Origin of the sequence: Pseudoruegeria sp. SK021 (assembly GCF_002119405.1) — a bacterium.
Taxonomy (GTDB): Bacteria; Pseudomonadota; Alphaproteobacteria; order Rhodobacterales; family Rhodobacteraceae; genus Meridianimarinicoccus.
The window spans coordinates 1-45,639 of record NZ_MTBG01000026.1 but is presented as its reverse complement, the minus strand read 5'-3'; the positions used below and the strand labels follow the sequence as shown (position 1 = coordinate 45,639).

At 58.0% G+C, this 45,639-nt stretch carries 43 protein-coding genes and 1 pseudogene; 22 read left to right on the top strand and 22 right to left on the bottom strand.

Annotated features, from left to right (window positions below):
* Positions 1-173: 173 nt before the first annotated feature.
* The 5 genes and pseudogenes from BV911_RS14310 to BV911_RS19595 all read right to left on the bottom strand — a co-directional run bounded on the left by BV911_RS14310 (position 174) and on the right by BV911_RS19595 (position 3,053).
* Complete coding sequence (locus tag BV911_RS14310; RefSeq protein ID WP_086054311.1) at positions 174-929, bottom strand: IS5 family transposase; 756 nt, start codon at positions 927-929, stop codon at positions 174-176.
* A 69-nt stretch (positions 930-998) separates the two neighbouring features.
* The gene (locus BV911_RS19600; RefSeq protein WP_168184086.1) at positions 999-1,172 is read right to left on the bottom strand and encodes a hypothetical protein; all 174 of its coding nucleotides are present in this window, start codon (positions 1,170-1,172) and stop codon (positions 999-1,001) included.
* The gene (locus tag BV911_RS14305) at positions 1,151-2,377 is read right to left on the bottom strand and encodes an IS701 family transposase (RefSeq protein WP_086054310.1); all 1,227 of its coding nucleotides are present in this window, start codon (positions 2,375-2,377) and stop codon (positions 1,151-1,153) included. Before BV911_RS14305 ends, BV911_RS19600 begins: the two co-directional genes overlap by 22 nt.
* 223 nt (positions 2,378-2,600) lie before the next feature.
* A pseudogene (istB, locus tag BV911_RS14300) lies at positions 2,601-2,823 on the bottom strand (IS21-like element ISPkr1 family helper ATPase IstB); the annotation flags it as partial.
* 65 nt (positions 2,824-2,888) lie between these two features.
* Positions 2,889-3,053 carry a hypothetical protein gene (locus BV911_RS19595; RefSeq protein ID WP_168184088.1) on the bottom strand — a complete coding sequence of 55 codons (165 nt, stop codon included), beginning with the start codon at positions 3,051-3,053 and terminating at the stop codon, positions 2,889-2,891.
* Between the two features lie 432 nt (positions 3,054-3,485).
* Between BV911_RS19595 and BV911_RS14295 the strand changes: the two genes are divergently transcribed.
* Positions 3,486-4,571: a tyrosine-type recombinase/integrase gene (locus BV911_RS14295; protein WP_086054309.1), complete on the top strand. Its 1,086-nt coding sequence runs from the start codon at positions 3,486-3,488 to the stop codon at positions 4,569-4,571.
* Positions 4,572-5,515: 944 nt separating this feature from the next.
* Here BV911_RS14295 and repC read toward each other — a convergent pair.
* From repC to repA, 3 genes are all read right to left on the bottom strand, one after another.
* A complete protein-coding gene (gene repC / locus BV911_RS14290; RefSeq protein ID WP_086054312.1) occupies positions 5,516-6,718 on the bottom strand; it encodes a plasmid replication protein RepC in 1,203 nt (400 codons plus the stop codon).
* A 193-nt stretch (positions 6,719-6,911) separates the two neighbouring features.
* Positions 6,912-7,913: a plasmid partitioning protein RepB gene (gene repB / locus BV911_RS14285; protein ID WP_086054308.1), complete on the bottom strand. Its 1,002-nt coding sequence runs from the start codon at positions 7,911-7,913 to the stop codon at positions 6,912-6,914.
* Entirely contained in the window at positions 7,903-9,093 is a 1,191-nt protein-coding gene (gene repA, locus BV911_RS14280) for a plasmid partitioning protein RepA (protein ID WP_086054307.1), read from the bottom strand. The genes repB and repA overlap by 11 nt, the downstream gene beginning before the upstream one ends.
* 254 nt (positions 9,094-9,347) lie before the next feature.
* On the opposite strand from repA, the gene BV911_RS14275 reads away from it, so the two are divergent.
* Together BV911_RS14275 and BV911_RS14270 are read left to right on the top strand one after the other, a co-directional pair.
* Positions 9,348-10,460 (top strand): ATP-binding protein, encoded by a 1,113-nt coding sequence (locus BV911_RS14275; RefSeq protein WP_240512259.1) that lies wholly within the window; start codon positions 9,348-9,350, stop codon positions 10,458-10,460.
* 333 nt (positions 10,461-10,793) lie between these two features.
* The gene (locus BV911_RS14270) at positions 10,794-11,912 is read left to right on the top strand and encodes a TRAP transporter substrate-binding protein (RefSeq protein ID WP_086054305.1); all 1,119 of its coding nucleotides are present in this window, start codon (positions 10,794-10,796) and stop codon (positions 11,910-11,912) included.
* A gap of 85 nt (positions 11,913-11,997) precedes the next feature.
* Here the strand turns inward: BV911_RS14270 and BV911_RS14265 are convergent, their stop codons facing one another.
* From BV911_RS14265 to BV911_RS14245, 5 genes are all read right to left on the bottom strand, one after another.
* Complete coding sequence (locus BV911_RS14265; protein WP_086054304.1) at positions 11,998-13,887, bottom strand: TRAP transporter large permease subunit; 1,890 nt, start codon at positions 13,885-13,887, stop codon at positions 11,998-12,000.
* Positions 13,880-14,497, bottom strand: a complete 618-nt coding sequence (locus BV911_RS14260) for a TRAP transporter small permease subunit (protein WP_086054303.1) — start codon at positions 14,495-14,497, stop codon at positions 13,880-13,882. Before BV911_RS14260 ends, BV911_RS14265 begins: the two co-directional genes overlap by 8 nt.
* Before the next feature lie 444 nt (positions 14,498-14,941).
* Positions 14,942-16,048: a Xaa-Pro peptidase family protein gene (locus BV911_RS14255; protein WP_086054302.1), complete on the bottom strand. Its 1,107-nt coding sequence runs from the start codon at positions 16,046-16,048 to the stop codon at positions 14,942-14,944.
* Positions 16,049-16,138: 90 nt separating this feature from the next.
* Positions 16,139-17,728, bottom strand: coding sequence for an ABC transporter substrate-binding protein (locus BV911_RS14250; RefSeq protein ID WP_086054301.1), 1,590 nt, complete (start codon positions 17,726-17,728; stop codon positions 16,139-16,141).
* 13 nt (positions 17,729-17,741) lie between these two features.
* Positions 17,742-18,389 carry a helix-turn-helix domain-containing protein gene (locus BV911_RS14245; RefSeq protein ID WP_086054300.1) on the bottom strand — a complete coding sequence of 216 codons (648 nt, stop codon included), beginning with the start codon at positions 18,387-18,389 and terminating at the stop codon, positions 17,742-17,744.
* A 219-nt stretch (positions 18,390-18,608) separates the two neighbouring features.
* Here BV911_RS14245 and BV911_RS14240 point away from each other — a divergent pair, with 219 nt between their 5' ends.
* From BV911_RS14240 to BV911_RS14220, 5 genes are read left to right on the top strand one after another with little or no spacing between them, the layout of a single operon-like run.
* A complete protein-coding gene (locus BV911_RS14240) occupies positions 18,609-19,652 on the top strand; it encodes an ABC transporter permease (RefSeq protein ID WP_086054299.1) in 1,044 nt (347 codons plus the stop codon).
* Between the two features lie 9 nt (positions 19,653-19,661).
* Positions 19,662-20,567, top strand: a complete 906-nt coding sequence (gene nikC / locus BV911_RS14235; RefSeq protein WP_086054298.1) for a nickel transporter permease — start codon at positions 19,662-19,664, stop codon at positions 20,565-20,567.
* Positions 20,564-21,400 (top strand): ABC transporter ATP-binding protein, encoded by an 837-nt coding sequence (locus BV911_RS14230; protein ID WP_086054297.1) that lies wholly within the window; start codon positions 20,564-20,566, stop codon positions 21,398-21,400. Before nikC ends, BV911_RS14230 begins: the two co-directional genes overlap by 4 nt.
* Entirely contained in the window at positions 21,397-22,152 is a 756-nt protein-coding gene (locus tag BV911_RS14225; protein WP_086054296.1) for an ABC transporter ATP-binding protein, read from the top strand. The genes BV911_RS14230 and BV911_RS14225 overlap by 4 nt, the downstream gene beginning before the upstream one ends.
* Positions 22,149-22,646 (top strand): GAF domain-containing protein, encoded by a 498-nt coding sequence (locus tag BV911_RS14220; RefSeq protein WP_086054295.1) that lies wholly within the window; start codon positions 22,149-22,151, stop codon positions 22,644-22,646. Before BV911_RS14225 ends, BV911_RS14220 begins: the two co-directional genes overlap by 4 nt.
* Before the next feature lie 108 nt (positions 22,647-22,754).
* Here the strand turns inward: BV911_RS14220 and BV911_RS14215 are convergent, their stop codons facing one another.
* The 3 genes from BV911_RS14215 to BV911_RS14205 form a co-directional block, all read right to left on the bottom strand.
* Positions 22,755-23,549, bottom strand: coding sequence for an ATP-binding cassette domain-containing protein (locus BV911_RS14215; protein ID WP_086054294.1), 795 nt, complete (start codon positions 23,547-23,549; stop codon positions 22,755-22,757).
* 1 nt (position 23,550) lies between these two features.
* Complete coding sequence (locus tag BV911_RS14210) at positions 23,551-24,675, bottom strand: ABC transporter permease (RefSeq protein WP_086054293.1); 1,125 nt, start codon at positions 24,673-24,675, stop codon at positions 23,551-23,553.
* Between the two features lie 75 nt (positions 24,676-24,750).
* The gene (locus BV911_RS14205) at positions 24,751-25,701 is read right to left on the bottom strand and encodes a sugar ABC transporter substrate-binding protein (RefSeq protein WP_086054292.1); all 951 of its coding nucleotides are present in this window, start codon (positions 25,699-25,701) and stop codon (positions 24,751-24,753) included.
* A 184-nt stretch (positions 25,702-25,885) separates the two neighbouring features.
* On the opposite strand from BV911_RS14205, the gene BV911_RS14200 reads away from it, so the two are divergent.
* The gene (locus BV911_RS14200; RefSeq protein ID WP_086054291.1) at positions 25,886-26,887 is read left to right on the top strand and encodes a LacI family DNA-binding transcriptional regulator; all 1,002 of its coding nucleotides are present in this window, start codon (positions 25,886-25,888) and stop codon (positions 26,885-26,887) included.
* Positions 26,888-26,909: 22 nt separating this feature from the next.
* Here BV911_RS14200 and BV911_RS14195 read toward each other — a convergent pair whose 3' ends face one another.
* Genes BV911_RS14195 through BV911_RS14185 form a run of 3 tightly spaced genes read right to left on the bottom strand, consistent with a single transcriptional unit; the run spans position 26,910 to position 30,118 of the window.
* Positions 26,910-28,043, bottom strand: a complete 1,134-nt coding sequence (locus tag BV911_RS14195; protein WP_086054290.1) for a Gfo/Idh/MocA family protein — start codon at positions 28,041-28,043, stop codon at positions 26,910-26,912.
* A gap of 60 nt (positions 28,044-28,103) precedes the next feature.
* The gene (locus BV911_RS14190) at positions 28,104-28,994 is read right to left on the bottom strand and encodes a sugar phosphate isomerase/epimerase (RefSeq protein WP_086054289.1); all 891 of its coding nucleotides are present in this window, start codon (positions 28,992-28,994) and stop codon (positions 28,104-28,106) included.
* 20 nt (positions 28,995-29,014) lie between these two features.
* On the bottom strand, positions 29,015-30,118 hold the full coding sequence (locus BV911_RS14185; RefSeq protein ID WP_086054288.1) for a Gfo/Idh/MocA family protein: 1,104 nt from the start codon (positions 30,116-30,118) through the stop codon (positions 29,015-29,017).
* A gap of 123 nt (positions 30,119-30,241) precedes the next feature.
* Between BV911_RS14185 and iolD the strand changes: the two genes are divergently transcribed.
* The 5 genes from iolD to iolG are packed head-to-tail and all read left to right on the top strand — an operon-like array spanning position 30,242 to position 35,765.
* Positions 30,242-32,113, top strand: coding sequence for a 3D-(3,5/4)-trihydroxycyclohexane-1,2-dione acylhydrolase (decyclizing) (gene iolD / locus BV911_RS14180; protein WP_086054287.1), 1,872 nt, complete (start codon positions 30,242-30,244; stop codon positions 32,111-32,113).
* On the top strand, positions 32,113-33,093 hold the full coding sequence (gene iolC / locus BV911_RS14175) for a 5-dehydro-2-deoxygluconokinase (RefSeq protein ID WP_086054286.1): 981 nt from the start codon (positions 32,113-32,115) through the stop codon (positions 33,091-33,093). Before iolD ends, iolC begins: the two co-directional genes overlap by 1 nt.
* A gap of 13 nt (positions 33,094-33,106) precedes the next feature.
* A complete protein-coding gene (locus BV911_RS14170; protein WP_086054285.1) occupies positions 33,107-33,949 on the top strand; it encodes a 5-deoxy-glucuronate isomerase in 843 nt (280 codons plus the stop codon).
* Complete coding sequence (locus BV911_RS14165) at positions 33,946-34,776, top strand: class II fructose-bisphosphate aldolase (RefSeq protein ID WP_086054284.1); 831 nt, start codon at positions 33,946-33,948, stop codon at positions 34,774-34,776. The genes BV911_RS14170 and BV911_RS14165 overlap by 4 nt, the downstream gene beginning before the upstream one ends.
* 2 nt (positions 34,777-34,778) lie before the next feature.
* On the top strand, positions 34,779-35,765 hold the full coding sequence (gene iolG, locus BV911_RS14160; RefSeq protein WP_086054283.1) for an inositol 2-dehydrogenase: 987 nt from the start codon (positions 34,779-34,781) through the stop codon (positions 35,763-35,765).
* A gap of 505 nt (positions 35,766-36,270) precedes the next feature.
* On the opposite strand, the gene BV911_RS14150 is transcribed toward iolG, so the two are convergent.
* Both BV911_RS14150 and BV911_RS14145 read right to left on the bottom strand, forming a co-directional pair.
* On the bottom strand, positions 36,271-36,870 hold the full coding sequence (locus tag BV911_RS14150; RefSeq protein ID WP_240512258.1) for a zeta toxin family protein: 600 nt from the start codon (positions 36,868-36,870) through the stop codon (positions 36,271-36,273).
* Complete coding sequence (locus BV911_RS14145) at positions 36,870-37,223, bottom strand: hypothetical protein (protein WP_086054280.1); 354 nt, start codon at positions 37,221-37,223, stop codon at positions 36,870-36,872. The genes BV911_RS14150 and BV911_RS14145 overlap by 1 nt, the downstream gene beginning before the upstream one ends.
* A gap of 411 nt (positions 37,224-37,634) precedes the next feature.
* Here BV911_RS14145 and BV911_RS14140 point away from each other — a divergent pair, with 411 nt between their 5' ends.
* From BV911_RS14140 to BV911_RS14105, 8 genes are read left to right on the top strand one after another with little or no spacing between them, the layout of a single operon-like run.
* Complete coding sequence (locus tag BV911_RS14140; RefSeq protein WP_086054279.1) at positions 37,635-39,896, top strand: heavy metal translocating P-type ATPase; 2,262 nt, start codon at positions 37,635-37,637, stop codon at positions 39,894-39,896.
* The gene (gene ccoS, locus BV911_RS14135; RefSeq protein WP_086054278.1) at positions 39,893-40,093 is read left to right on the top strand and encodes a cbb3-type cytochrome oxidase assembly protein CcoS; all 201 of its coding nucleotides are present in this window, start codon (positions 39,893-39,895) and stop codon (positions 40,091-40,093) included. The genes BV911_RS14140 and ccoS overlap by 4 nt, the downstream gene beginning before the upstream one ends.
* Entirely contained in the window at positions 40,090-41,742 is a 1,653-nt protein-coding gene (ccoN, locus tag BV911_RS14130; RefSeq protein WP_086054277.1) for a cytochrome-c oxidase, cbb3-type subunit I, read from the top strand. Before ccoS ends, ccoN begins: the two co-directional genes overlap by 4 nt.
* A 4-nt stretch (positions 41,743-41,746) precedes the next feature.
* Positions 41,747-42,523 carry a cytochrome-c oxidase, cbb3-type subunit II gene (ccoO, locus tag BV911_RS14125; protein WP_086054276.1) on the top strand — a complete coding sequence of 259 codons (777 nt, stop codon included), beginning with the start codon at positions 41,747-41,749 and terminating at the stop codon, positions 42,521-42,523.
* Between the two features lie 3 nt (positions 42,524-42,526).
* Positions 42,527-42,727, top strand: a complete 201-nt coding sequence (locus BV911_RS14120) for a cbb3-type cytochrome c oxidase subunit 3 (protein ID WP_086054275.1) — start codon at positions 42,527-42,529, stop codon at positions 42,725-42,727.
* Entirely contained in the window at positions 42,718-43,590 is an 873-nt protein-coding gene (ccoP, locus tag BV911_RS14115; RefSeq protein WP_086054274.1) for a cytochrome-c oxidase, cbb3-type subunit III, read from the top strand. The genes BV911_RS14120 and ccoP overlap by 10 nt, the downstream gene beginning before the upstream one ends.
* On the top strand, positions 43,587-43,784 hold the full coding sequence (locus tag BV911_RS14110) for a hypothetical protein (RefSeq protein ID WP_086054273.1): 198 nt from the start codon (positions 43,587-43,589) through the stop codon (positions 43,782-43,784). The genes ccoP and BV911_RS14110 overlap by 4 nt, the downstream gene beginning before the upstream one ends.
* Positions 43,778-44,623, top strand: a complete 846-nt coding sequence (locus tag BV911_RS14105; RefSeq protein WP_086054272.1) for a DUF2189 domain-containing protein — start codon at positions 43,778-43,780, stop codon at positions 44,621-44,623. Before BV911_RS14110 ends, BV911_RS14105 begins: the two co-directional genes overlap by 7 nt.
* A 188-nt stretch (positions 44,624-44,811) precedes the next feature.
* On the opposite strand, the gene BV911_RS14100 is transcribed toward BV911_RS14105, so the two are convergent.
* Positions 44,812-45,417: a VPLPA-CTERM sorting domain-containing protein gene (locus BV911_RS14100; protein WP_139840095.1), complete on the bottom strand. Its 606-nt coding sequence runs from the start codon at positions 45,415-45,417 to the stop codon at positions 44,812-44,814.
* Between the last annotated feature and the right edge of the window lie 222 nt (positions 45,418-45,639).

Here is a 45,639-nt window from a genome sequence, read left to right as displayed (position 1 = left end):
ACGTGATCGAGATGTCTGGTTTCGGCTTTACGTCAATCGACGACCTGCAGTTCTTCAAGTTCTCAAACAACACGTTTGTGTACATCAACATGGAACAGACGATCCTGCTTGAGGGCATTCCAGACGCGTCGGTGCTGGATGAAAGCTCCTTCTTGTTTACCTAGGGTCAAGATTCATAACCAAAAGATTACGGTTGCGGCGAGGGCGATGGCAGAGAGGAAGACCTTTGGACATCGGTCATACCTTGTCGCGACACGTCTCCAATCCTTGAGCCTGCCGAACATGTTCTCGATCCGGTTGCGCCGTTTGTAGCGGCGCTTGTCGTATTTGACTGGGGTCTTCCGCTTCTTTCGGCCGGGAATGCAGGCGCGTATCCCCTTGTCCTGTAGAGCTTCTCGGAACCAGTCGGCGTCATAGCCGCGATCGCCGAGCAGCCATTTGACGTTTGACAGACCATCGAGAAGTGCCCGTGCGCCGATGTAATCGCTGACCTGACCGGCAGTGACGAACAGGTCTATCGGTCGTCCCTGGCTGTCGCAGATGGCGTGCAGTTTCGTGTTCATGCCGCCTTTGGTTCGTCCGATCAGGCGACCACGCCCCCTTTTAGCGGCCATGCTGGTCGCCGTTCGATGGGCCTTCAGGTATGTCGCGTCGATCATCACGGTCTTCTGTTCGCCGTGTTCGGCCGCCAGACCAGCCATCATCCGCGCGAATATCCCTTTCTCGCTCCAGCGCTTCCAGCGGCTATAAAGCGTCTTGTGAGGGCCATAGGCCTCCGGCGCGTCGCGCCAGCGCAAGCCATTGCGGTTGATGAAGATAATCCCGCTCAAAACTCGCTGATCATCGACCCGGGGCTTACCATGCGACTTCGGGAAGAAAGGGGAAAGCTTGGCCATCTGCTCGTCGGTCAGCCAGAAAAGATTGCTCATGTCACCGCTCCGTTTTTGGGGCCGTGAAGCACGCAATGCGCAGGAAATCAATGCATCCTGACCCTAGCATTACAGTTGCATTTTTGATTTGAAGTGTGCTTGTTGAGCTGCGGCCTGATGAGCGCGTCGCCAGAGCGACCATGCGATGACATGTGCGGGATAAATTTGTTGCCGTGCGAGGCGGGTGGCGATGCGGCGGATTTCCTGCATCGACCAGCGGATCAGTTGGCGGTCTTGCGCCATGCCGACCACATCTTTTTTTGGGGATCCAAGGGGCGAGTATTGGCGCGATTGCGGATGACGGCCATCATCGCGAACGCGAGCATCACCAGCGAGACGTGGCGATGCCAGCCATGCCAAGAGCGGGTTTCGTTGTGGTCGAGGCCGAACTCGTTTTTGGCGGTCTCAAAACTATCTTTGATCGCCCAACGATGCCCCTCCACCGTCACCAGTTTTTCCACAGGCGTGCCAACCGGACACCAGGTCGAGAAGAAGGCGAGGTCGCCGTCGGCGATGTTGCTGCGGATCAGTAGCCCGCGTGTCCAGACACCGGTGAAATCCGCGTTGAAATCATCGGCATCAAGATCAGCGAGATCAAGATAGGCCCAGTCATGTAGGCGCGCGCCCTTGGTCCCCGCGCCTGCTGACAGCCGGTGCCATGCATTCTCGGGCAAAGCTTCAGCGATGTCCTTGGCGGTTCCAGCCACGGCCAGCGGCTTGCCCCATGAGCGGAAGGAATGGTTGGCGTTCACGCCCAGCACATAGCCTTTGGCTGCGCGTTTGAGCGCCATCTCGATGTCGCCCACGCCATAAACGCTGTCGGCCGCCACCCAGGAAAACGGCACGTTTGAAGCAATCGCCCGCTCGATCATCGTGAGCGCCAGTGCAGGCTTGGTGGCAAAGCGAATGTTTTCCGGCACATGGGCTGCCACTAGGCGATCCCGATCATCCGTCCAGGCCTTCGGCAGATAGAGCGCCCGATCGATGAAGGCATGACCATGCCGGGAGACATAGGATGCGAACACACCGATCTGGCAATTGGTGATCTTGCCGGCAGACCCTGTATATTGCCGGCCGACCCCGCAGGATGCCTTACCCTGCTTGAGAAAACCGGTCTCATCAATCACCAGAACGGCATCGGGATCGGCCAGCGTCTCAAGCGCGTAATCGCGCACGATGTCGCGCAAAGAATCCGCATCCCAGCATCCGCGACCCAGGATCGCCTGTTGCCGCCAGGGGCCGGGATCACCAGCCGCTTCCGCACGCATCCATCCCGTCTTGCGCCTTTCTTCCCCCAGCAAGCCGTCCAGAAATTGTCCCGCTGATGCCGCCACACGCTCCTGCGTGAACAACGGTCGCATCCGCCCCTTCACTTCCCGCAACGAAGACGCCCAAAGTTCAAGCGTCGCCTCGACTGATGCACCTGTCATCCATGACCTCCGATCCATGGAACCTCAGAGATTCAGACGTCAGAGAAAAATGCAACTGTAATGCTAGGCCACGCAATCCACACCTTCACAACGCCTGACAAAGCCCGGTCCTTGTCAATCGGCACGCAATCTTGACCCCCTATCGGCATCCAAAAATGACCCCCGTAGAGCGCACGGGTAGCTGGCCCGATGCGGTGTAGCCCCCATACAGCGCAGCCGTATCGGGCCAGCGTGGTCCTGGTTATTCACGGGTCTTGAAGCGCCCGCTCTCATTGCCGGTTTCGACGATGTCGCAGTGATGGGTCAGGCGGTCGAGGAGCGCGGTGGTCATCTTGGCGTCGCCGAAAGACCGAAGGCCATTCCCCGAAGTCGAGATTGGTCGTCACGATGATCGAGGTGCGCTCGTAGAGACGGCTGATGAGGTGGAACAGCAGCTGGCCGCCGGTCTGCGCAAAGGGGAGATAGAGCTTTAGCTGGCTCATCGCGTCCAGCACCTGTGATCTTTCCATGATTTGGTCCCCAGAGGCTGTCATAACGTTTGCAGTCGGCCACTGGCTCGCAGGTCATCCTCGCTGAACCAGACCGTCACATCCCCGCGCTGGCGCAGCGCCTCGTTGTATTCGGCACAGTTCGTCACACGGGACTTTGCCTTCGCAAACTTATCCCGCCGCGATCCGTTGAATTTGAAAGGCATCCCAGCATCCCGAAGTCAGAACCAAGGATCAGCTACGCTTCGGATGAACTTCGTGCACCAAGGTCCTCAATCGCGGTTTTTAATGATTTGGCGGCATCCCCCTCCTCCCGGATACCGCCATTTTTTTGTCTGACGGATATCTGCACCGGCTGCGCTGACGGCTCCATCGCACGAAAACCGCGCGCACCCCCTCTGGTCGCAAACCTCTACACCCGGTTCCGAACCGTCCGGAAATATGGGCAAAGTCGAAAAAAATTCGATACTTATTCAATAACTTAGCTGCCATATTGCGCATCATTTTAAGTTTATGCGGATCATATCAGTCTCACCTCTACACCCAACATTACCTTCGATAAGGTGCCATTATTACTGGTCTTGTTATCCTTCGCTGAAAATTCCTGAATTCATCAGAAGCTTTAGGAAATCACCCAGATGAGCCAATTTCCCGCACCATCCCTAATCCTGCATGAGAACGCTTTGGTGCTCTCGGAAGAAGATCGTGCCGCGCTCCACAATCTCTATGTGCGCGGCACCCCTGTTAACACGCTGCGGGCTTACGAGCGCGACCTGATCTACATTACAGCATGGATGGATTCGCGCTACGTCGGTCGTGCGCCGACCTGGCCGGAGGACGAGCAAGTCGCCCTCCGCTTCGTGCTTGATCATAGCCGTGATCTCTCGATTGCCACTGAACAAGACGGTGGGCGCGTAACGGCCGAGGTTCTGATCGCGGCGGGCCTCCGCAAAACGCTCAACTCCCCTGCCCCGGCGACGCTGGACCGGCGCATTGCGTCCTGGAGGGCCTTCCATCGCATGCGCAATCTCGACAGCCCGTTCGAGGCGCCCTTGGTGAAACAGGCCCGCGCCAAGGGCCGCAATGCAGAAGCCCGCGCCAAGGCACCCAAATCCGCTCATCCGATCGCCCGTGAGGTGCTGGACGCGATGCTGTCCTCCTGCCGACCCGATGCCTATGACCCCGACGGCTTACGGGCGCTGCGCGATCAGGCCGTTCTGATGACGGGCTTCGGCTCGGGCGGCCGGAGGCGCTCGGAACTGGCAGCACTGCGCCGTGAAGACATCTCGTTGAAAGACTATGACAGGACGGGCGTTCTTACGCTGCAACTACTGGAGACCAAGACCACCGTCCGGGGCGCTACCCCAAAGCTGATCCTCAAGGGCCGCCCTGCCCGCGCGCTCGTCGCTTGGATCGATGCTGGCGGCATCACAGACGGCTTCCTGTTTCGTGCGGTGTCGAAATCCGGGCGGGTGCTGGATCGAGGGTTAACCCCGGCCGGCATCGGCGGCATCGTCAAGGCGCGTTTGGTCACCGCAGGGCTGCCAGCAGCCCATGCCTCAGCCCATGGATTGAGGGCTGGATTTCTGACACAGGCGGCGCTGGACGGTGCGCCCATTCAAGCGGCGATGCGCCTCAGCTTGCACCGGTCGATGGTGCAGGCGATGCGCTACTACGACGATGTCGAGATCACCGACAATCCTGCAACTGACCTGTTGGGCTGAGGCAGACAACCGTTAGTCTACTGGTCGGTGTTCGCCCCCTGCCCGCAACGCTATTTTAATAAACAAAGTGGCCTCGGAACGACCCCTTTGAGGAAATAAAATGGATTTCGACCTATTTCATCAAGACGTCTTCATTCCATCTTCGATCTCAGTTCTTGAATAGTCAGACTTTTAGATGCTTCGGCGAATTTTGGTGAGCACCGTGGTCTTGGTCGTCTGGGCTGTCCCCTTCGAGCCGCCGTTTTAGCATAAGCATAAATACTTAGGGGTATGCCTAAGTATGGGCTTAAGTCCGGCGATGAGATGGTCATCGATGCGCGCCGCCGACGCCGCGGGCCGAGGTCTTAGACGTAAGTATCACCCGGTCACGCGTGGGAGATATGATGCTGGCGGTTATAGAGGCGCGGCTTGTAAGGCATCGACCTGATGGAGATGCACAGCGATAATAGAACACCCTAATTCGCCAGGCACGCCTGCATTCCTGCCTGTCAGGTCGGCATCAAACCCTGCCTTATGCCAGTTGGGAAAGTTGACAGCTGTCAACCAGAGCTGAGGGCTTCCGCTTTGACGCCTGTGCGGCAACATTGAGGAAGACTCGCTGCCCGCCAAGATTGAAGAGATTTACGGACATTTCACAGAAGATACCGCCTTCGAGAGAAGTTTGCACGGACAAATTATCCAAAACCACGATAGCCTATATTATGAGACTGGCGCCAGAAGGACCCCAGGCAGGAAATTTTGTGCGGACGAGCCATTACTTCACTGAGATCATCGCCGGGTAAATCTGGCGATCGACCGGTTAGACGGCAGGTCATCTTAATGCGCTGACGCACATCCGCTCTTTCAATCTGATCCGCGCGGGACGACCATGGCAACCGGATTTCCGCGTGCAGCCTGCAGATTGCAAATCTTTCAGAACTGACCCTGATCAACGAACATCCGAATTATCGTTTTGATAGCTCGCCATTTAACAAAGCCATCACCATAGGTGCGGGTGAAAATGTACCCAAAACTGCTTTGGCGGAAAGCGCACGGAGGTAGCCGCCGGGGTTTCGGATGCTGGAAAACCGCTGCAAGATGCAGCAGACAACAACTGCAGCAGATTCTGGACCCATCGTCGTTTGGGCCTCGTCCCATGCTGTGGGGCTGATACCCATCATGCCACGAAGCAATGCGGCGGTTTTGATCAGGTCGTGCCAACGACGAATGTCGTCGATCAGGTAGGGTTCGATGTCTGGGCAGGCTTTGAGAACCAAGTGAAGGGGGAGTTTGGGTAGCGGACGCGGGGTTTGGTCTTTTTTAGGGTTTTGGGCAGACGGAGCGTCTATGGATGTGTCGGGTTTGTCTAAGCTCTGTTCAGAAACAGAATAGTATGTATCTGAATTCTGATAGTGCCGCTCATTTTGACTGTCACAGCCGCTTGGTTCTTCTGATTCAGGGCGAAGAGATGTGGTGACGTGGTCTAGAATACGGGTGGTTGTCGATAGCAACTTCTCAAGTTGATCGATGACTAAATTTCGGCGCATGGCTTTGTGAACGTCCATAAGGGCGGCGAGGATATCGGCCCAGTCACCGGGCATGCCTTGCTCTTGCGCATAGGACGCCAGCTTAAGGGCGTCGCGCTTGGTCAGCGTGATCTGCTCGCGGATGCGGTGTCGGCGCTCTGCGGCGTCCTCAGCGGCTTGTGCGGCTTGTGCGAACTCTGCGGCGCGCAGCAGGAGGGGGCGTAAATCAAAGCCGAAGGCACGGGTCATGTCGCCGTCACGGTTGCGGCGCGCGTATCGCTTGCCGTTCGGACTGTCGTGGCGCCAGACCAGGCCTGCGGCAACCAAGGCCGCGAGATGACGGCGCAAGGTGCTTTCGGCCATGCCATGCGCCCGCTCACCGAGCGTACGGTTTGACGGGAAAACGATTAATGAAGCCTGATCGCTGAGTTTGACCTCGGGGTAGAAGCTGAGCAAGGCGTTGAGAACGGTCAGAGCCCGGTCCGTTACACCCAACGCAACACGGGCAGTGCAAATCTGTCGGAAGACCTCCCATTTGTCAGTGTGCGAGAGATCTGGGCAACCGCTTGCAGTTGCGGCCTGTGAAATAAGGTCAGCCGACATCGGCCGCCGCCCAAAGGGCGTCGTTGTAAGTCGTTCCATCAATGTCCACGAGACAAAGGAAAAGCGTTCGCCCAAAGACGTTGGTTGACAACAGTCACCACGAAGCCTTACGTTCGGAATTGCTTAGATACCAAACAGGCCTCTCGGGTGGGATCACATGTGACCTTTCGAGGGGCTTTTTCTTTTCTGGTCTGCCTTTTCGTGCCTCCTTTGGTTACTGCTCGGATGGTCCTTATTGTGGACCGTTATTTTCATCGTTCTGGGACACCCATTGGCGATGAAATTCTTTAAGATGATCGATGAGCCAATCCTCAAATCCACCATTGCCGTCACGGGGCAGGGTCAGAATCACGGCGTCTGACTTTGCAGTCACCCGCCCGATTGGCAGGCCGGTGGCGCTTTTTACGATCTGTGTGCTGGCGCGCGGACCTTTGGCCGGCATCCTGGGCGTCGACGGTGCAGTGTCTTGGCTGAGGATTGCGATTGCTGCCTCGAACCGGTCGACGGACTTGTCACCACGCGCCAAAACCGTCAGTTCTTTGGCAATCTGGCCCGGATCAAGATCGGTTTTCTCGATCAAATCTGCTAAGGTCAACCAGCGATCACGTCCGATCGAGGGGGCCGACCCGATTGCCTCAATGACCGAAATATCGATGCGATCAACGACCGATAACATCCGCGATATCAGTGTCTTATCTATGCTCAGGGCATCACAGATCTTTGCGCGATCATAGCCCGCGTCCCGCATTTGACGGGCGAAATTGCACTTTTCGATGAAGGTCAGGTCTTTGCGGGCGCTGTTTTCCTGTCCTTGCGCCATGATCAGGGACGCATCGTCCAAGTCACGGATCATGGCCTTTGCTGGAATGCCTAATTCCCGCAGCGCCAGAACCCGGCGGCGGCCATAGACGATCTGAAAACGGCCGTCATGGTCAGGGTGGGGCCGGACAAGGATGGGGACTTGTTGACCGTATGTGCGCAAGGATTCCATCAAGCTGGCATGGTCTTCGTCTTCGAAATCGATGCGATCTGTCAGACCGCCGGCATCGATCATTTGGGGATCGATTTCGGTCAAGGCCCGGCTTTTCAACGCGGCGATGGATTGGCTGACCGCGCCGATAGCGCCCTTGGTGTAGCGCGGCTTTGCGATATCCACCCGGGCATCGGGATCCGGATCCTGAGCCTTCTCAGGAATAGGGGTCATCAAGCCTTTGAGAAGGTCTTTACGCGCCATTGTTGCGCCCCCAAGATTGTTGAATGAGGTCCGTAATCTCGCCGTTGACAGCGTTAAGGGATTCCATCGCTCGTTCGTAGGTTGCGCGGGTAAACTGAGATTTCTCAACCTCATAGAGGGTCTGTTTGGTGATGCCTGCATCGGAAATCGCCGTAGATTTCAGGACGGTGTGGTTCAGAACGTGCTCCCCGAACATCGAGCGCATAAAGCTGACCATTTGGTTCTGCGGCCCGTCGCCGGGTTCGTATCGGGTGACCACATAGCGCAGCCAGTCATAGGACATGTCGCCGCCGGCATCGCCCACAACGCCAAGCAGGTTCGATGTCATCAACAGAAACTGACACATGGACATCACGTCGAGCATCTGGGGATGCACGGTGACAAGGATTGCCGTGGCGGCGGACAGGGCCGACATTGTGAGGAAGCCCAACTGCGGTGGGCAGTCGATCACAACCACATCGTAGTCATCTGCGACCGCGCCGAGGGCTTCGCCAACCCGGGTAAAGAACATGGTGCCGTCGCGCTGCACGAGGGCACGCGGGGTTTCGTGTTCAAATTCCATCAGGTCAAGATTGCCGGGAATGATGTCGAGATTGGTGAAGTAAGTCTTTTGAATCACGTCCCGAATCGGAACAGGATCCTCGTAGCGGATCGCATCATACAAGGTGCCACCGTCGAGAAGGTCAAATTCCGGCTGAAAGCCATGCAGGGCCGACAAGCTGGCCTGCGGGTCAAGGTCGATGGCCAAGACACGGTAGCCATCAAGAGCCATCTTCTGGGCCAGATGGGCGGCGGTTGTGGTTTTGCCAGAGCCGCCCTTGAAGTTGATCACCGTGATGACCTGAAGCGGATCACCCTCACGGCGCCCCGGCAGATAGGTCCCCGGCGATTTGGCCCCCCGTTCTAGGTAGGTGCGCAGATCTTGGATATCCTCTGGCGAGTAATACCGCCGCCCACCGGCGCGAGTCTCGGGGGAGGGGCCTTTGCCATCCAAATGCAACTTGCGCAAATAGGCGTCTTTCACGCCAAGCAAATCAGCGACTTCGCCGCTGGTAAACTTGCGCAACGTCCGCTGCGCATCGGGTGGAAACAGCTGTGCGCGGTGCGCTTGCAACTGTTCGGATAATCTGGTTGCGTGCTCACCGACAAGCTTGTCGATGCGCTGCTCTCTGTCTCTCATCTACTGCCCCGCATTTAGTCAGTTACGCTAAATGTCGTTTAATTCTGTTATTGCCGTATTCACTTTGCCCATTCTCGCGATTCCTGCAAGATAAAACGACCGCAGGCGGAGCGCGGCAGGATGGGGCGGGTGTTGATTGCCCGCGTCATGGGTTTAACCTTGTAAATCGGGAATTTAGTTCCGATATTGCTAGGATGTTAGCGCGTCAAAAACATCGTGAAATTACCGAGCTTCTCAAAAGAGACCCAGCGGTTGTGATTCTCGGGTCGCGGCAGGTCGGGAAAACCACGCTGGCGCGGGGCATCGCAGAGGAGCGCCCGGCGGTATATCTTGACCTTGAAAGCGACCGTGACCGGGTGAAATTGACCGAACCCGGCCCTTATTTTCGCCAACACAGCGACAAGCTGGTGATCTTGGATAACATACACCGGGCACCTGAGATTTTTCAGGAATTGCGCGCTGTGATCGACGATAGCCGCAGGGCAGGGCGGCGCGTGGGGCAATTCTTGATCTTAGGGTCGCCGTCGACGGAACTGCTGCGCCAGTCTGGCGAAACCTTGGCCGGGCGACTTGCATACTCTGAAATACATCCATTGAATCTGCTGGAGGTCGGGGCCGCGGGGATCGAAAGGTTGTGGGTGCGCGGCGGGTATCCTGACAGCTATTTGGCGGACACGGACCGGGCCAGCGATCGCTGGCGGCAGGATTTCATCCGCACGTATCTGGAACGCGATATTCCGATGTTTGGCCCGCGCGTTCCGGTCGAGCGTCTGCGGCGGTTCTGGACCATGTTGGCGCAACTGGATGGCGGGCTGTTAAATGCCGCGGCCTTGGCGCGGAACCTTGATGTGGATAGCAAGACAGTTAAGACCTATCTGGATCTCCTGGTCGATCTGCTGTTGGTGCGGCGCCTGCAACCTTGGCAAAGCAATGCGGGCAAGCGGCTGGTCAAAGCCCCGAAAATCTACATCCGCGATACCGGTGTGCTGCATAGTCTTCTCCAGATTCCAAATCTTGAGACCTTGCTTGGGCATCCTAAGCAGGGCGATAGCTGGGAAGGGTTCGTGATCGAGAACATCGCATCTGTCCTGCCTGAGGGCACGCCGATGCATTTCTACCGCTCTGCCGCAGGCGCGGAAATTGATCTATTGGTGCAGATGAACGGCGAAACATGGGCGATTGACATCACACGCAGCACATCCCCGCGGCTGTCGCGCGGGTTTCATATTGCGTGCGATGATCTTGCTGTCAGCAGGCGGATCGTCGTGCATGGTGGGGCGGCGCATCTCAGGTTGGGGCAGGGGGTCGACGCCTTTCCGCTGAGCGATTTCTTGGGGCTGTTCGGGGCCGATTTGCAAAACGAATGACGCCGGGTCTTGTCGCACGCATCGCGCCTATCATTACGCTTGGGAGGCCGGGTCTCAGGCCCGCGCCGCTGTTCGGAAATGGCTTGGGTTCGACAGCCAGCCCGCCTGCACTCAGCCCTTGGCGGTGACCGACATCCAGCGGAACGAGGTCACGCAATCCGATCCGCAGGCGCAACGAAGCGCCTTAAAATCGCCAGTTCCGGTCGAAGAAATGGGGAGTGCCACACAAGCCCGGTGCATGGTTGCTATTTCCGGAGGCTCCGCTAATCCTTGGCGCGTTGTCAAACGAGCAGGCGCACGATCCGCCGTCGTATTATTGAGGAGGAAAGCCATATGGACAGACGCAAATTTCTGACGAGCAGCGCGATAGGGACAGCGACTGCGGCCACAGCTGGGGCGCTGGCTGCACCGGCCATCGCGCAGTCGATGCCCAAGGTGCAGTGGCGCTGTACATCGTCCTTTCCCAAGTCGCTTGATACGATTTATGGCGGTGCCGAAGACGTCGCCAAGTTCGTGAGCGAAGCGACAGACGGCCAGTTCACCATCCAAGTTTATGCTGCGGGCGAGATCGTGCCGGGGCTGCAAGCAGCTGACGCCGTCACCAACGGCACGGTCGAGATGTGCCATACTGCCGCCTATTATTATGTCGGCAAGAACCCGGCCTATGCGCTTGGCGCGACGGTGCCCTTCGGGCTTAACACGCGCGGCATGCAGGCATGGTTGTTCTACGGCGGCGGCATGGACCTGCTGAACGAGTTCTACGCCACCGAGGGACTTCACTATATTCCCGCAGGCAATACCGGCTCACAGATGGGTGGCTGGTTCCGCAAGGAAATCAATTCGGTCGCCGACATGAATGGCCTCAAGATGCGGATCGGTGGCTTGGCCGGTAGCGTGATCGAGAAGCTGGGCGCGGTGCCGCAGCAGATCGCAGGCGGTGACATCTATTCGGCGCTTGAGCGTGGCACCATCGACGCCGCCGAATGGATCGGGCCCTATGACGACGAAAAGCTCGGCTTCTACAAGGTCGCGCCCTACTACTACTACCCCGGCTGGTGGGAGGGGAACCTGATCCTCAACTGCTTCGTCAACCAAGAGAAGTGGAATGAACTGCCGCCAGCCTACCAGAGTCTGTTGGTGACAGCGGGCAAGGCCGCGACCACAGAAATGATGGCTGAATACGACTATAAGAATCCGACGGCGGTGAAGCAACTCGTGCAGAACGGCACCCAATTGCGGCCGTATCCTCAGGACGTCATGCAAGCCTGCTTCGAGGCGGCAAACACGCTCTATGACGAGATCAATGCCGAGAATGAGGCGTTCAAGAAAATCTATGACTCGATGATGGCCTTCCGCGCAGAAACCTTCCTCTGGCAGCAGGTTTCGGAATACAGCTTCGACACATTCATGATGAACAAGCAACGCGAAGGCGCGCTGAACATGGGCGGCTGATCGCTGTAATTTCAGCGAGACCTGACCCTATAAAGATAAAGGCCCGCCAAAAATTTGGCGGGCCTTTTCAATTTCTGCACGTCCGTTAGTTGAAGCTTGGCGGTTGGCTGAGATCGTGCGTCTCAGGCGCAGTGCCGCCAAGACCGCCACCATTCCCTGTATCCGCGCCGCCAAGACCCGCGGGCGGGCCGCCGGTGCCACCACCCAGCGGTGGCAGGCCCAGCCCGCCGTCATTGCCGCTTGGCGCCGATCCGCCAGAGGGTGCGCCGAAGCCGCCCAAGGGTGGCAGGCCCAACCCGCCACCATTATCAGCACCGCCACTTCCCAAGCCGCCCATGGGAATCTGGCCAAGCCCTCCGCCAGCTGGCGCCTGAAGCTGAAAGCTTGAAGGAGCGGTCGTTACCGGGGCTGATTTGTAGTGTGTGACTAAGTACGGGAAGCTGATGACCAGCGCGATCATCAGCGCATTGATGAAGATGAACGGCACTGCCCCCTTGTAGATTTCCGACGTTCGGATCGCCGGCATCCGCCGTCCGGTGCTTTCATCATGCCATTCACGTGCGGGGGCCACCGACCGCAGATAGAACAATGAAAAGCCGAAGGGTGGGGTGAGGAAACTGGTCTGCAGGTTAATCCCCAGGATCACCCCGAACCAAATCAGATCGATTCCCAAGGTGGTGGCAACCGGTGCCAGCAACGGCACCAAGATAAAGGCGATCTCGAAGAAGTCGAGGAAGCACCCCAAGATGAACACGACAATTGTGACCACAGCCAAGAAGCCGTATTCGCCGCCGGGCAGCTTCAGCAGCAACTCTTCAAGCCAGACGTTGCCGTTGACCCCATAGAAGGTCAGCCCGAACACCCGCGCGCCGATGAGAATGAACATGACGAACGCAGAAAGTTTGGTCGTCGCCTCCAGTGACGAGCGCAGGATCGTGAAGCTGAGCCGCTTCTTGGCCAAAGCCAGAAGAAGCGCCCCAACCGCCCCCATTGCGCCGCCCTCGGTCGGTGTGGCGATGCCGAGGAAGATTGTCCCAAGCACAAGAAAGATCAGCGCCAATGGCGGGATCAGCACGATGATCACTTGCTCTGCGAGGTGCGACAGGATGTTTAGTCCAAAGACGCGATTGGCCACCGCGAACAGGAAGGGCAGTAGCACGGCGGTTACAGCCGCGGCGACAACCCCGGTCGCGGGGGTCATTTCGGCAAAAATCCAATGCGCGCCGACGAAATAAATAGCCAAGGCCGCAACAAACGAGGCGAGCAGAGACCGGATGCCTTTTCCCAGCGTGCGCTCGGATTCGGGCAGGGCAGGAACCATGTCAGGCCGGACCCAAGACAGGAAAAAGATGTACAAACAGTAGAACGCCACAAGCATCAGCGACGGAAAGATCGCGCCAAGATACATGTCGCCCACCGACACACCCAACTGGTCTGCCATGACGATCAGGACCAGCGACGGCGGCACGATCTGTGCCAAGGTGCCCGCCGCGACAATGGTGCCTGTCGCAGCCGATTGCGCATAGCCGAACCGCTGCATGATGGGCAGCGAGATGAGACCCATCGCGATCACAGAAGCCGCGACAACGCCTGTTGTGGCGGCCAATAGCGCGCCGACGAAGATCACCGCATAGGCCAGTCCGCCGCGGATCGGGCCGAAAAGCTGACCGATCGTCTCGAGCAGATCCTCAGCCATGCCGGACCGTTCGAGGATCAGCCCCATAAAGGTAAAGAACGGGATCGCTAACAGGGTGTCGTTCGACATAATGCCGAACACCCTTTCCGGTTGGGCCCCGAGCAACGGCCAGAAAAGATTGATTTGCGACGGCGCGATTTCCGAAAGCGCCACGCCGACGACGAAAAAGAACAGGCCTCCTGCCGCCAGCGTCAGTGCCACCGGATAGCCGATCAGCAGCATGCCCATCACAGTGGCAAACATGATTGGGGCAAGGTTGTGGGCAATAAGCTCAAGCATCGGCGCGACCTCCGGACGTTTGTCCCTCGTCAATCTGGTGGACGAAATGCGCATGTTCGCGCAGTTCAGGAGGAAGGTGATCTTCGTCGCTATCGCCGGGAGGAGGGAGATCCCCATGTAGGATCGCCACGGTCTTGATGATCTCGGATATGCCCTGCATAATCAAAATGATAAAACCTAATAGAACAAGAAATTTAGCAGGCCAGAGGATCAGCCCACCAGCATTCATTGACTGCTCACCCGAGCTCCAGGATCGCCAGAAGAAGGGCCACGAGAGCCAGACCATCAGTGTCGCGAAGGGCATCAGGAACCCGATGTGACAGATCAGGTCGATCCAAATCCGGGTTCGTTGTTTTAACCGTGACGAGATCACGTCGATCCGGACATGTTCGTTCTTCTGCAATGTCCAGGCGGCGGCCAGCATGAAGACAGCGCCGAACAGATACCATTGCAATTCAAGCCAGGCATTGGACGATAGGTCGAACGCCTTGCGGACTACGGCATTCGTGGCGCTGACGAGGACGGCGGCGAGGATCAACCAGGAAACGCCCTGTCCGATCCACGTCGTCATCCGGTCGATTCCACGACTGAACTGAATAAGGCCTTTCAAGGCACCCTCCCCCTAATATTTCGCGTCCACCGATACGGCTTGCACCGCCACCCTATCAGATCCTGATTTCGCGATCGGAACCGGGGGTGGCTGACCCTGCTTGCCCATATGCTGGCGCTTATAAAAGTCGTAGAGGCGGATGCAATCTACTGCAAGCGTCACGGCGACGCTGAGAACGGCGGTAAGACGGTCGGCTAAGGGAATGGCAGGAGAGGCCTGTTACGGTCAGCGCAAAAGCCGCCCACCTTCGGCCTGTCTGGCAAGATCAAGCGCGTTTCCGGGCTGTTTGGTCGTCGTGCAGGCATGTCCATCCGGCCCCATGATGCGGAGCCCGATGATGCTTGCAAGGGCGTGGAAAGCATCGATTCATTTGGCCGAAATCGCGTCAGAGCTGATTGAGTTCAGTTGACGCGATACCCAAATTTACGACACCCTCTCAGGAACTCATGGGCGCCGGATCATGTCCCGAGGCATTTCAGAGAAAATTTCAGGGCCACTGTCGTCGAGGATGACGATTTCTTCGAGGCGAACGCCGAAGTTGCCGCTGATGTAGATGCCCGGCTCGATCGAGAAAACGTTGCCTTTGGCCAGCACGGCTGTGGAGTTTCCTGCGATATAGGGCGGTTCGTGAATATCGATGCCAAGGCCATGACCGGTCCGGTGTAAAAACTTGTCGCCATAGCCCGCCGCGGCAATGACATCCCGGGCGGCTTTATCAACGTCACAGGCTTTGACGCCGGGCTTTGCCGCAGCCAAGGCGGCTTGCACGGCACGTTCCACGGTATCGAACACGTTTTTATAGCGTTCGGTCGGTGTGCCGAAAAATCCACATCGTGTCATGTCCGACGGATATCCATTGAGGCGGCAGCCGGTGTCGATCAGCACGGCCGTATCCGGCGTCAGTTTCGCATTGCTGGAATAGTGATGCGGGAACGCTCCTGATGCGCCAAAGCAAACCGAACAGAATTCCAGATCGGCCCCATGGGCTTTGTAAGAGGCGGCGATCACGGCCTGAATCTCACGTTCCGTAACGCCGATGGTCAGGGCATCAAAGGCGGCTGTCATTGCCAGATCGTTCAGCAAATGAGCGGCTTTGATCGCATCAAATTCGGCGGCATCTTTCGAGGCGCGGAGCACGCCAACGGTATCTTCCGTGAAGCAACGGGATGGCGCATCCATCGCATCGAGCAGGCGCAACGCGAAATCTGTGCGCATTGTTTCATCCAGCGCCACTTTGAGGCGAGGGCCGGTTGCCTTGCAGGCCGCCAGAAGTTCGTTCAGCGCGCCGGTGGGACCGTCGTCATCGCGCCACGCATGGAAGGGCAAATCGGTTGATTGCCGTGCGGCAGCCCCGTTCAGCGCAGGCATCAGGAAGCCAGCATAGTCTTGGCTGACAAGCAGCAACACGGGGCGTTCGTCGCCATGCGGATGGACGCCCGACAGCCACGCCATATGGCTTGACGGGCCAAGCGCGACCAGATCCGTGCTGGTCTCAACCATCCGCGCCCGCAAATCGGATAGGCGGGAATTCGTGCGGGACGTGGCGGTCATATTGGGCTCCGGGTTGTTAGGGGATCACTGTTCTGAGAGGCAGAGGGTGGATCAGGTCGCCGGTGATACCGCCGACCCGATCCCTGTTTGTTAGTCTTTTTCGACGAGGCGGTAGTAGACAAAGTCCGAGGTCGCGCCGTTCACATAGCCGGTGACATCTTCGTCCATTGCCACCTGATAGGCCGCTTGAAACATGATGACGATTGGCGATGTCTCCTGAACCTCTTTTTGCAACTCGCGGTACATGTCGAGACGGGTGTCAGGATCCGTTTCCGACAACGCAGCCATGGTCTTTTTATTCATCTCATCCGGCACCGCCCACGCGTTGCGCCATGTTGTGGTCGCCGCATAGTTCGCATCCGAATTATCGGAATTATAGGCGAAGGCTTTGGCGTTGGAATGCGGGTCCATGAAGTCGGGACCCCAATAGAGCAGCATCGCCTGATGGGTGCGCTCGCGATATTTGGTGATCACTTGAGCACCGGTTCCGGGCAGGATTTCAAAGTTGATCCCAGCATCGGCAAAGCTGGCCTGCAGCGATTGTGCCATATCGGTGAACGGGGCTGCGTTGATGACATCCAGCGAGACAGTAATCGGTTCGGTGATGCCTGCGGCTTCGAGAATCTCTTTCGCCTTTGCCGGATCATAGGTGAACGGGGTTTCATCGTAAGAGCCGGGGAACCCTTTTGGCCAGAAGGCTTGGTGGGTTTCCATTTGACCATTGATGATGGTGTCCGTCATGCCCTCGTAGTTGACAAGATATCGCGCGGCTTCCCACACGGCCGGGTTGGTCAGGCTTTCGGTTTTCTGGTTGAACGACAGAAAATGCACGGCGGCCTGCGGGAAGGTTTCGACCTTGATGTCGTCATCATCCAGCGAGGCGATCTGGTCCGGGGTCAAATTGCGCGCCAGATCGACGTCGCCTTGTTCAAGCAACAGTTGCTGAGTGGCCGCTTCGGCAACGTGCTGAATAATCACGCTATCAATCTTCGGCGCCCCGTTGAAATAGGTGTCATTCGCGCGCATCCGGATCATTTGTGCCGGCGCGTAGCGATCCAGAACGAAGGGCCCAGACCCGGCGGCGTTCTCGTTCAGCCATGCGTTGCCCATATCGCCATCGATCGCGTTCTCTTTGACCAAGACACTATCGACAATGGAGGCAGGGCGAGACGCCAAAACGTTCAGCACAAACGCAGGCGAGAAGTCGCCTTCATATTTGACGGTGACCGTATCGCCTTCGCCGGTGACCATTGCGTCGATATTCTCGGGCGTCCAGCCAAGTTGGGTCAGGATAAACGCCGGTGTCAGGTTCAGCTTGATGACCCGTCCGAACGAATAGATCACGTCTTCCGCTGTCAGCGGGTTGCCGGAGGCAAATGTCGCCCCATCCCGCAGGGTAAAGGTGATCGTTTTCGCCTCGGCATCGGCGTCCCAAGACGACGCAAGACCGGCCGCCAACGTCGTGGTGTCGGCCGCGTCATATTGCACGAGGCGGTCATAGAGGTTCGTGACCAACTCGCCCGAGGTAAACTCATAGGCCTGCGCCGGGTCGATGGCGACGATGTCATCGATGTTTTGGGCGACGACCAAAACCCCATCCGGGGTTGCAGCGAAGGTGGCCGGGGCTGCAAGCGGCAGGATCAGGGCGCTGGCCAAAAGTGTGGATCTAAGGGATTTCAAAGGGTGCTCCTTGTCAGATGGCTGAGGAAATAGGATCGGGGACTTCTGTCGCCTCTTGTTTGTGGGGTGTTTCAGTGTGCTTCAGTGCGCCGGTTCGGCTGAGCACGGCCAAAGTGCCGGTCCATAAAAGACGCGCCGGATTGTCTGTGGGATTGCGCCACGAATGCGGGGTCTGGCCGCTGTAATGCAGGCAGTCGCCGGACGTCATACGAAAGGTCTGATCGCCGAGGCTTTGATCGATCACACCGTCCAGCACATAGATGAGTTCTTCGCCCGCATGGCACACGGTTTCAGATCGGTATCCGGCTGGAACATGCAGAATGTAGCTCGACAGGTCAGACCCGGGAAAATTGGTGGCGAGGGATTCATAGGTCAGCGACGAATCCGCCACAGAAAAACTTGGCCGATGTCCGGCTCGGGTCAGTCCGTCTGACGGCTTCGACGCGACGACAAAATACTCCAGCCCGACATCCAGCGCATCCGAGATCTGCGCCAAGGTCCCCAGAGATGGGGTTGCGTTGTCGCGTTCGACTTGGCTCAGATAGCCCACCGATACGCCAGATTTTTTGCCCAAATCCTTTAGAGTCAGCTGCATTTGTTTGCGACGCTTGCGGATAGCGGGTCCGAGTTGCGGCTCGGATCTGGTTTTTGTTGCGCTCATCAGTGTTCATCCTTCTTTTGGGGACGATCCTGCACAGGCTGACATACTCCGGCGAAAGGTGCAAAAATTATTTTTGTATAGATAAAATTATTTTTGTGTGGCAGAAATTTGTCTTATGTCCTTGTCACCAAACCGCGCGGCGACTGCCAAACTCGGCCCGCTCGTCACTTGGGCGCAAGCAACGCTAGACCTGCGGATGTCGGAAAGGGGTCATCGCCCATGAGCACAGACGGAACGAAATCACGCAGGCTGAAAACCACCCTCGGTGCGTTGGGCGGCTTTGTCGTGGTCACGCTGCTGACGTTTGTGGGCTTGATGGCGATCACCTTTTTCATTGGCCGGGTCATCCCGATCGACCCGGTGCTGTCGGTGGTTGGCGACCGCGCGACCCAAGAACAATACGATGCGGCCAAAGTTGCGATGGGGCTGGATCGGCCGCTGATCGTGCAATTCTTGTCGTATGTCGGCGATGTGTTCCAAGGCGATCTGGGGCGGTCTGTGTCGACCAACAGGCCTGTTGCTGATGATCTGGCCCGCGTGTTTCCTGCCACGTTGGAAATGGCGACGCTTGGCATCGCGATTGGGGTCGGATTGGGTGTGCCAATGGGGGTCTGGGCCGCGGCGCGCAAAGGAACATGGGTCGATCAGGTCATCCGAGTGTTTGCCCTACTCGGTTATTCGGTGCCGGCGTTTTGGTTGGGGCTGGTTGGCCTCGTGCTTTTCTACGCCACACTTGGCTGGGTGGCCGGACCGGGACGCGTCGACATTTTCTATGAGGGCCTTGTCGAACCCCGAACCGGTTTGATGCTGGTGGACGCCGCGCTTGCCGGGGATTGGCAAGTGTTCTGGAACGCACTGGACCATTTGATCCTGCCGGCAACAATCCTAGGGTTCTTTTCGCTGGCCTATATCGCGCGCATGACCCGCAGTTTCATGCTGGACCAGCTTAGCCAAGAATACATCACCACCGCCCGGGTCAAAGGCGTCTCGGAATGGCGGGTCATCTGGGTCCATGGGTTCCGCCCGATTCGGGTGCCGTTGATTACTGTCATTGGGTTGTCCTACGCGGCGCTGCTGGAAGGATCGGTGATGATTGAGACTGTGTTCAGCTGGCCGGGGATTGGAAATTACCTGACGGTGGCGCTGCTGAATGCTGATATGAACGCGGTGCTTGGGGCCACGTTGGTCATCGGGGCAGTCTTCATTCTCATCAACAAGCTCTCGGATGTGCTGTACCGCGTCCTTGATCCGCGCAGCCGATAGGAGGGCATGATGACCACAGCTCGGACTTGGCTTCTCGCCGACTCGCCCAATTCAAAGCTTCAGGCAAATCTCGGCAATGGCTACCGGATGATGGGGGCGCTTATGCGCAACCCGTTGGCTGTGGTCGGCATGGTGATCCTATCGATGCTGCTATTGGCAGCCATTTTTGCCCCATGGATCGCGCCCCACACCCCATTTGGCCAGAATCTTGGCGCCCGCCTGTTGCCGCCGTCAGCAGCGCATTGGATGGGCACGGACGAACTGGGCCGCGATATTTTCAGCCGCGTCATTTATGGCGCGCGCATTACCTTGATGATCGTAACGCTGGTGGCGGTGATCTCTGCGCCGTTGGGGCTTTTGATCGGAGCCATTGCCGGATATTTTGGCGGCTGGACCGACAAAATTCTGATGGGCGTGACGGATGTATTCCTGTCCATGCCCAAGCTGATCCTTGCGTTGGCCTTCGTCGCAGCGCTTGGGCCGGGGATTGAAAATGCGATCATCGCCATCGCGATCACCTCATGGCCAGCCTATGCCCGGATCGCGCGGGCCGAAACGCTGACCTTTCGCAACTCAGAATTCATCTCGGCGACCCGTCTGTTGGGTGCCTCGCATAGCCGGGTCATTGTCCGTCACGTCTTGCCGTTGTGTACATCATCAATGATCGTGCGGGTCACGCTGGACATGGCGGGGATCATTTTGACCGCTGCGGGCCTCGGGTTTCTGGGGCTTGGGGCGCAGCCGCCATTGCCGGAATGGGGCGCAATGATTTCGCGGGGCCGGACCTTTATTCTTGACCAATGGTGGGTCGCGACAATGCCCGGGCTTGCCATCATCCTCGTCTCTCTGGGCTTTTGTTTCTTAGGGGATGGATTGCGCGATGTTCTGGACCCCAAGCAGGGTGGCAAGTCATGACCGCGCCGCTGCTAAGTGTCGAAAACCTGCGGGTGAGCTTTCCAACCCCGGCTGGGCGTGCAGACGTGGTCAAAGGGCTGTCCTTTGATCTTGGCCGGGAACGGCTGGGCATTGTGGGTGAAAGTGGGTCCGGCAAATCAATGACCGGGCGGGCGATTTTGCGATTGATCCGTCGCCCCGGGCATCAAAGTGCCGATCGCATGATGTTTGACGGTCTGGACCTGACAACCTTGTCAGAGAGGGAAATGCGGAAGCTGCGGGGCGCGCGGATTTCGATGATCATGCAAGATCCAAAGTTCTCGTTGAACCCAGTGATGACGGTCGGTGATCAAATCGCTGAAGCCCTTCGGACCCATGAACGTCTTGCCCGCAAGGATGTGGGCGCAAGGGTCATTGAGATGCTGCATTCGGTCCGGATCAATGAACCCGAACGGGTTGTGCGCCTGTTCCCTCATGAAGTTTCCGGAGGTATGGGACAGCGGATCATGATCGCGATGATGCTGATCCCGCAGCCCGATCTGCTGATCGCGGATGAGCCGACCTCGGCGTTGGATGTCTCGGTGCAGGCGCAGGTGTTGGACTTGATTGATGAGTTGGTCCGCAATAAGGGCATGGCCCTCATCCTAATCTCGCACGACCTGAACCTTGTGGCCCGCTATTGCGACCGTATTCTGGTGATGCATTCGGGAAAGGTTGTGGAAAGCTGCGCCGCAAAAGACCTGCATGAGGCGACGCATCCCTATACGCGCGGCCTGTTGGCAGCCGTCCCGAGAATGGAAGAGACGCGCGATGAGCTTCCCGTCTTGGACCGCAGCGCATGGAGCGGCACATGAGTGCGATTTCCCTGAAGAACCTCGACATTTCCTATCAATCCAAAAAGGTGGTTCGCGATGTGACCTTCGATGTCGCCGAAGGCGAAAGCTTTGCCTTGGTGGGCGAAAGCGGGTCGGGAAAGTCAACCGTTCTCAAAGCCATCGCCGGTCTTGCCCCCGATTGGACGGGCGAGATTTCAATTCTCGGGCAGGCGCGCAGTCACAAGGTAGATCGCGACGTGGCCACCCGATGCCAGATGGTTTTTCAAGATCCCTATGGCTCGCTCCATCCCCGGAAATCGGTCGATACCGTTCTGTCAGAACCCTTGCTGATCCACGGGCTTGGCAACCGGAACTCGCGTGTGATCGACATGTTGGCCGCGGTTGGGCTGGATCAACGCTTTCGCTTCCGGTTTCCGCATCAACTGTCGGGCGGGCAACGCCAACGGGTCGCCATCGCGCGTGCCTTGATGCTTGAGCCAAAGGTGATGCTGCTAGATGAGCCGACCTCGGCGCTGGATGTCTCGGTTCAGGCGGAAATTCTAAACCTGCTGAAAAGGCTGCGCCGCGAGCAAGGGCTGAGCTATCTGATGGTCACCCATAATTTGCCGGTTGTCAGCTTCATGTGTGATCGCATGGCGGTGATGAACAAAGGCCGTATCGTGGAAATCGCCCCGGCCTCGGCCTTGCATGATGGCAGCTTCACCGATCCCTATTCTCAATCTCTCTACGCCGCTTCAGGTGGCAATCCAGATCGCAAGGAAATGGCATGACCGACCCGACCAACGCCCTCAAAGCATTTGAAACTGCGCTGTCGGCAGCCACAACGGACATAGAAGCCTATGACGCGCTGTGTGCTTTGACGAAGGCGACAGTGGGTGCGAAGCTGTTCACCGTGATGACCGCCGACATGCAGGCAATGTTGGCCCGCCGCGCGTATACCGACGATGCGGTCAATTATCCGACCTCCGGCAGCAAGCCTATTGAAATCAACCGATGGTTTGAACAGGTTCATGGCCGCCACGAATGCTTCGTCGCCAACACCCTTGCCGATATTGCAACGGTTTTTCCAGATTCCGAATTGATCGGAAAGCTGGGATGCGGCTCTGTCATCAACCTGCCGATTATCTTGGGCGGTAAGATGGTGGCAACGGTAAATATCTTGCACGAAGAGGCGTATTACACGCCTGAACGAGTGGCCCAGGCGCAGGCTATACTGACTCTGCCGGCGATGGCCGTGATGGCGATGACGCATCGAAACGAATAACCACTGCTACGCCTCGCCGCCGGGGATGATCTGGTGGATCAAATCCGGGCCAAATCGGAACACCGCCGCGGTCAAAGCGGCGATGCTCCGGTCGTTGATTGAGGCGTGTCAGACCGTTCCGCCAAGGCTGCCTTCAAGAGCAACCAGTTCCTGACCACCAGCCATCAGGTCCTGAAGTTCTTCGGGGCCGATCTCGCCGCGCTTGGCCGTGCCCAAGGTCTTGCCTCTGTTGAGGACCGTGAACCGGTCGCCGACAGCCATGGCATGGCGCACGTTGTGGGTGATGAAGACAACGGCAATGCCTTGCTTGCGCACCTTGTCGATGGTGGCCAGAACATTGGCGGTTTGACGCACGCCGAGGGCAGATGTTGGTTCGTCGAGGATCAGGACCTTGGCACCGAAGTGAACCGCGCGGGCAATCGCAACCGTCTGACGCTCGCCGCCGGACAAGGTGCCCACTGCCTGATCTGGACCGCGCAGGTTGATGCCCATCTGCTTCATTTCCCGCATTGTCACCTCATCGGCGACCTTGCGGTCAAAGAAGGTCATCCCGGCGATCTTCTTGGTTGGCTCATTGCCCATAAAGAAATTCCGCGCCACGGACATCAGCGGGATCATCGCCAGATCCTGATAGACGGTGGCGATGCCAGCGGTGATTGCATCGCGCGGATCGTCGAAGTGCATTTCCTCACCTTCGAACAGGATTTCTCCTTTCGTCGGCTTGTGAACCCCACTCATGGTCTTGATGAAGGTCGACTTTCCGGCGCCGTTGTCGCCCAGAAGGCAGTGGCATTCCCCGGGATAGACGTCAACGGACACGCCAGCCAGCGCGATGACGGAACCGAAGTGCTTTTCAATGCTTTGCATCTGGATGATGGGGGCAGGTGTGGTTTGGGACGTCATATTACCGCTCCCCTGTGATCATGCGACGAATGTAGGTGTTCAAGATGACGGCGAGCAAAAGGATCACGCCGAGAAACACCCGGAACAATGAGCTTTCAACACCGGCAAAGAACAGGCCTTGTTGAACGACACCAAAAATCAACGCGCCAAGCGCCGCCCCGAGGACAGATCCGTACCCGCCGGTCAGCAACGCGCCGCCAATCACAACGGCAATGATCGCTTCGAATTCCTTCAGCAGGCCCCGATCCGCACCGGCAGAGCCAAACTCCATCACTTGGCAGGTGGCAAAAATGGTGGCGCAAAAGGCGGTGAACATGAACATCAGGATTTTGACCCGGTTCACGGGCACACCGACATACCGTGCGGCCTGTGCGTCACCGCCAGATGCGAAGATCCAGTTGCCGAATTTGGTCTTGGTCAACAGGATATGTCCAAAGATCACCAGAATGATCGCCCAGACGATCAGCATCGGAATGCCATCCACTACCGGATCGCCTTGTCGCGTGCCGCGCTCGAAGGTCGAAATCAGGCCGTTATTGCCGAGCCAGGTAAAGAAGCCGGTCAGAACTTTGCCACCAAAGACCGATGCCAGCCAATCGCCTTCGGCGTGGTCACGGATGCCGCCGATGATTGTCTTATTCTCAAGAGTTTGCGGGAAATAGATCGTGAAGCCGCGCAGGATGAACAGCGTCGCAAGCGTGACAATGAAACTTGGCAGACCGGTTCGGACCACGATGAAGCCGTTGAGTGCGCCGATCGCAACACACAGCACGAAGGAGACGATGATCGCGACCCAAATTGGCCAGCCGAGGGTCACCGAGAAAATCGCGATCATCATTCCGGCAAAGCCGATCATGGACCCGACGGACAGATCGAATTCGCCAGCGATCATCAAGAGGCAAGCGCCGACGGCAATAATCATGAACTGCGCCGAAACGGTCGACCAGTTCAGAACGCCCTGACTGTTGAACATGCCGCTGTCGAACGCAAATAGCACAAAGAAGGTAAAGACTGCGATTGTACCGCATATCCCGCCAAGCTCAGGCCGGATCAGGGCGCGTCGGAACGACGACATTTTTTTGACCCGTTCATCGGCAGCAGGCTTCAGCTGCGTTGTCTCTGACATCGCGTTTGCTCCGTTTTTCGAATGTGGTGGGGGAAGGGGATGGAGGCGCCCCTGATTGGGGCACCTCCGGATGGCTCAGCGGTATTCGCCGGCGAATTCTTCAACTTTGGTCAGCCCGTCCGCCGTGACGAAGCCGGGGCCAGAGTTGATGTTGTTGCCCGGCAGAACGCCGTAACGGTGGTAATTCGTCAAGATAACAACCGGCAGATAGGCCTGAAGGAACGGTTGCTGGTCGATGCCCCACTGGATTACGCCCGACTTGATCCCCTCCACGATTTCATCGCCAAGGTCGAACGTGCCGAAGTACAGATCGCCGGCCATGCCGTTCTCGTTCAGTGCCTGCATGGTCGGGCCCGCAGAGACCGGACCCAGTGTCAGGATGCCGTCGGTTTCGGGATGCGACGACAGATAGGCCAGAACCTTGTTCTTGATCTCGGACGGGTCGGTGCCGCTGTCGAGCATGGAATCGCCCAACTCAACGCCAAGACCGTCGGCAAATCCACGGCACCGCTCGCCAACGGTGGGCTGTTGGATGGCGTGGTTTACGCAAAGAAACGTGGTGACGCCGTCGTCTTTGGCCCGCATGCCCGCCGCGACCCCGGCATCATATTCCGGTTGACCGACATACATCAGGGCACCGACTTCGCGGGCCTGCTCGGGGGTGCCGGTGTTCATGATGATGACGTCGATGCCAGATGCGACGGCATCTTCAATGGGGCCTTGAAGCACATCGAAGTCAGCCAAGGTGGTGATGATGCCGTTTGGTCCCGATGCAACGGCCTGTTCGATGATCCGCGCCATGTCGGCAACGTCGCCGGTCGGTGGGTTGCGGTATTCCACCTCGACATCCATTTGTTCGCCGGCCAGCGCGATCCCGTTCTTGACGGTGTTCCACCAACTGTCGCTGTCTGGCGCGTGGCTAATCAGGACGTATTTCTCACCTTCAGCGGACGCCGAGGTGGCCACAACCAGCGGCATTGTGGCGGCTATTGTCACAACGGCCACCTTTTCCATCAATGAAGTCATGTCTTCCTCCCTTATTTGACCAGTTTTCTGGCCCGAAAACGGCGGTTGTTCGCCCCTCCGACTCTACACAACCACATTCTGCATCAAATTGCAACCGGTTGCAAAATTGGCCTTCAAAGAGCAACATGCGTCTTGTTGAACCTTGTGGTATCGGAAGCTGGCGACATGCTGAGGACTTGAAGATATGCCAATCACTTTGAAGGATGTCGCGCTGCGTGCGGGGGTGTCGCGCTCTGCGGTCTCGCGGACATTTACCGATGGTGCATCGGTCTCTGAAAAGATGCGTCGGCGGGTTGAGAAGGCGGCGGTTGAACTGGGGTATAGCCCGAATGCCCTTGCCTCCAGCCTGACGACGGGCCGCACGAAGCTGATCGGCTTGGTGTCCAACAACTTTCATAATCCGATCTTTCTGGAGGTCTTTGACCGGTTCACGCGTGCCCTTCAGGATAAAGGCTTGCGGCCATTGCTGGTCAATCTGACGGACGAGACAAACCCGGCAAGTTCGGTACAAATGCTTCGGCAATACTCGGTTGACGGCGTGATCGTGGCGTCCTCGACGCTGCCGCCGGGGTTTTCAAAGGCGTTCCGAGACGCCGGAATGCCGGTTGTGCACGCTTTTGGCCGCCCGACCAGTGCGCCCGAAGTCCATGTGGTCGGAATCGACAACATCGAAAGCGGCCGGATGGCGGCGCGCACCCTGATCGCGCGCGGATATCGAGATGTTGGGTTTCTGGGTGGTCCGAAGACCGCAACCTCGACACAGGACCGCCTGTTGGGGTTTCTGGCCGAGATTGCCACCCATCCGGAAATTCGCGTCAGCCACTCTTTCGCAGACGCCTATTCGTTCGATGCGGGCCGCAAGGAGATGTTGCGTCTGCTGGCGGAAAACCCGGCTCAGGCCTATTTCGGCGGGGATGATGTGCTGTCCATCGGGGCCTTGTCTGCAATCGGGGAAAGCTATCTTTCGGTGCCGCGCGACATCGGCATCATCGGTCTGAACGATATGGAGATGGCCGCGTGGCAAAACATCAATCTGACCACGATCCGCCAGCCAATCCGCCACATCGTGTCGTCGTCCATCGAGTTAATGACAGAAATGCTGAAAAATCCGGACCGCCCGCCAGAGGCCCGGATCTTTGCTTGTGAAATTGTCGAGCGCGGGACGTTGCGCCCGTTAAAGGCCTAGAAAGACAGGCCTAATCCAGACCCTAGCGAAACATCGGTGGCCGGGCATCCATCCATGCGCCGCGCTCTTTCGCGGACGCCACAGCCGTATGCACCGCCGCCATCGACCGGACGCCATCCTCTGCATTGGGCAGACCGTCGCGGGCCTCGCCCCGGATGGCATCGGCCAGATCGCAATAGATATTCGCGACTGCCAGCGGAAACCCTTCGGGATGGGCGATGGAAACACGCGACAACCGTTGGGCATCCGCGTGCAACCCGCTTTCGCCCTTTTCGATGATCTGCGTGCGCCCGCCTACCGGCGTATAGATCAGCTGATTGGGCTGTTCCGACGCCCAGCGAAGCCCGCCAGTTTCGCCAAAGACCTGAATGTCGAACCCGTGCTGCCGCCCGATTGCAACCGAGGATGTCCAGAGCCGCCCCACCGTGCCGCCCGCCATGCGGAAGTTCACCATGGCGTCATCTTCCAGAACCCGGCTGGAAATGGTGGAGGCGAAATCCGCAGACAAGGTTTCAACCTGATCGTTGCAGACAAAACTGGCCATGTGCAGCGCGTGGATGCCGCAATCGGCAAACTGGCCGGAGACCCCGGCCATCGCCGGATCATAGCGCCAGCGAACGCGGGGATTGTCCGCATCGGTGGCATCGCCGTGATGCCCGTGACTGAAATTGGTAACCACAAGGCGCACCTTGCCAATCTCGCCAGCCTGCACCATCGCTCGCGCCTGCCGCACCATCGGATAGGCGGAATAACAATAGTTTACGGCACAAATCTTTCCAGCCGCCTTTGCCACGCGGACGATTTCTTCGCCTTCTTCGACCTGTGTGGTCATGGGTTTTTCGCACAGAACGTTAAAACCGGCCTCTAGAAAGGCTTTGGTGATTTCATAATGCGTCGAGTTCGGGGTTGCGACCGTGACCAGATCGACCCGGTCATCGCGATCCCGTTCCCCGGCCAGCATGTCCTGCCAGCTTCCATAGGCGCGATCCGCTGCGATGCCAAGGCGTTGGGCGTACTCACGGCCCACATCGGCGCGGTGGTCCAGTGCGCCGGCGGTGAATTCAAAAAGTCCGTCGGCTTGTGCGCCCAACCGGTGCGCTGGCCCGATCTGGCTGCCTTCGCCGCCCCCGATCATGCCCCATTTCAACTTTGCCATGGCTTTGCCTTTCTCGGCGTAATTATGTCCAACATTCTCCAACCGGTGATCGGCTGGTGGTTAGAATCCGATGGATTGCAGGTATTCGCGGTTGGCCCGTGCGTCCTCAAGCGGCGTGCCCGGCATTGACGGGTCACAGTCTTGCTCGACGGTGCACCAGCCCTCAAAACCGGCATCGAGAAGGCGCTGACGGACCGCAGGGAAATCGACATCGCCCTGACCCAGATTGCAAAAGATGCCCTGACCGCACGCCTTGTAGAAATCGGTGCGGTTGGCCACCACATCTGCTTTGACTTTCGGATCGATGTCCTTGAAATGCATATAGGAAATGCGGTCCATGTGACGATCCATGAAGGCCACGGGATCGAACCCGGCATAGCTGTGATGGCCGGTGTCGAAGCAGATTTTCAGGATGGAGGCGTCGACCTCGTCCAGCAGGCGCTCAAGTTCTGGCTCAAAGTCCATGAAGCCTGCGGCATGGGCGTGAATGCCGACGGTCAGGCCGTATTCCTCAGTGCCCATCTTGGCGATCGTGGCGATGCGATCCCGAAAGGCGACCCATTCGGCGGTGTCCATTTGTTCGGCCTCATCGGCGCGGCCTGCGGTGGGCGCGCGACGTGGCGAGATGCTGTCGATCAGGACCAGATGCTTTGCGCCATGCGACACCAGCGCCTTGCAGGTGCGCTGGCTTGCATCCAGCACGTCGTCCCATTTCGCGGGGTCGTGGAAGGGGCGGAACACGACGCCGCCAATGATTTCCAGATCCCGGGCTGCCAGTTCAGGCGCAAGGACAGCCGGGTCCTCGGGCATGTAGCCGATCGGGCCAAGTTCGATCCCCTTATATCCCGCGCCGGCGCATTGATCCAAAACCGACTGCCAAGTGGGGTAGGAGGGATCGCTGGGAAATTCGATGCCCCACGAACAGGGGGCATTGCCAATACGGATAGTCATGTTCTTGACCTTTCAGATGTTCAGAACGCCGCGACGTCCTGCCAGGTTTTCGTGTCGGAAGATGCGAGGGCGGTGGCAACGATCCGGTTGACCTCCATCCCGTCGCGGAACGTCGGCCAGACCGGCGTGCCGGTGTCGATGGCCGTCAGGAAATCCTTGGCCTCGATGATGATCTGATCCTGATAGCCGGTGCCATGCCCCGGACCCTGACAGAAGGGTTCGTAATCCGGATGCGCGGGGCCGGTCAGGATCTTGGTGAAGCCGCGGGTCGCGTCGGGGCCATCCATGCGGTACAGCCACACCGCATTCTGATCTTCCTGATCAAAGCGGATCGCGCCTTTTGTTCCTGTTATTTCATAGCTGTATCCCATTTTCCGCCCGGTCGCGATCCGGCTGAAATACATCTGCCCCATGGCGCCGTTTTCAAAGCGGCACATCATTTGGGCGTGGTCATCATTGGTGACGCTGCCGCCGGGCCGTTCTTCGTGCACCGTTTCGACTTCGGCAATCAGGCGCGTGATCGGGCCAATCAGGGCCAGGGCACCATTGATCATATGCGGGGCCAGATCCCCCATGGTGCCGTTCGCCATACCGCTGGTGCGCCATGTCGCCGGGGCATTCGGGTCGGCGTAGAAATCTTCCGTATGCTCGCCCCGGAACCATGTGACTGCGCCGATCTCGCCTGCCGCAACCATCTGACGCGCGAAGTGACTGGCGGGGGTGCGGATATAGTTGAAGCCCACCATGTTGGGTGCGCCGCTTGCTTCGGCTGCGGCCACCATGGCCCGGCTATCATCAAGTGATGCCCCAAGTGGCTTTTCGCAAAACACCGGCTTTCCCAGTTCGAACGCGGCTTCGGCAGCGGCGCGGTGGGTGCCTTGCGGCGATGCAATGATAATCGCCTCGACGCGTGGATCGCGGACAAGCTCCAGCCAGGAGGCAGTGCAACGGGAAAAGCCATAGGCAGACCTGTATCGTTCGGCGCTGTCCATGCTGGTGGCGCAGATCATCTCAAGGCGTGGTCGCAGGTTGGTATTAAAGACGGCGCCGACGCTGGCCATCGCTACAGCATGGGCCTTTCCCATATAGCCGCCGCCGATGATTCCGATTCCAATCTCTTTCATCCAACGCTCCCCTCCCAAGGCAATTTAGTTTGCAACCGGTTGCAAAACTTGTATCTTGGGATTCGAAACCGCGCAAGTTGCAATCGGTTCATGATCGGAAATTCCCAAGGGGGGACCTGCCAAATGAGTATGGCAAACGACACATTCCGTTTAACGACGGCGCAGGCGATTATTCGCTGGCTGTCGAACCAATTTATTGAAATCGACGGAGAAGAGATGCGCGTCTGCGGCGGCGGCTTTGGCATCTTTGGTCATGGCAACGTGACCTGTCTGGGCGAGGCCTTGAATTCTGTGCGCGAAGAATTGCCGCTCTATCGCGGGCAGAATGAACAGAGCATGGGGTTTGCTGCGGCAGGCTATGCCAAACAATGGCTGCGCCAGCGGTTCATGTTCTGCACTGCCAGCGCGGGCCCCGGCACCAGCAACCTGTTGACCAGCGCGGCGCTGGCCCATGCCAACCGGTTGCCGATGCTGATGCTGTGCGGCGATACGTTTGTCACACGCCTGCCGGACCCTGTGCTTCAGCAGATGGAAAATTACGGCGATCCGACCTTCGGGGTGAACGACGGCTTCAAGCCCGTTGTGCGGTATTGGGATCGGATCAGTCATCCTGCGCAGATCCTGTCTTCGTTGCCAAACGCGTTGGCGACGCTGCTGGATCCGGCCGATTGCGGACCTGCCTTCATCGGACTGCCGCAAGATGTGCAGGGCTGGGTGTATGACTACCCGGCCAAGTGGTTTGAGAAGAAGGTTCACCGCATTCGGCGTCAGACCCCGGATAGCGACGAGATCGCTGACGCCGTGGCGCTTCTGAAAACAGCGCAACGGCCGATGATTATTGCCGGGGGCGGTGTTCAATACGCCCGCGCCGTGGACGAATTGATCGGATTTGCCGAAGCGCACCAGATTCCGGTGGTTGAAACCATTGCGGGACGCGCCAACATGCGGGCGACTCATCCCCTGAATATCGGGCCGATCGGGGTGACCGGATCAAATTCGGCCAATGCGATTGCCGAGCAGGCCGATGTTATTCTGGCCGTCGGCACCCGGCTTCAAGATTTCACGACCGGATCGTGGACAGCGTTTTCGAAAGACGCGCGGTTCATTTCGGTCAATGCGGCGCGCCACGATGCGGCCAAGCATATGTCCCTGCCGGTGGTCGGGGACGCCAAGCTGTCGCTGTCGGCTTTGACTGCAGAGATTGCGGATTACACCGCGCCGGAGGCCTGGGTCACCGAGGCCAAAGCGCATCGGGCGGACTGGGATGCGTATGTGGCGGAAAACGTGGCCCCGGGTGACCGACCCAATTCCTATGCGATGGCCATTGGGGTGGTGAACGGGCTCTGCGACATGCGCGACCGGGTGGTCGCGGCCGCTGGCGGCTTGCCTGCCGAGGTGACGGCCAACTGGCGGACCCTGGACCCCGGGACGGTCGATGTGGAGTTCGGCTTTTCGTGCATGGGCTATGAGATTGCCGGCGCATGGGGCGCGCGCATTGCGCAGGCGCAGCGGGAGCCCGATCAGGATACCATCGTGTTTATCGGCGATGGATCGTACATGATGCTGAACTCTGACATCTATTCGTCGGTTCTCAGCCAGAAAAAGCTGATTATCCTCGTGCTCGATAACGGTGGCTTTGCGGTCATCAACAAGTTGCAGAACAACACTGGCAATGAAAGTTTCAACAACCTGATCGCCGATTGCCCGACCATCCTCGAACCCTTCGGCGTGGATTTCGAATCGCATGCCCGGTCTCAGGGGGCGATTGCGGAAACCGTGTCGACCCCAGCAGAACTGGGAGAGGCCTTTAAGCGGGCCAAGGCCGCCACCAAAACCACGGTCATCTGCATGAAAGTGGACCCCTACGAAGGATGGACCAAGGAAGGGCACGCCTGGTGGGAATGTGGCACGCCGCATGTGTCTGAGGATCCAAGGGTCCGGGCTGCCCATGACGATTGGGAATCGTCGCGTCACAAGCAGCGGAAGGGCGTCTGATGGCCGATCTGAACCGCCTCAAGGGCAACAGTTTTATCATTATCGGCCGCGCGGGGATGGACTTTTATCCCGACCCGCCCGGAACCAAGACCGAAGACGCGACCCATTTTACGGCCTGCCTTGGCGGATCGTCGGCCAATATCGGCGTTGCCATCACCCGGCACGGCGGTCAGGCGGCATTGGTTACGGCGGTCTCGGATGACGCGATCGGGCGGTTTGCCCTGAACCAGATGGATCATTACGGCGTTGACCGGACCCATGTCCGTTCGGTCGGCGGCGAGGCCCGCAATTCGCTCGCGGTGGTCGAAAGCCGGGTCGAGGATCATCAGTCTGTGATCTATCGCAACGGTGCCGCCGATTTCGAAATGACCGCCCAAGACGTGGCAGCCGTGGACTACGACACGTATTCCGCGTTGATCACCACGGGCACCGTGTTCGCCGCCGAACCGTCACGCAGCGCCACCTTTCAGGCCTTCGATATCGCCCGCGCGGCTGGCCTGCCGTTGATCTTTGACGTGGATTATCGGCCCTATTCCTGGCCCTCGGCCCAGATCGCGGCAGAGACCTATTCCCGTGCCGCCGCCATGTGCGACATCATCATCGGCAACGATGTCGAGTTCGGCTTCATGGCCGGCGATTATGACAAAGGGTTGAACAAGGCCCGTGAACTGGTCGCGACCACGGCCCAGATCGCTGTCTACAAGATGGGCGAGGAGGGCGCGATCACCCTGACGCCCGACGGTGAATTCCGCACCGGAATCTATCCGGTGACCGCCCTGAAGCCGACCGGCGCGGGCGACAGTTTCATGGGTGGGTTCATCGCCTCCCTCGCCGCCGGGCGGGACCTGAAGCAGTCGGTCCTTCGCGGGTCGGCCTGCGCCTCCATCGTCGTCAGCCGCGTTGGTTGCGCCCCCGCCATGCCCACACCCGCCGAGCTTGAGGATTTCCTGTCCTCGCACCCCGGCCCCACAACACCTTGAAAGAGAAAACACCATGCATATTGCGCCTCATGACAATCAGAACAAACCGATCGTGGATGTCGACGACACGTTGGTGCCGCTGAACTATTTCAACATCGTCAAACTCAAGAAAGGTGACGCGTTCACCTTTCAGGTGCCGGGATATGAGACCTGCATCGTGCCGGCGACGGGAACGGTCGATGTCGATGTCGAAGGCGTGTCCTTCACCGCCCTCGGGAACCGGACCGTCGATGTCTGGGACGGCGAGCCCGAAGGCGTCTATGTCCCGGTCGGTGCCAAGGTCACGATCGTCTGCCTGTCCGATGAAACCGAAACCTTTATCGCCGGGGCCAAATACGACAAGGTTCTGGACCCGTTCGATGTGCGCGGCGATGGGATCGACCGCGTGCAATATGGCTCGGACGACACCAAGACCCACCGCAAGATCAAGCATATCTTGGGCGCAAATCAGCATGGCAAGGTTGGCCGGCTGCTTGTCAGCGAGTTGTTTACCGTCGGTCAGGGTGGCTGGTCGGGCTTTCCCAGCCACAAACATGACACGGATCGCTTGCCCCTCGAAACCCGCCACGACGAAACCTATAACTTCAGGTTCAAGCCCAATTACGGGTCCGGCGTGCAGATGCTTCAGCGTGAGGACAACACGCCGGGCGACGCCTATCACATCATGGACGGATCGACGATCTGCCTCGACAAGGGCTATCATCCCTGCGCCGTGCTGCCCGGATATGAGATGTATTACTTCACCATTCTCGGCGGGCTAAGCCAGCGGTCACTGGTGCAATATTTCCAGCCGACCCATGCCGCGCAATTGGAAACGATCCCCGGTATCAAGGACATGATCGCGAAATTCAAATGAGTTTAGTGACCTTATCTGATGTGCTTCAGCCCGCGCTGACCGGCGGTTACGCGGTGGCAGGGCTGGTCACGTCCGGCTGGGAGGACATGCGCGCCTATGTGGCCGCTGCCGAGGCCGAGAATGTACCGGTGATCCTGCAAGCGGGTCCGGGCTGCCGAGCCCACACCCCCTTGCCCATTCTTGGCAAGATGTTCCGACATCTCGCCGAAGGTGCCAGCGTGCCGGTCGTGGCGCATCTTGATCATGGCTACACCTATGACGAGTGCAAGCAGGCGCTTGAGGCCGGGTTTACCTCGCTCATGTTCGACGGGTCGCGCAAACCCCTGCAACAGAACATCGATGAAACCGCGGCCATTGCCGAGATGGCCCATGCTGCCGGGATATCCTGCGAAGGTGAGATCGGCTTTGTCGGATATTCCGGCGGGGAAACATCCGCCGGAACCGATCCGTTGGAGGCAGAAAAATTCGCGCGCGAGACCGCCGTCGACGCCATGGCGGTCTCGGTCGGCAATGTGCACCTGCAAGAGAACAAAGAGGGCAGGCTGGACGAGGCCCGCATCCGCGCCATTGAGGCGGTGACAACGGTGCCGCTGGTCATTCACGGCGGATCGGGCGTGCCGGTGGCGCAACGCACGGCGTTGGCCCATGGTTCAGCCATCTGCAAATTCAACATCGGCACCGAGTTGCGCATGGCCTTCGGATATGCGCTGCGCGAGGCGGTGAACCGCGATCCGGCCCGCTTTGACCGAAATTCGATTTTGGTCGAAACACATGACCCGGTGGTCGCAGCGACGCGGCGGGTTTTGTCCGCCATGAAGGGAGCTTGAGAATGTTGCGTATTGGTCTTTTGGGCTGTGGCCGGATCGGACACGTCCATGCCCTGTCGATTGCCGTCCTGGATGGGGTGTGCCTGACGGCTGTGGCCGACGCCTTTCCAGACGCGGCACAACGTCTGGCGGATCGCAACGGTGCGGCCGTTCTAAGCGCCGACGCAGTGATTGCCAGTCCCGAGGTGGACGCGGTGATTATCGCGACGCCGACAGACACCCATTACGATCTGATTCACGCTGCCGCGCGGGCCGGCAAAGCCATCTTCTGTGAGAAGCCTGTCGATATGTCTGCGGATCGGATCCGGGACTGTGTCGCGGTGGTCACTGCTGAGGGTGTGCCGTTCCTGACCGCGTTTAACCGTCGGTTTGATCCAAACTTTGCCGCGTTGCAGGCCCGCATCCAAGCCGGAGAGATTGGCCGGGTCGAACTGGTGACGATCATGTCCCGCGATCCCAGCCCGCCGCCGATCAGCTACATTGCGCGGTCGGGCGGGATTTTCCGGGATATGATGATCCATGATTTCGATATGGCACGGTTTCTGCTGGGCGAAGACCCGGTGCAAGTTTTCGCGGTCGGCTCTGCGTTGGTGGACCCGGAAATCGGTGCGGCCGGTGATGTCGATACCGCTGCGGTCACGCTGACCACATCCAGCGGCGCGATCTGCCAGATCACGAATTCGCGGCGCGCGGTCTATGGGTATGATCAGCGGGTCGAAGTGCACGGGGCAAAGGGCATGTTCCGGGCCGGAAACGTCCTTGAAAACACGGTCGAGCTTGCCACCGGCGCTGGCTTTTGCGCGGCCCCTGCCAAGCACTTCTTTCTGGAACGGTACGAGGCGGCATATCGCGCTGAAATCGCACATTTCGTCGAAGCCGTTACCAGAAACCTGCCGGCGTCTCCGGGAATTCAGGATGGGCTTGCGGCGCAACTTCTGGCGGACGCGGCAACGCTTTCGTTGTCTACCGGGCGACCTGTGGCCCTCTGATCGATCAGGTCGCAATGCCCGTTGGGCAATGAGATTGGGACCCGGGTGTTGGGTCTGGATGACAAAAATCAAGGCCTCGCTCGGTCGTTCCGAGGGGGCCCCATCGGTCCCAGTCGCGACGGTACGATCGTCATCAGCGCCCTGACCTCGGATATGGAGCCTGAAATGTGCTTCTCAAGCACCTTCTGGGGACTGCCTGAGGCGAAATTTCGGACGCCGATCGACACACATAATCCGGAGAGGACGGCGTGGCACCAACAGAATTACCGGCGCACAGCAGTTTGCGGCGCTGCCGGCATAATCGAGCCCGGCAACTAGCCACGCTTGGGGCGCATGGAAACTTACGACGGGACCTCAGAGCGCTTGTGAAATCCGTGTGAAATCTTGGCTCGCAAACACAAAGGATCGTCGTCCGCATGGGTGAAGACCGTGTTTCGGGCTTTAGGTGCAAGCAAGAGCTTGGTCAGCCTAGTTGGGGTGATGCACCACCAAGACGCAGTGCGATCTAAAGGACCAGGTCATCGCTGTAGAGATCAAGCACCCACTGAGGAAGGCGCGGTAAGGCAAAGGTCAGAATACCAGCGTTGAATGACAATGCGCGGCGTGGCGGTTGGTTCAGCTGAGAGTTATCAAACACATGGCCAATATCACTTTGTAAGATCGCCTGACGGATCAGGGGCGCAGAACGATCATAGCGATGTCTGATCTTTTCTTCAGGCACGGGATGTCCGCCCTCCTTGACCCGTTCGCCAACGCGGGCCACCGACAGATCGGGATGCTCAACCGAGATGTGGAACGTCATGACGCGGTATCCAAGACCTTTGGCTTGGGTGATCAGGTCAAGCTTGGAGGGATGAGAAAACACGGTTTCCGTTGCAAAGCTCTTTCGATTGGCCAGCAGGGATGAGCGGCGTTCAGATGCGATTTGAGCCGCCTGATAGGCTGCATTCACATCATTATCCCGCAACTCGTCGCGCTGAATGAAATCGGCATTGATGAACGGCACGGCAAATTTTGGCGCGATCCGCGTGGCGTAAAGTGTGGATTTTCCAGACCCGTTGGGCCCTGCGAGCATCACAAGGGTTGGACGTGGGGCAGGGGTCACTACTGGGATGCAGCCTCGGCGTAGACCAAGGCGCCGTTGTCATTCAGGCCGACACCGCGCCCAAGCTGGCGGCGCTCGGCATAGAACACCTCTTCGCCAGATATTGGTTCGGTGACATCTTCGGAAAACTGCGCAAACCAGACGTCTTGCTCTTCTGCGCTGAGTGCGTCGGGGGACAGCTCACCGGCAAGGGCGGCGCTGATGTGCTGATAGTCGAAGGTGCCAGATTTCTCGATCGCACGTCCGATGTTGATCCAATGGGTGATTTGTCCTGCCACAGACCGGCTTTGCAGGCCAGACTCTCGTCGGACGACCGACATGACGTCATCAGCAAGTTTAACAGATTGGGCCATGATGCCTCCATCCTTAAACAGGTAGCAAAATGCCACCTCCTGTAGATATATGGCAACCAGCCGGTAAATGTCCAGTTAATTGATGGGCCGAAAAGACGTTTCAAACGGCCGGAGGGAAATTGTGCCGAGGCCAACCGTTTTTGGGCCCGGGTAGCAATCTCCTTTCGATCGCTGTCCAAATAGATCCGAACCACCTTTCATCGGCGGGCGTAGTGGTTTTGGTCCGCGCACGATCAGATCATCCTGATTTTCCGTCTTCACCGGTTTCAAATCACCGCACCCGTCAACGGTGTCTCGGGAAAACGCTTTCTTCGTAACCTTTAGAAATTCGCGACATAGCCAAAACAAACAGGTATCTGGGAAATTGGGAATCCCTCAGAATATCAGCACAACATAGATAAAAGGTCTGGCATGGTGTTTGGACATAGCGCAGCAGAAGAGCGATCGGGCACGGCTGCAGGCAGTCCCCTGAACCTCGCTCAGTCCCGTGCCGCCGTTCGGGTGGATGACAATGGACGGGGTCGGTGTATTCTGTCTGTTCCCGGTATCAAATGTGGCGCATGTGTCGCCAAGGTCGAGCGTGCGCTGAACGCGCGTGACGACGTGGTTTATGCCCGTGCCAACCTGACCCTGCATCAAGCGACCATCGTGCTTGAGGGGCCCGACACTGACCCGATGCCAATGATCCAAACACTGGCGGCTCTAGGGTATGCCGCGACCCCTGTCCAAAGCGGTGCTGACACGGCGCCAGATCCTACCGGTAAGGGCCTGTTGCGCGCGCTTGCCGTTGCAGGTTTCGGCGCGATGAACATCATGTTGTTGTCGGTTGGAGTCTGGTCAGGCGCGGACGGGCAGACCCGTGAGACATTTCATCTGGTTTCAGCGCTGATTGCCGTGCCAGTGGTCCTCTATGCCGGTCAGCCTTTTTTCAGATCGGCGGTTTCTGCATTACGCCGGCGTCAATTGAATATGGACGTCCCGATTGCGCTGGCAGTTGCGCTTGCCCTGGTGCTGAGTCTCTTCGAGACGGTTCAGGGCGGGGACCATGTGTTTTTCGACGCTGCTGTCACTTTGCTTTTTTTCCTACTGACGGGTCGTTATTTTGATCATCTGATGCGCGAACGCGCGCGCAGTGCCGTGAGTGGTTTGGCCAAATTGTCGCCTCGCGGTGCGATGCTGCGCGATGAGGATGGAAGCCTCACATACGCGCTGCTTGAAAGCATTACTCCCGGAATGACCCTGTCCATCGCGCCGGGCGAACGTGTTCCGCTGGACCTAGAGATTCTGTCCGGAAACAGCGATCTCGACCGCTCGCTCGTCACGGGTGAATCCATGGCCGTGGCAATCGGACCGGGAGATATGATTGAGGCCGGAGCACTGAACCTGACAGGCGTGATCGACGGCAGGGTTCTGCGGTCGTCGGACGACTCGTTTTTAGCGCAGATGATCCGGATGCAATCCAATGCCGAAGCGGGACGCGCCAATTATGTTCGCATCGCGGACAGGGCCGCGCGGCTCTATGCGCCGGTTGTTCACCTGCTGGCGTTGATTACGTTCATCGGCTGGATGCTGGTAACCGGTGGCGATTGGCAGACGTCCTTATTTATTGCCATCAGCGTTCTGATCATTACCTGTCCGTGCGCATTGGGGCTGGCTGTGCCCGTCGCCCACGTGGTTGCAGCAGGTCGTCTGATGCGGATGGGTGTCTTGATGAAAGACGGGGCCGCGCTTGAAAGAATGGCGGAAATTGATCACGTGGTGTTCGACAAAACGGGCACACTAACGACCGGCACGCCGAGGCTTGGAAACATTCCTGATGATCCGGTGATGCGGTCAGGCGCAAAAGCGCTTGCCGTTCGGTCCGGCCATCCGGCTGCGCGTGCGATCGCGTCGGGATTACACGATAACCCCTCTGACGTCACCTGCCACACGGAAGTGCCGGGTTTCGGCGTTGAAGGACTGATCGAGGGCCGCCGGGCCCGTCTGGGGCGCGCCGAATGGGTGGCCGAGATTGCAGATGTTGCGGCAGGAGCCGGAAGCCCGGCATTCGGCTTTGAACATTGCCCGTCGGTTTCCTTCGATCTGGCCGAGACCTTGCGTGATGGTGCCATCGAAGCTGTTACAGACATGAAAAATGCGGGGTTTAGCGTTGCGTTGTTGTCAGGCGACATGGAAGATCGCGCCAAGGCCGTGGCGACGGCACTGGGTATTGACGACATCCATTATGGTGCCACACCCGCAGACAAAATCGACATTCTGAGGACAGGGCTTCGGGGCGGGCATCGGCCACTAATGGTCGGAGACGGGCTGAACGATGCGGCGGCACTGGCAGCCGCCCATGTTTCGATGGCCCCGTCGACCGCGTCCGACGCAGGCCGCACCGCGGCGGACTTTGTCTTTTTGCGCGATACCCTCGATGCCGTTCCCGATACGTGGAAGGTTGCGCGGGATACAGCACGGATTGTGCGTCAGAATTTTGCGCTGGCCATCGCCTACAACTGCATTGCCATTCCCTTGGCGGTTGCAGGGCTGGTGACACCGCTGATTGCGGCATTGGCGATGTCGGGATCTTCGATCATAGTGATCGGAAACGCCCTGCGCCTGAACAAGGCTGGTGCGAGGACCCGCGAAAAACCTGCGTCCCACGTAAAACGCAAGGAGACACCAGCGTGACAATACTTATAATTCTGATACCAGTTACTTTGAGTATGGGTGCCTTCGGACTTGCGGCGTTCTTCTGGAGCTTGCGTAACGGCCAATATGAAGACCTGTCGGGCGATGCCGAGCGAATCCTGCACGATGACGATGTTCCGCTAAAATCGTTGAATTCTACCAGTCGAATGATTGTGACAAAGGAGACCAAGCGATGATGTCTAACCTGACTGGGGCCGAACGGACCAAGGCGATGATCATCACAGGGTTCGGTGCCATGGTTGGGTTGCTTATGGCCATTGTGGGGCACGATGACCCCATGGGCGCCCATGGCTGGATCACCCTTTTGTTCTTCGGCGTGTTGTTTTTCGTGGTGGGAAATGCGTTTTATGACCCAGAGCCGACAGAAGATCGCGCGGCGTTGTATTACGACGATCCCACCAAGGTAGGGATCATTCTGGCACTGCTCTGGGCTGTCGTAGGGATGAGCATGGGCGTGTGGGTTGCGTCGCAACTGGCCTGGCCCGATCTGCGGTTCGATGCGGCCTGGTCAAGCTTTGGTCGGCTGCGCCCCGTCCATACGTCCGGTGTCATCTTTGGCTTTGGCGGCAATGCGTTGATCGCAACGTCCTATCACATCATGCAGCGCACCAGCCGTGCGCGGATGCCGGACCAAATTTCGCCGTGGTTTGTGCTTTTGGGATTCAACCTGTTTTGTATTCTCGCCGCCAGTGGATACATCATGGGCATCACGCAATCCAAAGAATATGCTGAGCCCGAGTGGTATGCCGACCTCTGGCTGGTTGTCGTGTGGGTGGTGTATTTCATCCTGTATATGCGCACGCTGGCCCGGCGGAACGAGCCGCATATTTACGTTGCCAACTGGTATTACCTGTCGTTCATTCTGGTCGTGGCAATCCTGCATATCGTCAACAATCTGGCGCTGCCTGCATCGCTGACGGGTGCCAAAAGCTATTCGCTGTTTTCTGGCGTTCAGGATGCGATGACCCAGTGGTGGTATGGCCACAACGCGGTGGCATTCTTTCTGACCACCGGCTTTCTGGGCATGCTTTATTACTTTCTTCCCAAGAGGGCAGAGCGACCGATTTATTCTTATCGTCTGTCGATCCTGTCGTTTTGGGGTATCGTGTTTTTCTACATCTGGGTCGGCTCACACCATCTCCATTACACGGCGCTTCCCTATTGGGTCCAAACGCTGGGCATGACGTTTTCTATCATGCTGCTGGTCCCCAGCTGGGCCTCGGCGGGTAACGCGCTGATGACGTTGAACGGGGCGTGGCACAAAGTGCGTGACGATGCGACCCTGCGCTTCATGATGGTGGCTGCGGTATTCTACGGGCTATCAACATTCGAGGGGTCGTTCATGGCGATCCGCCCGGTCAACGGTCTGTCACATTACACTGACTGGACCATTGGGCATGTCCATTCTGGCGCAATGGGTTGGGTCGCCATGATCACCTTCGGGTCGATCTACGCGCTTGTTCCGGTCTTGTGGCGCCGCGAGACGATGTACTCGTGGAAGGCGGTCGAGTGGCACTTCTGGCTCGCCCTGACTGGCACCGTTATCTACGTCTTTGCGATGTGGAACAGCGGGATCATCCAAGGCCTGATGTGGCGCACCTATAATGAGGCAGGCACATTGCGGTATTCGTTTGTGGACTCGCTGGTTGCGATGCACCCCTATTACATCGCACGCGCGTTCGGGGGGCTGTTGTTCCTAACGGGTGCCTGCATCTGCCTGTGGAATGTTGTGATGACCATTCGGAGGGTTCCACTTTTGGCGCCGGCCCTTGATTATCCGACGTCGTCTGAAGCTATGGAGCCGGCAGTGCCGGCCGCGGAGTAGGGATATGTTTAAAAAAATCCTAAAACCCTTCGCAAGGTTCTTCGACTTTCAGGCGCGCACCCATTACCGGATGGAGCGCCACTCCATGGCGCTGACCTTCGGGATTATTGCCGCGGCAAGTGTCGGCGGCATCGTTGAAATCGCGCCCTTGTTTACCATCGACGATACCGTCGAAGCGGATCCCAATATGCGCGTCTATACCCCGCTGGAGCAGGCTGGGCGTGACATCTATATTCGCGAGGGATGTTATGCGTGTCACAGCCAGATGATCCGCACGCTGCGCGATGAAGTGGAACGGTACGGCCCCTATTCACTCGCCGTCGAGTCGCAATATGACCATCCGATGCTATGGGGGTCAAAACGGACAGGGCCCGACCTTGCGCGGTTGGGGGATAAATATTCGGACGACTGGCAGGTTCGCCATCTGGTGAACCCGCGCGATCTGGTCCCTGAATCGGTGATGCCGCAATATGCGTTCTTGCTGGAAACCCTCCTGAGAACCGATGATCTTTCCGACAGGCTCAGCGCGTTACGGGCCGTCGGGGTCCCCTATACCGACGAAATGATCTTGAATGCGGCGTATGACGCGACAGGTCAGGCCAATCCTGACGGCCCCCACGCCGATGGCGTGACAGAGCGATACGGTGATGCGACGGCCGTGCGGTATTTTGATGGGCGCAGCGACTGGGTGACAGAGATGGACGCGCTGGTGGCATATCTTCAGATACTCGGCAAATTGACGGACTTACCCGAACAAATGCAACCCGTAGCGGAGGAATAGAGCATGGAGCTGACTCACGATTGGTTTGTCGGCGCGGCCAAGTCTTTCGGTCTGTTCTATCTGATGGGTCTGTTCATCCTGATCACCATTTACGCCTATTGGCCCTCGCTGGGCGGACGGTTCGATAAAGCCGCAAAAAGCATACTGGATGACGAGGACGGCCCGGTTCAGCGGGAGAATAAGGAGGACACGCCATGTCAGTGAAGGAACGTGACCCGCTTACCGGTTATCTGACCACCGGCCATGAGTGGAACGGCATAACCGAGCTGAACACCCGTGTGCCGCGTGCCGTCTGGTTTTTCATCATCGTCACACACATTTGGGCGCTGATCGCTTGGATCTTGCTGCCCACCTGGCCTTTGGTAACGACCTATACCAAGGGGATACTGGGTCTCAATCAGGGCGAAGAGGTCGCGGAAAAAGTGATCGCTGCAAATGTGGCCCGCTCGGGTTGGGCAGACCTTATTACGGCCGCACCCGTCAATGACATACTGCAAGATCCTGAGCTATTGGCGCTTGCAACGGGTACGGCCCACCAGATTTTCGGAGACAATTGCGCAGGCTGTCACGGCTTGGATGCAGGTGGGGGACCGGGCTTTCCCAGCCTGATAGACGACATGTGGTTATGGGGCGGCGATCCCGAGTCCATCATGGAAACGTTGCGCGTCGGCATCAACGCACCCCACCCAGATACGAGATACGCCCAGATGCTTGCGTTTGGCCGGGACGGAATGCTGGGACGCGAAGACATTCGCATTGTCGTCGATTACGTTCAATCGCTTTCCGGGACGGAGATACCGCCTGATCGTGCTGCCGCCGGCGCAGAAATCTACGCAGACAACTGCGCCAGCTGTCACGGCGAGACGGCGATGGGAGACACTGAGCAGGGCGCGCCCAATCTGACCGATGCATTCTGGATCTACGGCGGCGACGACACGGCAATGTTCGAAACAATTTGGAACGGTCGGCAAGGCTGGATGCCCGCTTGGGAAGGACGCCTGTCGGAAACCGAGCGCAAGATCCTCACGGTTTATCTTACCGATCTGCGACAGGAGGCGCCACAATGACCGCCCTTGCCACCCCGCGCTACTGGACCCGGACGCGCCTTTTTGCGCTGGTCGGGGTGGCCAGTTCTGTTGCGCTTTTTATCGGCGCGAATGCGCATCTGGTCTACGTCTCCTTCGCTTCAAAACCCGAGTGTGTTCTGCAACAAAACACGGAAGGCGTCGCAATCCACCGCGCGGCGAAACCATCATGCTGAGTGATCGTGCCGATGTTCTAGCGCCGCCAGACGATCCGAAAGGGTCGGATGAGATACCAAAGGTCGTTCCAGCCTTGCCGCGGGATAATCACCGCGCCCTCAATCTGCCGTGGCGCACGGCTTTTGATTGGCTGCGCGCGGGGTGGTCGGATCTGTGGACAAATCCGGTGCCCAGTATGCTGTATGGGTTTGGGGTCTACGCTCTCTCTGCACTGATTGTCTGGGCGTTGTTTTTATTCAACTATGAATACGCCCTGTTTCCCGCGCTTGCAGGGTTCATGGTCGTCGGGCCGATCATCGCCAACGGCCTTTATGAGAAAAGCAGGATGCTTGAGGCAGGAGATCGCCCGACATTCTTAAAAATGGCGCTGGTGAAACCGGAATCTGGCGCTCAAGCTTGGTTCATGGGCGTGATGTTATTGGGTCTCTTGCTGCTATGGTTGCGCGCAGCCGTGCTGATTTGGGCGCTGTTTTTTGGTATAAATCCGTTCCCGGGGACTGATGAAATTGTTCCGATGCTATTCACAACTCCTACAGGGTGGGCATTACTGCTGGTCGGCGGGTCTGTTGGCGCACTTTTTGCCGCGTTCTCATTCGCAATCAGCGTTTTTGGGGTCCCGATGTTGCTGACAGAGCGAACCGATGCGCTCTCTGCTCTCGGGATCAGCATGGCAACGGTATGGAGCAATCTTTCTGTCATGATTGCATGGGGTGCGATTGTTCTTGTCCTTTTCGCCGTATCCATCGCAACCGGATTTATCGGATTAATTGTGATTTTCCCGCTGCTGGGCCACGCAACATGGCACGCTTATCGCACGCTGCGACCCTATAATCTTTAAGTGCGCGATGCTGAGCAAAGCTTTATTAGCTACACCAAATCAGCGTCAGTTCCCATTTTTTCATGTCTGGTCACAGCGAAAACTTCCTAAATAAAATAGGGCGCACCCTTCGATGCGCCCTACTTTCGTAGCGGGTTAATTCATTAAAGGAGGCGCCGGATCAGGCATAAACACCTCCCAGGCGACTTTCAGGCTGTTGCCTTGCCGCGACGGCCGATCAGATGCATTCCCCCAAGTCCACCGATCGCTGCAAATAAAAGAGGCAATGCTGCGGGAAGGGGAACCATCGCGGGCTCTGGAATACCTTGGTGACCGAGATAAGTCTTCGCTTCAAAGGTCGATACCAAGGGTTGTGCCAAGCTAGGCATGGTTGCTGTGAATCCAGGGCTATCAGCCTCAAGGCATCCAGCGGCATTCAAACACCAAGAATATCCGTTGTTGGCTCCGATTCCCTGAAAAAGAGCGTATCCCGAGGGCTCGGCCGAGTTGAAAAATAGGAACGGCCCTGCCGTGCTCAAGACGTCACCCGAGATGGTCATGGTGGAGTTGCTTGGCTTAGCCGGATCTGATGACCTGACGAATATGAATTCGTTCGGGCCGTTATACATCGTCAGGTGCCAATTCACGATGTTTTCCGTGGCAAGGGTCCCGATCGTGCCATCGGTGATGAGAAATCCGTAAATATACGCGGTTCCGATCCGCTCTTCGACGATGAAAGACGCGGCACTGGCTGTGCTAAATACGCCAAACACCCCGGTCAAAAATCCTGCTAACGTCGATCGTAGTAAAAACATGGTACTTCCTAATAGCGATAAAAATTGTACGATTTCACGGAAATGGGGTCCAAGAGAAGAAGTGCCCTCTGGGACCTGATAGTCTGGTCTGCAACGGCGCTGTTGCACAAATTTGAAATGGGCCGCAGTGCCCCTTTCCCCAGACACACTTATCCCACGGCTTTCGTGACGGGTATTCCGAGGGCGGTGAACCGGTTCAGCACTGCAGCTCGGATCTGAACC

Excerpts from the sequence above, each read along its gene's own strand:
- BV911_RS14310 (WP_086054311.1), bottom strand. The coding sequence starts at position 929 with ATGAGCAATCTTTTCTGGCTGACCGACGAGCAGATGGCCAAGCTTTCC.
- BV911_RS19600 (WP_168184086.1), bottom strand. The coding sequence starts at position 1,172 with ATGGCGCAAGACCGCCAACTGATCCGCTGGTCGATGCAGGAAATCCGC.
- BV911_RS14305 (WP_086054310.1), bottom strand. The coding sequence starts at position 2,377 with ATGGATCGGAGGTCATGGATGACAGGTGCATCAGTCGAGGCGACGCTT.
- BV911_RS19595 (WP_168184088.1), bottom strand. The coding sequence starts at position 3,053 with ATGCCTTTCAAATTCAACGGATCGCGGCGGGATAAGTTTGCGAAGGCA.
- BV911_RS14295 (WP_086054309.1), top strand. The coding sequence starts at position 3,486 with ATGAGCCAATTTCCCGCACCATCCCTAATCCTGCATGAGAACGCTTTG.
- repC (WP_086054312.1), bottom strand. The coding sequence starts at position 6,718 with ATGGAACGACTTACAACGACGCCCTTTGGGCGGCGGCCGATGTCGGCT.
- repB (WP_086054308.1), bottom strand. The coding sequence starts at position 7,913 with ATGGCGCGTAAAGACCTTCTCAAAGGCTTGATGACCCCTATTCCTGAG.
- repA (WP_086054307.1), bottom strand. The coding sequence starts at position 9,093 with ATGAGAGACAGAGAGCAGCGCATCGACAAGCTTGTCGGTGAGCACGCA.
- BV911_RS14270 (WP_086054305.1), top strand. The coding sequence starts at position 10,794 with ATGGACAGACGCAAATTTCTGACGAGCAGCGCGATAGGGACAGCGACT.
- BV911_RS14265 (WP_086054304.1), bottom strand. The coding sequence starts at position 13,887 with ATGCTTGAGCTTATTGCCCACAACCTTGCCCCAATCATGTTTGCCACT.
- BV911_RS14255 (WP_086054302.1), bottom strand. The coding sequence starts at position 16,048 with ATGACCGCCACGTCCCGCACGAATTCCCGCCTATCCGATTTGCGGGCG.
- BV911_RS14245 (WP_086054300.1), bottom strand. The coding sequence starts at position 18,389 with ATGAGCGCAACAAAAACCAGATCCGAGCCGCAACTCGGACCCGCTATC.
- BV911_RS14240 (WP_086054299.1), top strand. The coding sequence starts at position 18,609 with ATGAGCACAGACGGAACGAAATCACGCAGGCTGAAAACCACCCTCGGT.
- nikC (WP_086054298.1), top strand. The coding sequence starts at position 19,662 with ATGACCACAGCTCGGACTTGGCTTCTCGCCGACTCGCCCAATTCAAAG.
- BV911_RS14230 (WP_086054297.1), top strand. The coding sequence starts at position 20,564 with ATGACCGCGCCGCTGCTAAGTGTCGAAAACCTGCGGGTGAGCTTTCCA.
- BV911_RS14225 (WP_086054296.1), top strand. The coding sequence starts at position 21,397 with ATGAGTGCGATTTCCCTGAAGAACCTCGACATTTCCTATCAATCCAAA.
- BV911_RS14220 (WP_086054295.1), top strand. The coding sequence starts at position 22,149 with ATGACCGACCCGACCAACGCCCTCAAAGCATTTGAAACTGCGCTGTCG.
- BV911_RS14215 (WP_086054294.1), bottom strand. The coding sequence starts at position 23,549 with ATGACGTCCCAAACCACACCTGCCCCCATCATCCAGATGCAAAGCATT.
- BV911_RS14210 (WP_086054293.1), bottom strand. The coding sequence starts at position 24,675 with ATGTCAGAGACAACGCAGCTGAAGCCTGCTGCCGATGAACGGGTCAAA.
- BV911_RS14205 (WP_086054292.1), bottom strand. The coding sequence starts at position 25,701 with ATGACTTCATTGATGGAAAAGGTGGCCGTTGTGACAATAGCCGCCACA.
- BV911_RS14200 (WP_086054291.1), top strand. The coding sequence starts at position 25,886 with ATGCCAATCACTTTGAAGGATGTCGCGCTGCGTGCGGGGGTGTCGCGC.
- BV911_RS14195 (WP_086054290.1), bottom strand. The coding sequence starts at position 28,043 with ATGGCAAAGTTGAAATGGGGCATGATCGGGGGCGGCGAAGGCAGCCAG.
- BV911_RS14190 (WP_086054289.1), bottom strand. The coding sequence starts at position 28,994 with ATGACTATCCGTATTGGCAATGCCCCCTGTTCGTGGGGCATCGAATTT.
- BV911_RS14185 (WP_086054288.1), bottom strand. The coding sequence starts at position 30,118 with ATGAAAGAGATTGGAATCGGAATCATCGGCGGCGGCTATATGGGAAAG.
- iolD (WP_086054287.1), top strand. The coding sequence starts at position 30,242 with ATGAGTATGGCAAACGACACATTCCGTTTAACGACGGCGCAGGCGATT.
- iolC (WP_086054286.1), top strand. The coding sequence starts at position 32,113 with ATGGCCGATCTGAACCGCCTCAAGGGCAACAGTTTTATCATTATCGGC.
- BV911_RS14170 (WP_086054285.1), top strand. The coding sequence starts at position 33,107 with ATGCATATTGCGCCTCATGACAATCAGAACAAACCGATCGTGGATGTC.
- BV911_RS14165 (WP_086054284.1), top strand. The coding sequence starts at position 33,946 with ATGAGTTTAGTGACCTTATCTGATGTGCTTCAGCCCGCGCTGACCGGC.
- iolG (WP_086054283.1), top strand. The coding sequence starts at position 34,779 with ATGTTGCGTATTGGTCTTTTGGGCTGTGGCCGGATCGGACACGTCCAT.
- BV911_RS14145 (WP_086054280.1), bottom strand. The coding sequence starts at position 37,223 with ATGGCCCAATCTGTTAAACTTGCTGATGACGTCATGTCGGTCGTCCGA.
- BV911_RS14140 (WP_086054279.1), top strand. The coding sequence starts at position 37,635 with ATGGTGTTTGGACATAGCGCAGCAGAAGAGCGATCGGGCACGGCTGCA.
- ccoN (WP_086054277.1), top strand. The coding sequence starts at position 40,090 with ATGATGTCTAACCTGACTGGGGCCGAACGGACCAAGGCGATGATCATC.
- ccoO (WP_086054276.1), top strand. The coding sequence starts at position 41,747 with ATGTTTAAAAAAATCCTAAAACCCTTCGCAAGGTTCTTCGACTTTCAG.
- BV911_RS14120 (WP_086054275.1), top strand. The coding sequence starts at position 42,527 with ATGGAGCTGACTCACGATTGGTTTGTCGGCGCGGCCAAGTCTTTCGGT.
- ccoP (WP_086054274.1), top strand. The coding sequence starts at position 42,718 with ATGTCAGTGAAGGAACGTGACCCGCTTACCGGTTATCTGACCACCGGC.
- BV911_RS14110 (WP_086054273.1), top strand. The coding sequence starts at position 43,587 with ATGACCGCCCTTGCCACCCCGCGCTACTGGACCCGGACGCGCCTTTTT.
- BV911_RS14105 (WP_086054272.1), top strand. The coding sequence starts at position 43,778 with ATGCTGAGTGATCGTGCCGATGTTCTAGCGCCGCCAGACGATCCGAAA.
- BV911_RS14100 (WP_139840095.1), bottom strand. The coding sequence starts at position 45,417 with ATGTTTTTACTACGATCGACGTTAGCAGGATTTTTGACCGGGGTGTTT.